This is a genomic window from Stenotrophomonas sp. X, from assembly GCF_055721025.1.
Window position 1 is genome coordinate 2959593 of record NZ_CM146756.1, and the last position, 57671, is coordinate 3017263.

Consider the following 57671-nt stretch of genomic DNA (forward strand, 5'->3'; position numbering starts at 1 on the left):
CCGGTACAGGCCGAACACATCCTCGATGCGGGTCTGGGTCTTCAACCCGATGAACACGTTGTAGCCGAACAGCAGGCGGTCCGGGCCCACCTGCACGATGTCACGGCCGACGCAGTTGTTGTCGCTGCGGATGCGGAAGCGCCCGACCACCTCCAGGCGGCTGTCGCCGAACTCGGCCAGGCGCTGGCGGTTGAGTGTTTCGGCCAGGCCCTGCAGGCGCTGGCCCTGCTCGGCCAGGCGGCGGCGCAGGACTTCGTAGGCGCCGCCCTGGGCGACAGCCTGGTCGACGGTGCTGCCGCCGGCCTCCGGCGCAGTGGATTCGGCGGACGGATGGGTTTCAGACATCAGCAGGTTTCCGGCTCACGGGCGGACGGCCGCGGTTGCGGCCGGCGCGGGCGGGCGATGGCGGCGGCCATCGCCCGATGCATCAACGGGCGCTGTCGACCACGGTAGCCGATACGGTCGGTACCGCTTCGGCATCCTCGGCGATCTGGCGCGGCGCCGGTTCGGCCACGGCCACGCCCAGGTAGCGCTGCATCAGCTCCTGCACGATCGGGCTCTTGCCGGCGAAGCCTTCGATCGACTTGCCCAGCGACACCGCCTTGACCAGGTTCTCGAACATGCCGCCGTCGCCACCGACCAGGTCGATATCGGCGTTGCGCAGCGCGCTGGCGATGACATTGGCGTTCTCGCGCGAGACTTCCTTGCCGGCTTCGATCGAGGCCAGCGCCTGCTTCAGGCTGTTGTCCAGCATCATGCGGAACTCTTCATGGCCACGTGCCTGGTCACTCAGCGAGGCGATGGCTTCGAACTTGCGCACCAGGCCCTCGGCCTCGGCCAGCAGCTTCTTCTGCACCACGCCGGCTTCGGCATTGCCCAGCGACTCGGTGGCGGTGGCACGGGCCAGGCCCATCTTTTCCTCACCCTGCGCCTGCGCCTGCAGGGTCTCGGCCAGAACGCGGGCTTCGTTGCTGCCCTGCTTCAGGCTGGCTTCGGCCTTGGCTTCGATCACGCGGGCCTCGGCAATGCCGACCTTCTCGATGGCCAGCGCCGAAGCTTCACGCACCTGCGCTTCGGCCAGGCCCGGCGCTGCCTGTTCGGCACGCAGGGCATCGGCCAACAGGCGCTTGGCTTCGGCCTGCTTGCCGGCCGCTTCATGCTCGGCCTGGGCCAGCGTGGTCAGTTCCACCGCGCGATGCTTTGACGCGGTCTCGCGCGCCTGCGCTTCCTTGACTTCGCGCACCAGCGCTTCCTGCGCCTTGGCCTCGGCTTCCAGGATCAGCACCTGCTTCTGGCGGTCGGCCTCGGAGACTTCGCGCACTTCCTTGATGCGCTCCTCTTCCTGCGCCACGGTCTTGTCGATGGAGATGCGTTCACGGGTGATGTTGGCCACGTCCATCTTGCCCTGCTCGACCACCTTGTCACGCTCCACGCCCTGCAGCTGCACTTCACGATCGGTGGTGACCTGCTCCAGCTGGCGTGCGCGCTCCACGCGCTCGGCCTCGATGGCCACGGCACGCTGGCGGTTCTGCTCGGCTACTTCCACTTCGCGTAGGCGGTTCTGGTCCCGGATCTCGATCAGCTGCTGCGCTTCGATACGGGCGTTCTCGGACAACTGGCGCTGCTCCTCCTGCACCTTGGCGGTCTCGGCCTCCTCGCGTGCGCGGATGGTCTCGATCTCGCGCTTCTGACGTGCTTCGGCTTCGGCCTGCTGGCGTTCCAGGGCCAGCAGCGCTTCGCGCGCTTCCACGTTCTTCTTGGTGATGGCGAGCTTCTCGTTCTGCTCCAGCTCGTTGGTCACCACGTTCTGCGCGGCGGTCAATTCGGTGATCTTGCGGATGCCCTGCGCATCGAGAATGTTGAACTGGTCCAGCAGCGACTTCGGGGTCTGCTCCAGGTAGTCGATCGCCACGTCCTCAAGGACGTAGCCGTTCAGATCATTGCCGATCACCGCGATGATCTCGTCGCGGAACTCCTGGCGCTTCTCGAACAGTTCGGTGAAGTCGAACTTCTTGCCGACCGTCTTCAGCGCTTCGGAGAACTTGGCGTTGAACAGCTCGTCGACCGCATGCTTGTCCGATGCACGGTCGGCACCGATGGCCTTGGCCACGCGCAGCACGTCGGCCTGGGTCTCGTTGACCCGCAGGTAGAACGCCACGGCGATATCGGCACGCATGTTGTCGCGGCAGATCAGGCCTTCCTTGCCGCGGCGGTCGATCTGCAGCGTGATCAGGCTGATCCGCATCAGCTCGGCGCGGTACAGCACCGGGATGATCAGCGCACCGGTGAAGTGCACCTTGGGCGTGGAGCTCATGTCGTTGACGATCAGGGCCACGCCTTGGTCGACCTTGCGGTAGAAGGCCTTGAACAGGCCGGCCAGGCCGAGCAGTGCGACCAGCAGCACGGCTACGCCGATCAGGAAGGGGGCCATGGTTGCCAACGTCATCAGTGATTCTCCTTGTTGCCCGGAAGCAGGTTGTCCTGGAAGTCGAGGGCGACCGCGTCGGCGCGGACCACCCGGTAATGGTGTTGATCAGCCACGTGTTCGACCAGCACGATGCGCTCGCCACGCTGCAGTTCGATCTCGCTGCGCACCTGCAGCACCAGTCCGGCGCCGCCATCGTCGAAGGTGGCGTGACCGCTGCGGGCATCCACCTTCGGCGAGGCAACCACGCCGGTACGCCCCAGCAGCGAGGCCTGCGCCACCGGGCGCAGGCGCAGCAGGAACCTGCGGACGGGGCGCAGCAGCAGCGCGGTGAACGGAACCGCCGGCAACGGCGCCAGAAGGGCCACGACCGCACCGATCGCCCAGCGCAGCAGGTCCGGCAGCGGCAACAGCACGAACAGATGGACGAAATAGGTGACGATCCAGGCGAAGAAACCCAGCAGCGTCACCACAAGCATGAGGGGAACCCCACCCAGGCCCCAGCGCGCCAGCAGCGCGGACAGTCCCTGCAGATCATGTGGGTCGCCATGCAGCGCCCCATCGGCGCCGGCATCGCCAAACCCGTCGTCGACCAGGCCGAAGGCCGCCAGTGCCCAATACAGCACCGCCACCGCCAGCACGATGCTGTACGGCAGGGTCGGGAAACCGAACACGACGGTGAGGAACTCCTGCATCGCTTGCCTTCCTGGGCTGTGGGCGGCGGCCGCCCGTTCGGGGCGCGCCATGCACGTCCCGTCGATCCCCGCGCCGACCCTCATGGCAGGCGCGCTTGGGTCCATCCTATGTGAAGAATGCGTGCAGGCTCAAATCCAAGTCCAAATTACGGCAAATAGTGACGCCAATCACTCAAGAACCGTGCAATCGGCGCGGCGCACTTCCTCGACGAAAGTACGCATCCTGTAGCCGTCCTTGATGCCCGGCTCCAGTTCGATGCCGCTGGAGACATCCACGCCCCACGGCAGGGTGGCCAGCACGGCGTCGTAGACGTTTTCCGGATTCAGGCCACCGGCCAGCAGGAACGGCCGGTGCAGGCCGGTCGGAATGCGGCCCCAGTCGAAGGCCACGCCGGTGCCGCCACCGCCGCCCGGGGCATGGCTGTCGAACAGGAAGCCGGCGGCGCTGGGATAGCGCAGCTGCAGGGTGCGGGCGTTGATCTCTTCACGCCCGCCCATCGCGATCGCCTTCAGGTAGGGCATGTTGAAGCTGCGGCAGAAGCCCTCGTCTTCCTCGCCGTGGAACTGCAGCAGGGTCGGCCGTACCGTGCGCAGCACCTCGCGCACCTCTTCCTTGCTGTTGTTGCGGAACAGCGCCACCACGTCGACCATGGGCGCGATCGCCTGGCGCATCGCGCGCGCTTCGGCCGGAGCGACCCGGCGGCTGCTTTCACGGGCAAAGATGAAACCCACCGCGTCCACGCCCAGCTCACCGGCCAGGCGGACGTCGCCGGCCCGGGTCATGCCACAGAACTTGATGCGTGTGCGGTAGTAGGAGCGGCTCATAGCGTGACCTCGGCGGGCAGGTGCCAGTTGTCGGGGTACAGGGGCCCAAGGAACACCAGGCCCTGCGGCGGTGCGGTGGGACCGGCTACGGTGCGATCGCGCCCGGCCAGCAGTTCGGCGATCCATTCCACCGGCTTCTCGCCACTGCCCACCAGGATCAGCGATCCGACGATATTGCGGACCATGTGATGAAGGAATGCATTGCCCTGCACGGCGACCTCGATCACCTCGCCCTGGCGGCTGACCTGCAGTGACTGCAGCTCACGCCGGGCGTGCAGCGCCTGGCACTGCACCGAACGGAACGCGCTGAAATCGTTCTCGCCGAGCAGGGCCTGGCCGGCGGCGTGCATCAGGGTCTCGTCCAGCGCGCGGCGCTCCCAGCTCAAGGTCTGCCGGTCCAGCGCGGGCCGCACTTCGCGGTTGAGCAGGCGGTAGCGGTAGCGGCGTGCGCGCGCGGAGAAACGCGCGTGGAAATCCTCGGCCACCGGCACGCACCAGCGCACTGCGATCGAGCGCGGCAGGCGGGTGGTAGTGCCCAGCATCCACGCGCGCGGATCGCGCACCACGTCGGTATCGAAATGCACGACCTGGCACTGGCCGTGCACGCCGGCATCGGTGCGGCCGGCACAGACCACCTGCAGCGGCGAATCGGCCACCGACGACAGGGCCTGCTCAAGGCTGGCCTGCACGCTTGGGCCGCCCTCGCCGAGGTTCTGCCAGCCCCTGAAATCGCTGCCGTCGTACTCGACGCCAAGCGCGTAACGCATGTGCTACCTCAGATGTTGCGGGAGGGGCGGCGCTCAGGCCGGATCGCGTTCGGACCACACCGCCAGTTCGTTGCCACCGGGCTCAACGAACTGGAAACGGCTGCCACCGGGGAAGGAAAACACCGGCCGCACGATCTCACCGCCAGCGTCAAGCACCGCCGCTTCGATCGGTGCCAGCTGGTCAGCGTACAACACCAGCAGTGGCGCACCGGCATCGCTGGCCCGCAGCGGCTGGCCGCGGAAGAAGCCGCCCTGCAGGCGACCGTCGTCGAACGCGGTGTAGTCGCTGCCATAGTCGACGAACGACCAGCCGAACGCCTTCTCGAAGAAGGCGCGGCTGGCCGCAGGATCCGTGGAAGCGAATTCAACGTAGTCGATGCGGCGCTCGCGGCTCATGACGGGGTCCTTGTCGGCAGGGTCGATCACGGCAGGCGGGCCAGCAGTTCGCGGGCCTGGGCCTGGCAGTGCAGGTCGCCGCCCTCGGCCACTTCCTGCAGCAACGTACGCGCGGTCTGGGCATCGCCCAGGTCGAGGTAGGCGATGGCCAGCTCAAGGCGTTCCTGCCCGGCGCGCGGCGCCCAGCCGGCATCGCCGGCCGGCGCCGCAGTACCGTCTTCATGCGCCGCCGCGGCCAGCGCGTCATGCGGCGCTGCGCCTGAAACCTCGCCGTCATGGTGCTCGGCCGGCAGGTCGAACACGCCGCGGAACTGCGGCTGCTGTTCGGCGTGCAGCGCGTAGTCCGGCACTGCCACCTCGCCAGGGGCCGCCTGCGCGAGCGGCTCATCCTGCGCGGCGGCGGCCGGCGCGGAATCCTCCTGCGTGGCCACCGGCTCGTCCCAGCGCGGCAGGTCGGTCACTGCCTCGGGCAGCTCCATCACTTCGTCATCGCGCAGCGTCTGCGCCTGCCAGTCAGCCTGGGCGGCGACGTCGGCGACCGGTTCGGCAGCCGCGTCATCCTGCCCCCCGGTTTCGCTCGCCCAAGCCGGCATCGCCGGCTCCTGGCGGCCTGCTTCGGGCACCACCGACGACCACGAGGACTGCTCGGCCAGCGTATCCAGCGCCGCGCCCGCCGGTACCGCAGCGGCCAGGCCGGCGGCATCGTCTTCGTCGCGCAGCGGCGGCAGCGGCGATGGCTTGCGACGACGCAGCAGCCAGGCTGCACCGGCCGCCAGCAGCAGCACCGGCAGCCCCAGCCAGTACCACGGCGTTGCCGCATCGCGGGTATCCGGTACCTGTGCCAGGCGCTGCTGCGCGGCGGCCAGGTCGTTGTCCTTCATCGCGATCAGCGACTGCTGCTGTTCCTTGAGTTTTTCCAGGTCGGCGACGCGCTGCTTCAGCTCGCCAATCTCGGCATCGCGGGTCGCGATGTCCTCGCGTGCCTGGCGCAGTTGTTCGTTGCCCAGCATGTCACCCTCGCTGCCGGCTCCAGTGCCGGTGGTTGTGCCCGCGCGCGCGGCGTCGGAAGCCAGCGCCGGGGCGATTTCAAGTCGTGCCCCATTGGCCGCGGCCGGGGAAGAAGCGTTCGTGGTTGCCGCCGCGGCCACCGGGGCGACGGTACCCGCCGGTTGCGGCACGGTGCGCGCCTGCCGCCACTGCGCTGCATGCTCGCGCACCAGCGCTGCGGCCTCGGCGGCATCGACCGCCGCCAGTGCATCGCTGCCGGGCATGCGCAGTACGGCGCCTTGCTTGAGCAGGTTGACGTTGCCGCGGATGAAGGCCTCCGGGTTGGCCCGCAGCAGGGCGATCATCGCGCGGTCGCGGCTGACCTGGTTGCCGCGGGCCACCGCGCTGGCGATCTGCGACAGGGTCTGCCCACGCTGGACGATGACGCTGCCATCGGCTGCCTGCGCGGCAGCGGCGGGTGCATCCCCTGCACGCGGGCGAGCCGATGCAGGTGCCGGCGCTGCCGCAGTGGACGGCGCAGGTGCGCTTGCGCTCTCCGCAGCGGCCGGTGCCGGTGCAACGTCACGGACGATGGTGTTGGAGAGGGTACCGGCCGGCGCGACGATTTCCGGTTCGGCCACCGCCAGTGCGCTGGAGGGCGCATCGATCAGCGCCGAGTATTCGCGCACCAAGCGGCCCTGGCCCCAGTCGGCCTCGATCAGGAAGCTCAGCGACGGGGTTTCGACCGGCGTCTGCGAGGTCACCCGCACCACCGCCCTGCCCTGCGCATTGCGGGTCAGTTCGAACTGCAGCTCGCTGACCAGCCCGGCCGGCCGCTGCAGGCCAACGCGTTCGAAGGTGACCGCAGAGGCCAGCGCGACGCGCAGGTTCTCCAGTTCGGATGGATCGGCCGAGACTACCGGGATTTCGGCCAGCAGGGGCTGGCCCGGCTTGGACAGGACACGGATGTCACCCAAGCCCAGGGCAAGCGCCGAACTGCTGGCCAGGGCCAGCAGCGCGGTGGAAAGATAGAGGAGCGGGCGCTTTGCGCCCCTGGCCCGTTTATTCATGGCGACACTATAAAGCGTGCGGACCGGGGTCCGCACCCATGTAGAGCCGAGCCCATGCTCGGCTGCATGGCCTGAGCCGAGCGTGGGCTCGGCTCTACAGAAAAGGCCGGGCATTGCCCGGCCTCTCCATCAACGCTGTTCGGCGGCGACCAGCTCGGCCAGCTGCACGGCGTTCAGGGCAGCGCCCTTGCGCACGTTGTCCGACACGATCCACAGGTTCAGGCCACGCGGGTGCGACAGGTCCTCGCGGATACGGCCGACATACACCGCATCGGTCCCCGAAGCATGGGTAACCGGAGTCGGATAGCCACCGGCCTCGTGACGATCCACCACTTCGATGCCCGGCGACTGCTCCAGCAGCGCGCGCGCTTCAGCGACGGTGACCTTGTCGCGGGTCTCGATCGCCACCGACTCGGAGTGGCCGTAGAACACCGGCACGCGCACCGCGGTCGGGTTCACCAGGATGCTGTCGTCACCGAGGATCTTGCGGGTCTCCCAGATCAGCTTCATCTCTTCCTTGGTGAAGCCATTGTCCTGGAAGTCATCGATGTGCGGGATCAGGTTGAAGGCGATCTGCACCGGGAAGCGCTGCGGATCGATCTCCTGGAAGCTGAGCAGCTGGCCGGTCTGCTTGCCCAGTTCTTCCATCGCCGAGCGGCCACCGCCGGACACCGACTGGTAGGTGGACACATTGATGCGCTCGATACCGTACTTGCGGTGCAGCGGCGCCAGCGCCACCAGCATCTGCATGGTCGAGCAGTTCGGGTTGGCGATGATGCCGCGCGGACGGTTGGCGACCTGTTCCGGGTTGACCTCGGACACCACCAGCGGCACGTCATCGTCGTAACGGAAGGCCGAGGAGTTGTCGATCACCACCGCACCGGCGGCGGCGAACTTCGGTGCGTATTCCTTGGACACGCTGCCGCCAGCCGAGAACAGCGCGATCTCGACACCGGTCGGATCGAAGGTGGCCAGGTCCTGGACCTTGACCTTCTGGCCGTTGAATTCGATCTCGCCACCGGCCGAACGCTCGGAGGCGAGGACGCTCAGGGTGCCGACCGGGAAATCACGCTCGGCCAGGATCGACAACATGGTCTCGCCAACGGCGCCGGTGGCACCGACGACGGCGACGTGGAAACTGCGCTGTGCATTGCTCATGGGGAACTCTCACGAAAACGGGAATGGGGGAAAACACGCACGACAGCTGGGTTCGGGGAACCTCCTCAAGCGGGGCGCGCGGAGGTTCCCTATCGTTTCCCGGTTTTTTTGCCCAGCATCACGCGCGCGGCCATCGCCGCGTCAGCGTTGATCGCGCTCGGCATGCGCGACGGGCCACCATCCAGGCCGAGCCCGGCAGCCAGATTATCCACGGCCAGCTGTACCATCGCCGTGCGCGTGCCCAGCGAGGCGCTGCCGATATGCGGCGTGAGCACCACGTTGCGCAGCGCCAGCAGCTCCGGGCGCACCTTCGGCTCGCCCTCGTACACATCCAGGCCAGCGGCCGCCAGGTGGCCGTTGGCCAGTGCGTCGGCCAGCGCCAGTTCGTCGACGATGCCGCCGCGGGCGATGTTCACCAGGGTTGCCGTCGGCTTCATCTTCGCCAGGGCAACCGCATCGATGATGTGATGCGAGGCCGGCGTGTAGGGCAGCACCGTTACCAGATGGTCGGACTGTGCCAGCAGTGTATCCAGGTCCACGTAGGTCGCGCTGAGCGACGCCTCGGTATCGGCCGGCAACCGTGAACGGTTGTGGTACAGCACCTTCATGCCGAAACCGTGCGCGCCGCGGCGGGCGATGCCCTGGCCGATGCGGCCCATGCCAAGGATGCCCAGTGTGCTGCCATGAACATCCGCGCCCAGCATGGTCTGGAACGACCACTGCTGCCACTGCCCGTCACGCAGCCAGCGCTCGGACTCGGTGATCCGGCGCGCGGTTGCCATCAGCAGCGCGAAACCGAGATCGGCGGTGGTTTCGGTCAACACGTCCGGCGTGTTGCTGGCCAGGATGCCGGCGGCGCTGAGCGCGTCGACATCCAGGTTGTTGTAGCCGACGCCGACATTGGCGATCACCTGCAACTGCGTGGCATTGGCCACCTGGGCCGCACCGATGCGCTCGTTGAGGGTGATGATCGCGCCGTCGGCGCTGGCCAGCTGTGCAGCGATCTGGTCCGGCGACCAGGCGGTGACGGTGTCGGTGCTGCGCAGCTGCACGCGATCGCGCAGCGGCGCGATGGCCGCCTCGATCAGCGGCTGGCTCACCCACACGGTCGGCCGCGTGTCAGCCATCGATCTGCCCGGGAATGCGCGGGGTGATCGTGCCGACATCGCCGCACTGCGCGCGATGACGCAGCGCCTGATCCATCAGCACCAGCGCCACCATCGCTTCGGCGATGGGCGTGGCGCGGATGCCGACGCAGGGATCGTGGCGGCCGGTGGTGACCACCTCGACCACGTTGCCGTCCGTATCCAGCGACGGGCCCGGCAGGCGCAGGCTGGACGTCGGCTTCAGGGCGATCGACGCAACGACCGGCTGACCGGTGGAGATGCCACCGAGGATGCCGCCGGCATGGTTGCTGGCGAAGCCCTGTGGCGTCAGCAGGTCACGGTGTTCAGTGCCCTTCTGCGCGGCGCTGGCGAATCCGTCACCGATCTCCACGCCCTTCACCGCATTGATGCTCATCAGCGCGGCGGCCAGTTCGCCATCAAGCTTGCCGTAGATCGGCTCGCCCCAGCCCGGCGGCACGTTGTCGGCGACCACGTCCACGCGCGCACCGACCGAGTCGCCAGACTTGCGCAGCGCATCCATGTACGCCTCCAGCTCGGGCACCTGTGCGGCGTGCGGCCAGAAGAACGGATTGTCTTCCACCGCCGACCAGTCGAAACCGGCCGGGGTGATGTCGCCCAGCTGCGACAGGTAGCCACGCACGGTCACGCCGAAACGCTCGGCCAGCCACTTCTTGGCGACCACGCCAGCGGCCACGCGCATGGTGGTCTCGCGCGCCGAGGAACGGCCACCGCCACGCGGATCGCGGATGCCGTACTTGTGCCAGTAACTGTAGTCGGCATGGCCCGGGCGGAACTGCTGGCCGATATTGGCGTAATCCTTGCTGCGCTGGTCGGTGTTGCGGATCAGCAGCGCGATCGGGGTGCCGGTGGTCAGGCCCTCGTATACGCCGGACAGGATCTCGACCTCGTCGGCCTCGCGCCGCGCGGAAGTGTGCCGGCTCTTGCCGGTCGCACGGCGCTGCAGGTCGTGGGCGAATTCGGCCGCGTCCAGCGCCAGCCCCGGAGGGCAGCCATCGATCACGCAGCCGATGGCCGGCCCGTGCGACTCGCCGAACGTGGTGACGGTGAACAGCTTGCCGAACGAATTGGAGCTCACGGGCGCTGCGCCGCCAGTTCGGTGATGCGTGCGCTGTGGGCGATCAGCTCGCGGCATTCGACCGCAAAGATGCCCATCTGGCCAACCTTGAACTCGATCCAGGAAAAATCGACTTCCGGCAACAGCTTGACCAGATGCTGTTCGGACTCACCCACTTCACAGATCAGCAGACCGTCTTCGCTCAGGTGCAGCGGGGCGTCGCGCAGGATCTTCAGCACCAGGTCCAGGCCATCGTCACCGGCACGCAGGCCCATTTCCGGCTCGTAGGAATATTCCTGCGGCAGGGCATCAGTCTCGTCGTTGGTGACGTACGGCGGGTTGGTGACGATCAGGTCGTAGTGGCGGCCGGTCAGACCATTGAACAGGTCCGACTTGATCAGGGTGACGTTGTGCGCCTGCAGGCGCTCCTTGTTCTCCTCGGCCAGCGACAGTGCGTCGTCACTCAGGTCGACGCCGTCCACTTCCCAGTTCGGGTAGTAGTGGCCCATGGCGATGGCGATGCAGCCCGAACCGGTGCAAAGATCCAGTGCACGGCTGACATCGCGGCCGGCCAGCCACGGTTCGAAACCACATTCGATCAGTTCGGCGATCGGCGAGCGCGGCACCAGCGCGCGCGCGTCACTCTTGAAGCTCAGGCCGGCGAACCAGGCCTCACCGGTCAGGTAGGCAGCGGGGATGCGTTCGTCGATGCGGCGCTGGAACAGCTCCAGCACGCGCAGCTTTTCGGCCTGCAGCAGGCGTGCCTGGCCGTAGGCCGGGCCGAGGTCGTGCGGCAGGTGCAGGCTGTGCAGCACCAGTTGGGTGGCCTCATCCAGCGCATTGTCGTAGCTGTGCCCGAAGGTCAGCCCGGCTTCGTTGAAACGGCTGGTGCCGTAGCGGATCAGATCGATGATCGTGTGGAGTTCGGCGGCCGTTTCAGCGGTCATGGCGGTACTGCGGGCAAAGTGGCCCCCGATTATAGGGGCTGGCGCCCGCGGCAGCATCCGTTGCGACGGAAACGATCGGGCCGCAGCCGGTATGATGGAGCCCATTTCGTGCGGGAGCCCCCATGTTCAATCGCAACGCCGGCATCATCCTGCTGATCGCCCTGGCCGCGGGGCTCGGCCTGCTGGCCGCCCAGCAGGTGTTCGCGCCGAAGCCGCCTGCCAACGCCCCGGCCACCGAAGCGATCACCCTGTACCCGCAGCCGCGTGAACTGCCCGACTTCAACCTGGCCCAGTCCGACGGGACCCGCCTGATCCCGGGCGAACTGAAGGGCCACTGGACCCTGGTGTTCCTGGGCTTCACCTTCTGCCCGGACGTCTGCCCGACCACCCTGGCCGAGCTGGCCGGCGCGCAGAGCCAGTGGGAGGCCCTGCCCGATGGCCTGCGCCCGCGCGTGCTGTTCATCTCGGTCGACCCGGACCGCGACAGCGCCACCCGCCTGGGCGAGTACGTGCACGGCTTCCACAAGGACACCCTGGCCGCCACCGCCGATATCCCCTCGCTGGAGCGCTTCGCCACCTCGCTGGGCTTCGTGTTCCAGAAAGTGCCGGGCAAGCATTTCGACGAGAACGCCGAGGATTACACCGTCGAGCATTCGGCCAGCCTGGCCGTGCTCGACCCGCAAGGCCGCCTTGCCGGCCTGGTGCGCCCCCCGTTCAATGCGCCGGCGATCGCCCGCGACCTGCACAAGCTGACCGAGAAAACCGCCCCATGAGCCTCACCACCGCCCTGACGTACGCCCTGCCCCATCGCCTGCTGTCCTCGATGGCACGCTCGCTGGCGTACTCGGACGATCCGCGCGTGTCGCGCTGGCTGATCGACACCGTCACCCGCAAGTTCAACGTCAACCTGGACGAAGCGGCCAACCCGGACCCGCGCAGCTATGCGACCTTCAACCAGTTCTTCACCCGCGCGCTGAAGCCGGGCGCGCGCGTGGCCGATGCCGATCCGCGCAGCCTGGTGATGCCGGCCGACGGCCGCATCAGCCAGCTGGGGAAGATCGAGGCCGGCCGCATCTTCCAGGCCAAGGGCCAGTCGTTCACCGCCGCCGAGCTGCTGGGCAGCGACGAGGACGCCAAGCCGTACAACGACGGTCTGTACGCCACCGTGTACCTGTCGCCGCGCGACTACCACCGCGTGCACATGCCGTGGACCGGCACCCTGCGTGAAACCGTGCACGTGCCGGGCCGCCTGTTCAGTGTCGGTCCTGCGGCCGTCAACGGCGTACCGCGCCTGTTCGCACGCAACGAGCGCCTGGTCTGCCACTTCGACACCAGCTTCGGCCCGATGGTCAGCGTGATGGTCGGCGCGCTGCTGGTGTCCGGCGTGGAAACCGTGTGGAGCGGCGAGGAGATCCCGGCCTACGGCGATCGCATCACCCGCAAGGACTACCGCGGCAAGGGCATCAAGCTGGAGCGTTTCGCCGAGATGGCACGCTTCAATTACGGCTCGACCGTGGTAGTGCTGCTGCCGCCGGGCGTGGCCGAATTCGCCCCGCAGCTGGGCGCCGAAAGCCCTGTGCAGCTGGGCCAGGCCCTGGCAAAGCTGCGCTGACCGTAGATCCACGCGACGCATAGATGGATTCAACGGGATGCCGGCCAGCGGCCGGCACTACCGGGTCTGTAGAGCCGAGCCCATGCTCGGCTGCCGGCATGAACAGCCGAGCATGGGCTCGGCTCTACAGTCAGAAGCGGATTACTGCAGGACCGGGGCCGGGCCGACGTCCATGCCGTCGTAGTCTTCCACGCCGTGCTCCGCCGCCAGCGCCGCGAATTCCTGGTTGCGGCGGTCCAGCGAGGCTTCGTCGTGGATTTCCACGCGCTCCACGTGCAGCACGTGGAACGGCGCGTCGCCCTCTTCCGGTTCCTGCTCGAAGAGTTCCACGAAGGTGTAGCCCTGTGCCTGCAGGTGTTGGGCCAGCGCCTGCAGCGGCTCGGCACTGGCGTGGACGAAGAAATACCCCCACAGCAACGGGCCGTTGATGTCCCAGTCGGTGTTCTCGCGGAGGTTGGCGAACAGGTTGCGGGTGGCTTCGAGGTCCATACAAATTCCAGTGGTCTTGGGAATTACTTGTCGCAGCCCTGCAGCTTCAGCGTCTGGCCCTGGCGCAGGCTGTAGGCCGGAGCCTTCAGGCCGTTGGCGCGGGCCAGGGTCGGCAGGTCGCACTGGAACTTGGCGGCGATGGCGCCCAGGGTCTCCCCCCGGCCCACCTTGTGGCTGCGCGCCGGCTTCGGCCGGGCGGCCGGCGCCGGGCGCGGTGCCGCCACTGCAGCCACCGGTGCGGTCGGCACGCTGGTGGATGCAGCCGCGTCGGCCACCGGCACCACGCCGCCCACCGCCACGCTACCGGTATAGCTCGACGCGGCCGGGCGCTTGATCGCCGCGTTGAGATCAGCGGTGATCAGCGTGCGGGCGAGGTCGGCACGCGGACCACTGACACAATTTCGCTGGTACAGGCCGGCGATGCGGGTGGTGGCGTTGATCAGCGTACCGGCCGGAATCCAGCCATCGGCCTCATAGCGCGGGTTGAGGTTGCGCAACGCACGCATGTAGCCATCGCGGGTACCGTGGCTGCCCAGGCAGATGGTCAGTTCATAGATGGTGGTGGACTTGGCCAGCCGCAGCGTGGCCGGCTGCGCGCTGATCTTCGGGAACTCCACGCCGTACTGCTGCGGGTGCAGGAAGATCCATGCCGCGGCAATCACCATCGGCACGTAGTCCTTGGTCTCGCCCGGGAACTGGTTGTAGACGCTGTCGGTCCAGAAGCTCTGCCCACCGCTCTGCTTGAACACGCGCGCAGCACGGCCTTCGCCACCGTTATAGGCGGCCACCGACATTTCCACGTTGTTGTTCAGTTCGCGCAGGCGCTCGTTGAGGTAGCTGGCGCTGGCCTCGGCGGCGCTGCGCGCGTCGAAGCGGGTATCGAAGCCGGTGCCGTCCGGGCCCAGGCCGAAACGGCGGCCAGTGGCTGGCATGAACTGCATCAGGCCGGCGGCGCCGGCGCGCGAGGAAGCATGCACACGGCCATTGGATTCCTTGGCCATGATCCCGAACAGCAGCGCCTCGGGCAGGCCGCGCTTTTCCCACTCCGGCCACATCACCGCGCGCAGGTTCTGGTAATTCTCGTAGCTGGTCAGCAGCGCCGGGCGCATGTCGGTCAGCCAGCGGCGGATGCCGGCCTGCACCGCCGGGTTGTACTCGACCATCGTGTCGAAGGCGTGCCGCTTGTCGTTCAGCAGCGCGGCAGCGCGCGCGGCCTCGGGCACGTCGGCGGTGAGCGGCCCGATGTGGTCCGGGTCGGCTTCCAGGCGATCACCGCCCTCATCGGCCACGTCATCGCTGGCGGCGGCATCGGCGTCGTGCTTGAGCAGCCGCTTGTAGCTGGCCAGCAGGGTCCCCATCTGGCAGCCCTTCTGCTTCACGCAGTCGTTGAGGACATCTTCCATGTCCTCCAGCGCGGCATCAGCCTCGTTGCTGCCCTTGGGATCGGCGTTGGCGACCAGCAGCAGGGCGTCGCCGTAGCGCTTTTCGGCGGCGGTCATGCGCTGCTGCAGCGCATCCACCTTCACCTTGTCCCGGGCCGAAACCCGCTGTGCGTGGGCGTCGGGCGCCAGGGAAACCAGGCCAGCCAGGGCCAGCAGCGGCCAACCGCGGGAAATCAGGACAGGAACGGGCATTGATGGCACTGTGTGCAAAACAGGCAGGCAGAGTAGCGGCGCCGCCAAGGTCCGGGCAAGCCGACCTTCGGACCGTCACTGCCGGCGGTTAACATTGGGCTATTCATCACAAGGGCTGGACAATGGATCCGATTCTGCTCGGCAAAGGCATTACCGACGATATTGCCGTCACCCTGCTGCCGAAACTCGGCAACCGCCACGGTCTGGTGGCCGGCGCCACCGGTACCGGCAAGACCGTGACCCTGATGACCCTGGCCGAGGGCTTCTCGCGGCTGGGCGTGCCGGTGTTCCTGGCTGACGTGAAGGGCGATGTGTCCGGCCTGGCCGTGCCCGGCACCGGTGCCGAGAACCTGCTCAAGCGCGCGGCCGAGATCGGCGTGGCCGACTATGCGCCGGCCGCCAGCCCGACCATCTTCTGGGACCTGTACGGCAAGCTCGGCCACCCGGTACGCACCACCGTCAGTGAGATGGGCCCGACCCTGCTGTCGCGCATCCTCGAATTGAACGACACCCAGGCCGGGGTGCTCGATATCGTATTCAAGCTGGCCGACGACCGCGGCCTGCTGCTGCTGGACATGGACGACCTGCGCGCCCTGCTCGGCCTGGTCGCCGAGGAGCGCAAAGACATTTCCACCGAGTACGGCCTGGTCAGTGCGCAGTCGATCGCGGCGATCCAGCGTTCGGTGCTGCGCCTGGCGCAGGACGGTGGCGAGAATTTCTTCGGCGAACCGGCGCTTGAACTGGCCGACATCATGCGGGTCAACCACGACGGCCGCGGCATGATCGGCATCCTCGCCGCCGACCAGCTGGTGCTCAAGCCCAAGCTCTATTCCACCTTCCTGCTGTGGCTGCTTTCGGAACTGTTCGAGCAGCTGCCGGAAGTGGGCGACCTGGACAAGCCGAAGCTGGTCTTCATCTTCGACGAGGCGCACCTGCTGTTCGATGATGCACCGCCGTCGCTGGTGCAGCGCATCGAGCAGGTGGTGCGCCTGATCCGTTCCAAGGGCGTGGGCGTTTACTTCTGCTCGCAGTTCCCCGACGACGTGCCAGGCAACATCCTCGGCCAGCTCGGCAACCGCGTGCAGCACGCGCTGCGCGCGTTCACCCCGCGCGACCAGAAGGCGGTGAAGACCGCCGCCGAGACGTTCGTGCCGAACCCCAAGCTGGACGTGGCCAAGGTATTGAGCCAGCTCGGCACCGGTGAGGCCCTGGTCTCCACGCTGCAGGACAAGGGCGTACCGATGCCCGTGCAGCAGACGATGATCGCGCCGCCGCGCTGCCGGATGGGACCGATCACCGAGGCCGAGCGTGCACAGGTACGCGCCGGCAGCCCGGTCGGCACCCGCTACGACACCGCGATCAACCGCGAATCGGCCGCCGAGTTGCTGGCCCAGCGCGCGCAGAAGACGGTCGAGCAGGCGCAGGCTCCCGCCGCCCGCAGCCGCGAGCAGGACGAAGCGCAGGAAGGCGGTTTCGGCCAGGCGATCAAGGATGCGATCTTCGGCACCAAGCGCCGCCAGGGCATGATCGAGACCATGGCCAAGCAGACCACGCGTACCGTCGGCACCAAGCTGGGCAACCAGATCGTGCGCGGCATCCTCGGTGGCATCTTCGGCGGCAAGCGCTGACCTGCCACTACTGGGGTCGGAGCCCTTTCCGCTGGAAAGGGCTCCGATCCCACTTCCCCATCGCTTCCCCTCGAAAAGAAGTCGTATTGCATGTCGCGTTGGCGTCCCCCCGCAGAAAAAAGCACGGCCCTGATCACCGCCTCGGGCCATGCCCGGTTGAAGGCCGAACTGGATGAGCTGTGGCGGTTGCGACGGCCGGAAGTAGTCAAGGCCCTGGCCGCTGCTGCAGCGGAAGGCGACCGCTCCGAGAACGCCGAGTACACCTACCGCAAGAAGCAGCTGGGCGAGATCGACCGCCGCGTGCGCTACCTGACCAAGCGGCTGGAATCGCTGCGCGTGGTCGACACCACGCCGACCGACCCGTTGGCGGTGTTCTTCGGCGCATGGGTGGAACTGGAGAATGTGGACAGCGGCGACACCAGCCGCTATCGCATTGTCGGTCCGGATGAGACCGATGCGGGCCTGGGCTGGATCAGCATCGATTCCCCCCTGGCGCGTGCGCTGCTGAAGAAGCGGCTGGATGATGAGTTCTCGGTGGAGCTGCCTGGTGGGCAGTTCACCTTTGCGGTGATCGGGGTGGAGTACGAGCCTGTGTAGCGTCGAGCCATGCTCGACCTCGCCGCCGTTGTAGAGCCGAGCCCATGCTCGGCTGATGGGCAACGCAGCCGAGCATGGGCTCGGCTCTACAACGGTGGTGGGTACGTACGCCCTGCACGCAGCGGGCGGAAATAGTCGGCATTGCGATAGAAGGCGGAATCCTGCACGTCATGCCAGCCGGGAACACCGGCCAATGGTAACGGCCGCAGCTGCAGCGGATCGGTCACCGCCCTGCCCTCGGCAATGGCAGCGCTCACCACGTCGACACAGGCAGCATCGGCATCGCCCTGCACTACCACGCACTTGCCGACCAGCAATCGCCCCGGCAGCAGTGCCTGTTCCATCAGCGCATGCCCGAATACCACAGTGATGGCGATGTCACCGCTCTGCCAGTTCACCGGGTCAAACAACGCGGGCCAGTCGTGTGCATCCCAGGCAGCCAGCAGTGAGTCATCGCACACACGCACGATCACGCCGGTTTCGTCGAACTGGGTCAAGGCGGCCTGCGCGCGGTTGCGCTGGCCGGGTGGCATCGCCTCGATATGCAGGCACTGCCGCACGTTGAGCGCTCGCTTCAGCTGCGGCTGTGAGGCCCACACCAGCACATTGAACAGATCGTGCCAGTTGCCGGCACGGGTGGCGATGCGTCCCTGCGCGATACGCTCCTCGTAATGCAGGCCATCGGCCAGCAGCGCGGCGTCCTGTTCAACCAGGCGCTTGCCAGGCACGGCCAGGCGTGCATCGAGCGCCGCGATGGACGGCCATGCGGTGCCGTCCAGCAGGTCACGGAAGTCCTGAAGCCCGGCAAACAGCGGGTGCTCGAACCGCCGTGCAGCTACCGCCGCACGTGGCGGCGGTACGAAGCGCCGTGAACCGCCGCCGTTGCCGGTGGCGGCCGTCGCTGCGATCACAGCACCTTGAGGTCGAACGCCGGACGGGGGGCGGCCGCCAGTGCGTCACCGTACAGGTCATGCTCGTCGCTCTCGGTGATCTCCACGTCGACGAATTCGCCCACGCGCAGCGGCACCTGGTCGGCATTCTGGATGTGCACCAGGCCGTCGATCTCCGGGGCATCGGCCTTGGAGCGGGCCACGGCGATGTCGCCTTCGATGGCGTCGACCAGGCACTGCTGCACGGTGCCGATCTTGGCTTCCAGGCGCGCGGCGGAAATCTGCGCCTGCTTCTCCATGAAACGGGCCAGGCGTTCCTGCTTCACCTCTTCCGGCACGGCGTCAGGCAGGTCGTTGGCGGTGGCACCCTCGACCGGCGAGTAGGCGAACGCACCGACGCGATCCAGCTGCGCTTCGTCAAGGAACGACAGCAGTTCCTCGAACTCGGCTTCGGTTTCGCCCGGGAAGCCGACGATGAAGGTCGAACGCACAGTGATGTCCGGCGCGATACGGCGCCAGTTCTGCACGCGCTCCAGGGTCTTCTCCACCGCGCCGGGGCGCTTCATCAGGCGCAGGATGCGCGGGCTGGCGTGCTGGAACGGGATATCCAGGTACGGCAGGATGCGGTTCTCGGCCATCAGCGGCACCACTTCGTCCACGTGCGGATACGGGTAGACGTAGTGCATGCGCACCCACGCATCCAGCTCCGACAGGCCTTCGCACAGCGCCTTCAAACGGGTCTGGTAGGCCTTGTCGCGCCACATCTTTTCTGCGTACTTCACGTCCACGCCGTAGGCCGAGGTGTCCTGCGAAACCACCAGCAGCTCGCGCACGCCGCCACGCACCAGGCGCTCGGCTTCACGCAGCACCTCGTCGACCGGGCGCGAAACCAGCTTGCCGCGCATCGACGGAATGATGCAGAAGCTGCATTTGTGGTTGCAGCCCTCGGAAATCTTCAGGTACGCGTAGTGCCGCGGGGTCAGCTTGATACCGTAGTCGGGCACCAGGTCCACGAACGGATCGTGCTTGGGCGGCAGTGCTTCATGCACCGCTTCCATCACGCTCTGGTAATCCTGCGGGCCGGACACCGCCAGCACGTTGGGGTACGCCTCGCGGATCTGCTCCGGGCGCTTGCCCAGGCAACCGGTGACGATCACCTTGCCGTTCTGGTTCATCGCCTCGCCGATCGCGTCCAGCGACTCGGTCACCGCAGAATCGATGAAGCCACAGGTGTTGACCACCACCACGTCGGCCGAATCGTAGGACGGGACGATGTCGTAGCCTTCCGAGCGGAGCTGGGTGAGGATGCGCTCGGAATCGACGAGGGCCTTCGGGCAGCCAAGGCTGACGAAGCCGACTTTGGGGTTCAGCTGGGACATGGAAATCGCGGGACTCTGGGGGCCTGGGCCCCTGCCGCCATGGCAGGGGTTCCTGGGGGCCGGGGCCTGAAAGGGCGCCAGTATACCGGGGTTGGCGGCCGCGCTCTGAATGCCCAGCCGACCGATCCGGCACAGCCACTGACGCCGCGCTAACCGGCGCAGCACCGACAATGCAGTTCTGTTTCCAGCAACGAGGAAGATGACGATGGCCGAGTGGATCACCCTGGATACGCATCACGGCCCGGTACGGGCCTGGCAGGCCCTGCCGGAGGGCACCGCGCGTGGCGGCCTGGTGGTGGTGCAGGAAATCTTCGGCGCCAATCCGCATATCCGCAGCGTGGCCGAGCGCTTCGCGGCGGAAGGCTATGCGGTGCTGGCGCCCTCGTTCTTCGACCTGCTCGATGGCCCCGACGCCGATCCGGACGCGCTGCCCTACGACGCCGACGGCGTGAAACAGGGCCTGGAACGGGTGGCAGCGCTGGGCATGGAGAAGGCACTGGAAGTGGTACGTGCGGCGGCCACCCGGCTGGCCCCTTACGGCAAGGTGGGCACCGTCGGCTACTGCTGGGGTGGCACGGTGGCGATGCTGTCCGCAGTGCGCCTGGGGCTGCCGTCGGTCAGCTACTACGGCGCCCGCAACGTCCAGTTCCTCGATGAGACACCCAAGGCACCGGTGATCTTCCACTTCGGCGCCCAGGACCGCAGCATCCCACCGGAAGCCGTGCAGGCCCACCGCGAGAAGCTGCCGCAGATGACCACCTACGTCTATCCGGCCGATCATGCCTTCAACCGGGAGGTCGGACATGCGTATGATCCAGACAGCGCCGCCTTGGCGCTGCAACGCACCCTGGACTTCTTCTCGGAGCATCTTGGATGAGCGAATTCGAACTCGATTCACGCCTGGCCGCCGATAGCGTGCTGGTGGCGGAAGGACCGTTGTCGCAAGTGCGGCTGATGAACGACGAACGATTCCCCTGGCTGGTGCTGGTACCGCGCCTGGCCGGGGTCACCGAGTGGATCGAGCTGGACGGCGAGCAGCAGGACAAGCTCCGCACCGAGCTCAACCGCGCCTGCAAGGCCCTGAAGGGCTCCGACGGGGTGGAAAAGATCAACATCGGGGCGCTGGGCAATATCGTGCGCCAGCTGCATTTCCATGTGATCGGCCGCCATGACGGTGATCCGGCCTGGCCGGGCCCGGTCTGGGGCAGCGGCCCGGCGCACCGCTACGAGCCGGCGGCGCTGGACCAGCATGTCGCCTACTGGAAGGAACGGCTAGGATATCCGGCCCTGTCCTGAGCCTTCGCCGACCCGATGCGATTCAACCTCGTTGCCGCCGTCCTGCTGATCCTGATCGGCCTGTTCATGCTCGCCAGCAATCTCGGCTGGACGCACCTGAACCTGTCCAAGCTGCTGCTGACCTGGTGGCCGGTGGCCCTGGTGGGTGTCGGCATCGCGATGCTGTTCGGTCGCGGCAAATAAGGAAGGCGGCGCATTGCGCCGCCTTCCTTCATGTGGAGCCGGGCCATGCTCGGCTGCCCTGCATTGAAGCCGAGCATGGCTCGGCTCTACAAATCGCCTGCAATCTTCAGGTCCGCGGCAGGGTCACGCCGGTCTGGCCCTGGTACTTGCCGCCACGGTCGCGGTACGACGTCTCGCAGATGTCGTCGGCGGCCGCCTGGAAGAACAGCATCTGCGCCACGCCTTCGTTGGCGTAGATGCGCGCCGGCAGCGGTGTGGTGTTGCTGAATTCCAGGGTGACGTGGCCTTCCCATTCCGGCTCCAGCGGCGTCACATTGACGATGATGCCGCAGCGCGCGTAGGTGCTCTTGCCCAGGCACACCACCAGGGTATCGCGCGGGATGCGGAAGTACTCCACGGTACGCGCCAGCGCGAAGCTGTTCGGCGGGATGATGCACTCATCGCCGACGATATCCACGAAGCTGCCCGGATCGAAATGCTTGGGATCGACGATCGTCGAGTTGATGTTGGTGAACACCTTGAACTCGCGCGAGCAGCGCACGTCATAGCCATAGCTGGACGTGCCGTAGCTGACGATGCGCTGGCCGTTGGCCTGCTTGACCTGCCCGGCCTCGAACGGCTCGATCATGCCGTGCTGCTCGGACATGCGGCGGATCCAACGGTCACTCTTGATGCTCATGCTTTGTCCTGGGGGTACGAGGGGGCGCGAGGATTCTAGCAGGGGGCCGGCCTGCGCCGGCGGCCCCTGCCCCGGCACTTACAGCAGCGAGGACAGGATCGGGATCGAGGCCCGCGGGCGCTTGCCGACTTCCTCGATCAGGCGCTGCGCGGCATGGCGATAGGCCTGGGCCGGTGCCGAATCCGGCTGGGCCACGGTGATCGGCGTGCCTGCATCGCCCTGCTCGCGGATGCCGATCTGCAGCGGCAGCGACCCCAGCAGCGGCACGCCGTACTGCGCGGCCATGCGCTCGCCGCCACCCTCGCCGAACAGGTGCTCGATGTGCCCGCAGCTGCTGCACGTGTGCACCGCCATGTTCTCGACGATGCCCAGCACCGGCACCTCGACCTTCTCGAACATCTTCAGCGCCTTCTTCGCATCCAGCGTGGCGATGTCCTGCGGCGTGGTGACGATCACCGCACCGGCCAGCGGAATCTTCTGGGTCAGGGTCAGCTGGATGTCACCCGTGCCCGGCGGCAGGTCGATCAGCAGGAAATCCAGGTCGTCCCACAGGGTATCGTTGAACAGCTGGGTCATCGCCGAGGTGGCCATCGGGCCGCGCCAGATCATCGGGGTGTCTTCTTCGATCAGGTAGCCGATCGACATGGTGTCCACGCCGAACGCACGCAGAGGCTCGATGCTCTTGTTGTCCGGGCTTTCCGGGCGGCCGTACAGCCCCAGCATGGCCGGCACGCTGGGGCCGTAGATGTCGGCGTCGAGCACGCCCACCCGCGCACCGAGCTGCTGCAGCGCCACGGCCAGGTTCACCGAGGTGGTGGACTTGCCGACGCCGCCCTTGCCCGAACCGACCGCGATGACATTGCGGATGCGGGCATGCGGCGTAAGTCCCTTCTGGACCTGGCTGGCATGGGGACGGCGGGGAGAACTGTTCACAACGAGCACCGGCGGAGTCAGGGGGATAACCCAGCATCATACAAGCTGGACGTAACCTGACTGAAATTCAGGATTGCGACGGATTCGTGCACAGATTGTTAAGTTCATGTTACGTTCGATCAGCACTGTTTTGAGCTGCGGAGCCCGCTGTTGCGGCCCGCGCGATGGCGCATGCGCAGTGCCGTTTTTGTTTTTTGCTCTCCATTGGAACTACATGAAACACGTCAGCAATACCGCACGTCGCAACACGCTCGCCGTCGCCCTGCTTTCCGCTCTGATGGCCGCCTCCCCGGCAATGGCCCAGGACAAGGCGACCAACCTGGACAAGATCACCGTCACCGGTTCGCTGATCCCGCAGACCCAGGTCGAAACCCAGACCCCGGTGATGTCCATCACCGCCGAAGACATCCAGACCCGCGGCTTCAGCAGTGTTGCTGAAGTGCTGCAGCAGTCATCGCTGACGACCGGCGGCCTGCAGGGCGGCCAGACCTCGGGTGCGTTCACCCAGGGCGCCGAAGCCGCCGGCATGTTCGGCCTGAATCCGGGCTACACCAAGTACCTGATCAACGGCCGCCCGATGCTCTCGTATCCGGCGCTGTACAACGGCAGCGAGTCGTTCAACAACATCAGCGGCATCCCGATCGACATCGTCGAGCGCATCGAAGTCCTGCCGGGCGGCCAGTCGTCGCTGTACGGCTCGGACGCGATCGCCGGCGTGGTCAACATCATCCTGAAGGAACGCATGGACGGCGGCACGATGTCGATCCGTGGCGGTACCTACACCGAAGGTGGTGGCGGCAACATCCGCTTCAGCGCCGCCAAGGGCTTCAACGCGTTCGACGACCGCTTCCACGCGCTGGTCAACGTGCAGATCGAGAACGGCAGCCCGATCTGGGGCTACCAGCGTGACATCACCAAGCAGAACAACCCGGTCGGTTACACCGCGCAGCTGCCGTCGAACGACTTTGCCGTCATCGGCAACGCCGACAACAAGCTGTACATGATGGACCCGACCCGCTGCGCCAACGTGGCAGGCCTGTACGACGGCACCACCACCGTCGGCAAGCGTGCATCGGGCGAATCGTGCGGCTCGGTGTACAGCGCCGGCTACAAGACCCTGAAGAACGGCAAGAACAGCGGCCAGTTCTACTCGTCGATGACCTTCGACGTGAACGACAACTTCCAGCTGTTCGCCGACGTGCTGTACAGCAAGGAAAAGACCGAGTTCACCTCCGGCTCCAGCGCCCTGTGGTGGGGCACCAAGTCGGTGATGGGCGGCTTCTACGACCAGGGCCTGGGCAAGGTCGTGAACCTGCAGCGCGCCTTCGCGCCGGAAGAAATCGGCCCGGGCCACTACAACAACATCCTGAACTCCGATGAGAGCCGTTCCTACCAGGTCACCCTGGGCGGCAAGGGCATGGTCGGCGACTGGGACTACAGCGCCAGCTTCACCCGCGGCGAATACCGTCTGGACCAGAACCGCTTCGCGCGCTGGAAGGACAAGATCGAAGGCTTCTTCGGCGACACCGTGCTGGGCCCGCGCCTGGGCACCACTGCTGATGGCTTCGGCATCTACAACCCGAACTACACCGCCTTCTACTCGCCGATCACCCCGGACCAGTTCGCCAGCTTCACCGGCTATGGCACCCATCGCAGCAAGACCTGGCAGAACCTGGGTCGCGTGCAGGTGACCAACGGTTCGCTGTTCTCCCTGCCGGGCGGCGACGCCGGCCTGGCCGTGGTGCTGGAAGGCGGCAGCGAAGGTTGGGATTACTCGCCCGACCAGGCCTTCGTCGATGGCAACGCCTGGGGCGCCACCGCCGTGGCCGGTGCCGGCCACCGCAGCAACTACGCGGTGACCAGCGAACTGCGCATGCCGGTATTCGAGTCGCTGACCATCAGCGCCTCGGGCCGCTATGACGCCTTCAAGATCGCCGACAAGACCGTCGACAAGGCCACCTACAGCATCGGCCTGGAATACCGTCCGGTGGAAAGCCTGCTGCTGCGCGGCAAGTACGGCACCGCGTTCCGCGCGCCGACCCTGTCCGATGCCTTCCAGGGCATGAGCGGCTCGTTCGCCTCCGGCCAGAACGACTACTACCGCTGCAGCCAGATGGGTTACGCGCTGCGTGACGAAGCCTGCTCGTTCTACAAGACCACCTCGGTGTACAGCGAAAAGTCCGGCAACCCGGACCTGAAGCCGATCACCGCCGACGTGTGGAGCGCAGGCGTGGTGTGGGCCCCGGTGAGCAACTTCTCGCTGTCGGTCGACTACTACAACTGGAAGATCAAGAACGAGGTCAAGACCCTGAGCACCGACCAGCTGCTGCTGGCCGAGTACCAGTGCCGCAACGGCCTGCCGAACAACACCTCGGCCAGCTGCCAGAACGTGACCGACTGGGTGTCCCGCGACGCCGGTGGCAACCTGACCCGCGTGTACACCCCGAAGCTCAACGTGGCCAGCCAGAACCTGGAAGCGGTGACCGTCGGCGCCAAGTACCAGCAGGACCTGGGCCGCTTCGGTTCGCTGATGTTCTCCGGCAACTACACCAACATGCTGAAGCGTGAAGTGGTGGCCCTGCCGGGTGCGCAGAAGCTGGACCTGCTGAGCGATCCGTACAACATGTGGTACTACGACAACTTCGCCAAGGTACGCGGCGACGTGTCGGTGGGCTGGGCCATCTCCAAGTTCACCACCACCGTGTACGCCAACTACGTCGGCAGCACCCCGAACTACCTGGCCTACACCGGCCGCAGCTACGACTACGTCCACTCCTCCGGCGCCAAGGCCGGCAAGTGGGGCTCGTACACCACGTACAACATGAGCCTGAACTACCAGGCACAGGACGATCTGACCCTGTCGCTGATGGTCAACAACGTGTTCAACAAGCTGCCGGAAGGCCAGCGCTACAACTACCCGGGCAACGAATCGACCCCGTTCAACGACGGCTTCTACAGCGTCTACGGCCGTCAGATCTCGGCCCAGGTCAAGTACGACTTCTGATCCCGTCGTATTCCGGACCGCGTGTCTGGACCAGGCCCCGCTTCGGCGGGGCCTTTTTTTTGCACCACTGCCCGCTCCCTGTCCGGCCTGTAGCAGAAAGTGTGATCCACAACGCACAAACATCCGGGTTCCCGGCAGCGCTGATCCAAGGCAACGCATTGATCTACAAGGCATATCCGCCATGCCGACATGCTCCCTTGCACGCCGCAAACTTTTGAAACATGCCAAAACAAGTCGCCTTATCCATTGATTCTGAAGCGTTTTTTCATCTCCCAACGGCACCTTGATGTGACAGCCCTGTGTTGGCAGCGTTAACGACGTGTTACGGTCGACCTGAATGGAGTCACACTGAACGAATTGTTAATGCGCAGGGAATGCGCCGCCAAGACATTGCTCACTACGGGGATCCACCATGTCTCGCCAACGTTCCACGCTCTCGCGCCACCCTCTGACCCTCGCCCTGCTCGGCACCCTCCTGGCCTCCGGCACCGCCCTGGCCCAGGACGGCAATGCGCCGACCCAGCTTGATCGTGTGACCGTCACCGGGTCGCTGATTCCGCAGACCGAGATCGAGAACCACACGCCCGTCCTGACCGTCACCGCCGAGGATATCCAGACCCGCGGTTTCACCAGCGTCGCCGATGTCCTGCAGCAGTCCTCGCTGTCCACGGGCGGCCTGCAGGGTGGCCAGACCTCCGCATCCTTCACCCAGGGCGCCGAAGCGGCGGGCATGTTCGGCCTCAGCCCGGGCTATACCAAGTACCTGATCAACGGCCGCCCGATGCTCTCGTATCCGGCGCTGTACAACGGCGGCGATACCTTCAACAACATCAGCGGCATCCCGATCGACATCGTCGAGCGCATCGAGATCCTGCCGGGTGGCCAGTCGTCGCTGTACGGCTCGGACGCGATCGCCGGCGTGGTCAACATCATCCTCAAGGAGCGCATGGATGGCGGCGTGCTCAATGTGCGCGGCGGTGCCTACAGCGAAGGAGGCGGCAACAGCTTCCGCTTCAGCGGCGCACGCGGTTTCAACTCCAAGGATGACCGCTTCCATGCACTGGTCAACGTGCAGTATGAGAAGACCAGCCCGATCTGGGGTTACCAGCGCGACCTGACCAAGGTCAACAACCCCGACGGTTACAGCCCGCAGTACGTCTCCAACGATTTCCTGGTGCTGCTGCCGGCCGCCAACAACCGCTACGCGATGATGGACCCGAACCGGTGCGCCAACGTGGCGGGCCAGTTCGACGGCACCACCGTGCTCGGTACCCGTCCGACCGGCCAGGCCTGCGGCTCTGTCTACGGCACCGGGTACAAGACCATCAAGAACGGCAAGGAAAGCGGGCAGATCTACAGCTCGGCCACCTTCGACGTGAATGACAATTTCCAGCTGTTCGGCGACGCGCTGTACAGCCTGGAGGAGGTCAAGTACGCCACCGGTTCCGGCTACACCTGGTGGGGCACCTCCTCGGGCTGGGGCCGCTTCTACGACCAGGCCAGCGGCCAGTACATGAACCTGCAGCGCGTGTTCGCGCCGGAGGACATCGGCGGCGGCGGTTACCGCGACATCATGAACACCGACCGCAACAAGGCCTACCAGGTCACCCTCGGCGGCCGCGGCACCGCAGGCAACTGGGACTACAGCCTCAGCTTCACCCGTGGCGAGTACAAGCTGACCGAGCGCAATTTCGTGCGCTGGAACGACCCGATCAACGACTACTTCGAGCAGCGTGTGCTGGGCCCGGTGCTGGGTACCACCAGCACCGGCTACAACATCTACAGCCCGAACTGGGAAGCGTTCTACGCACCGCTGCCCGCTGGTGACTTCCAGAGCTTCACCGGCTACAGCTACAGCGAAAGCCGCACCTGGCAGAACCTGGCCCGCGCCCAGGTCACCAATGGCTCGCTGTTCAAGCTGCCGGGTGGCGATGCTGGCTTCGCCGTGGTTCTGGAAGGCGGCAGTGAAGGCTGGGATTACACGCCCGACCCGGGCCTGATGGATGGCAGCGTGTGGGGGACCACCGCCGTATCCGGTGCCGGCCATCGCAGCAACTATGCGGTGACCACCGAACTGCGCATGCCGCTGCTGGAAACGCTGACCGTCACCGGCTCCGGCCGCTATGACGCCTTCAAGATCGGCAGCAACACCGTGGACAAGGCCACCTACAGCGTCGGCATCGAGTTCCGCCCGATCGAAAGCCTGTTGTTCCGCGGCAAGTACGGTACGGCGTTCCGCGCACCGACCCTGTCCGATGCCTTCCAGGGTCGCAGCGGTTACTACGCCAACGGTTCCACCGACTACTACCGCTGCGGCCAGCTGGGCTACGACCCGGCCAACACCACCGGCTGCCCGTACGACAGCGTCTCGGTGTTCGGCACCCGCTCGGGCAACCCCGACCTGGAGCCGATCACCGCCGACGTCTGGAATGCAGGCGTCGTGTGGGCACCGATCAACAACCTGTCGCTGTCGGTCGACTACTACAACTGGAAGATCAAGAACGAGGTCGATACGCTCAGCTCCGACCAGCTGCTGCTGGCCGAGTACTACTGCCGCAACGGCCAGTCCAACAACACCTCGGCCAGCTGCCAGAACGTCGATGACTGGATCACCCGTGATGCATCGGGCGTGCTCGACGAGATCTACACGCCGAAGATGAACGTCGCCCGCCAGAACCTGGAAGCACTGACCGCCAGCTTCAAGTACGTGCAGGACATCGGTCGCTTCGGTTCGCTGCAGTTCTCGGCCAACTACACCGACATGCTCAAGCGCAAGCTGCAGCCGCAGCCGGGTGACGAGTTCCTGGACCTGCTGCACGACCCGTATGCGATGTGGGTGTATGACTCGTACGCCAAGGTACGCGCGGACGGCTCGATCGGCTGGGCCAAGGACAACTGGACCACCACCCTGTATGCCAACTACATCGGCAAGACGCCGAACTACATGGCTTACGTGGGCAACGGCTATGACTACGTCCACAGCTCCGGCTACAAGGCAGGCAAGTGGGGTTCCTACACCACCTACAACCTGAGCGTGAACTACCGCGCGATGGAAAACCTGACCCTGTCGCTGATGGTCAACAACGTGTTCAACAAGATGCCGGACAATCAGCGCTACAGCTTCGCCGGCACCAGCGGCCAGCCGTACAACAACTACCTGTACAACGCCTACGGGCGCGCGATCTACGTGCAGGCCAAGTACGCGTTCGGCGTGAAGTAATCCCGCAACCGCAGTAACGGAAAAGCCCCGCCATGGCGGGGCTTTTCCGTATCCGGCCTGAGCGGATGGAAGAACAGGCCCTGGTGGAACAGGGCCTGCCCATTCCCGGCCCCAGCGGAGCTGGCACTTGGGCTCATCGAACGCATCCACGCCCTCCACGAACGGCACAAGCACGTTTGCCGCCTGACCACAATTCTTCGGCATGTAGCCGTAGAAACCGAGTGCAACTTGGCCGAATCGGCCCATACCCCGGTTGTAGAAACCTATCGATCTCGGCCGACTGCTACAACTGCAAGATCGAGAACGGAGTTGATGCAGCCAGCATAGACCCGCTGCTGCTGGCCGAGTACTACTGCCGCAACGACTTGCCGAAGAGCTCCTCGGCCACCCATCAGGACGTGGCCGACTGGGTCGTACGCGATTCGGCCAGCAACCTGAGCTCGCTGTGCCCCCCCGAAGATGAGCCTGCCAGAACCTGCAGGCCCTTGCCGTCGGCTTCACGTACTTGCAAGACATCGGCCGCTTCGGTTCGCTGCAGTTCTCGGACAACTACACCAACATGCTGAAGCATGAAGTGCAGGTGCAGCCGGGTGAGGACTTCCAGGACCTGCTGGGCAACCCGACGTCGATTTGGAATTACGAAAGCTACGCAAAGGCACGCTCCGACACATCGACGACCTGGTCGCCAAGCGGGGGGATCGCCACGCTGCAGGCCAACTACGGCAGCTTCCTCCGCCCCTCTGATGAACACCGCTCCTGGACGGATGATGAAACGCCTATTTGCGCAAAGTGGCCCATCCCACCACGTTCAGCTTCGCGTCATCAAGTTGTGGCCGGCAGATCACAATTGATATTAAACGATTGTATTTGTTGCACTTTCAGCCAACTTCGAAGTGCACCCAGTACCATTTTGTGACATTTGTATGCATTTCTCGTTAAGGCCGTGTTAGGTTCCATGAACGACGCCCGTTATATGAACTTAGGTGTAACGAACGGACGGAACAGCACGCTTCAATTCATTAGGGGACCCATAACGATGACGTACAACCGCCCACCTGGCCGTCACCCGCTCAGCAGCGCCCTGCTCGTCGGTCTGCTCGCCGTGGCCGCAGCACCTGCCTTCGCGCAGGAAGCCTCCTCCAATCCGATCGACCTCGATCGCGTCAGTGTGACCGGCTCGCGCATTGCGCGTACGGGCTTTGTGACCCCCTCGCCGGTCACGGCCATCACCGCCGAGGAGATTCGTGCCACCGGTGCGAACAACATCGGCGATCTGATGACGCGCCTGCCAGCGCTGACACCGACCTACACGCTGGGCAACTCGACCCGCTTCATCGGCACCGCCGGCGTGGGTCTGATGGACCTGCGTGGCATGGGCACCTCGCGCACTCTGGTGCTGGTCAATGGCCGCCGCCACGTCGGCGCGACCTCGGGCTCCTCGGCCGTGGACGTCAACACCATCCCGGTGGAATGGATCGAGCGCGTGGAAGTGATCACCGGTGGTGCCTCGGCCGTGTACGGCGCCGACGCCGTGGCTGGCGTGGTCAACTTCATCATGAAGAAGTCCTTCGACGGCGCCGAAGTGCGCGGTCAGACCGGCATGGCCAGCGAAGGCGGCTTCAACCGCTCCTTCATCAGCGCCTCGGCCGGCACCGACTTCGCTGGTGGCCGCGGCAACGCCGCCGTCGCCCTTGAGTACAGCAAGCAGGACCGCTTCGTCCGCACCGACCGCGCCATCGGCAACGAGTTCCTGGTGTCGGTGCGCAACCCGAACTACGACAGCAGCAAGCCGTCCAGCGAAAGCAACCCGGAAACCGTGCTGGCAGGCCCGGGCGGCAATCACTCGATCTCCTTCGGCGGTACCTTCAACATCGGCACCTTCAACCCGAACAATCCGGCTACCTGGGGCAACCGCTACCAGTTCAACCCGGATGGCACCTTCCGCAAGCAGCGCTACGACGGCACCGTGGTCAGCGCAACCAGTTGCGTGAACTGTGATTTCGCCGACCTGAACTCGGTTGCCGACCTGCAGCCGAAGTTCGACCGCAAGAGTATCAACACGGTCGTCAACTTCGACCTCACCGACAACCATCGCCTGTACTTCGAAGGCAAGTACACCGAAACCGAGTCGGACTTCCTGGCACAGCCGTCGTTCGACCAGACCTTGCGCATCCAGCGCGATAACGCTTACGTGTCGCCGCAATTGCGTGCACTGATGACCAGCGCCGGCCTGAGCCAGCTAACCCTGAGCCGCTTCAACGTCGACGCCGGCCAGCGTGGTGAGCACGTGGAGCGCAACACCCAGCGCTTTGTGCTGGGCATGGAAGGCAACCTGACCGAGAACTGGACCTACGACGTTTACGGCAACTGGGGCCAGAGCGAAGTCAAGCGCTGGAACCTCAACAACCGTATCAACGAGCGTTGGCAGGCTGGCCTGGATACCGTGGTCAACCCGGCCACTGGCCAGATCGTCTGCCGCACCACGCTGAACCCGAACGCGACCAACCCCAACAACGGCAACCGCGTGTACTCGCAGTTCGCCCGCGAAGGCTGCGTGCCGTTCTCGGTGTTCGGCAACGGCGCGGTGACCCAAGCCGCACGTGACTGGATGAACGTCAATTCGTTCAACTACTCGCGCCTGCAGCAGTCGGTGTTCAGCGCGTCGCTGGCCAACGGCTCGCTCTTCAGCCTGCCGGCCGGTGATGTCGGCGTGGCCGGTGGTGTGGAGTACCGCCGCGAAAAGAGCCGCGAGATCACCGATCCGCTGGCCGCGCAGGGCCTCACCTTCCTCAACGCCATTCCCAACCGCATGGGCAAGTACGACGTGCGCGAGGCCTTCGTTGAAACCACAGTGCCGCTACTGGCTGACATCCCGGGCATCTACAACCTGACCCTGGACGCCGCAGGCCGCTGGTCGGACTACAGCAGCATCGGCAAGACCACCACTTGGAAGGTGGGCCTGGACTGGACCATCATCCCGTCGCTGCGTGCCCGCGGCACCCTGTCGCAGGCGGTGCGCGCACCGAGCATCGGTGAGCTGTACAACCCGCAGAGCGAAAACTTCGCCACGGTCAACGACCCCTGCAACTACCTGGCCACCAACCCGAACCGCCCGAACACCGCGGCGGACCCGGCACTGCGCCAGGCCAACTGCTCGGCGCTGGGCGTGCCGGTCGGCTGGGTCGACACCTACACTGCCACCCGCCCGGGCGTCAGCGGCGGCAATCCGGACCTGAAGCCGGAACGCGCACGCAGCTTCACCTATGGCCTGGTCTGGCAGCCTGATTTCCTGCAGGGCTTCGGCATGTCCGTCGACTACTGGTGGATCAGTCTGAAGGACGCCATTGGTGCGGTGACCGCGCAGACCAATGCAACCCGTTGCGTGGATTCGCCGGGGGGGATCAACAACAGCTTCTGCGGCTTCATCGAACGCGCACCGGTGGGCGGCAAGACCGATGCTGGCGGCCGCACCTTCCCGGAATACTCGATCAGCCGCTGGGTTGCGCTGAACGAAAACCTCGCCCGCTCGCGTCGCGTCGGCGTCGATCTGGAAATGGACTACCGCTTCAAGCTGGCCGAGGGTGACACCGTCATCCGCCTGGTGGGCACCCGTCTGCTGCAGTCGCGCGAGTGGGCCTTCCAGGCCTTCCCGAACGAGTACGACGAGAACGTCACCTGGGTGACCGATCCGCGCTGGCGTGGCCAGTTGCAGACCAAGTACTCGCTGGGCCAGTGGCGCGCGTCGTGGGACATGACCTACGTCGGCCCGAACCTGCGTGTGCAGCCGAAGAGCTACCAGGCCAACCCTGGACAGACCAGCCCGATCCGCAACGGCTCGTACACGTACCACAACTTCCAGTTCGGCTACCGCTTCCCGGGTGACAAGATCGACGTCTACATGGGCATCGACAATGCCTTCGACAAGGATCCGCCGGTGAACTACTTCGGCTCCGACGTCGGTTCGGCGATGTACGACAACATCGGCCGTTACATGTACATGGGCGCCACCTACAAGTTCTGATCCATCCAGAACCGCAACACCCGACAGACCCGGCTTTTGCCGGGTCTGCCTTTTCCGGGCCCGGCAAAAGCCCTTGCGCCCGACCATGACCTTCGACACCCTTGCAGGCCTGGCCGGCGGCGTATCGTTCGGCCCACGGTCGCACCTGCGGCCACTCCCTGACTCACTCGGCCCGGAGGCCATTCAAGTGACCCGTACTCCCAAGATCGTGCTGCTGACCCTGGCCGTTTCGGCCGCGCTGGTCGGCTGCGGCAAGACTGAAACCCCGGCCAAGGACGCCGCCGCCTCCGCCCCGGCCACCGCCGAAGCCACCACCTATAAGCTGGACGAGAGCAAGCTGCCGGCCTACAACGCCTTCCAGCCGAGCGACCTGGACACCACCAAGGACGCCTGCACCGCCTTTGGCGACTACGTCAACAGCAAGTGGCTGGCCGCCAATGAAATCCCGGGCGACCGCACCAGCTGGGGCGCGTTCACCATCCTCGACGAGCGCTCGGTGGCCGTGCAGCACCAGCTGGCCGAACAGGTCGCGCAGGTCAAGAACCCGAACCACATCGAGAAGATCGTCGGCGACCTGTGGGCGACCGGCATGGACGAAGCGAAGATCAACGCGCAGGGCATCGAGCCGCTGAAGGCCGACCTGGCGGCGATCGACGGCCTGCAGGACAAGGCAGCGATCGCCAACTACCTGCGCACCAGCGCCGCCAAGGGTGACAACGTCCTGTTCGGCTTCGGTGCCGAAGCCGACTTCAAGAACTCGGCCATGAACATGGCCTACGCCAGCCAGGGCGGCCTGGGCCTGCCGGATACCACCTATTACACCGATGCCAAGAACGCCGACAAGCTGAAGGCCTACCAGGCGCACGTCGCCAAGGTGCTGGAGCTGTCCGGCGTCGCCGCGGCCGACGCGGCCAAGCAGGCCGAGGATGTGGTCAAGTTCGAAACCCGCCTGGCCAAGGCTTCCAAGTCGCGCGTCGAGCTGTCGCGCAACGTCGAGCTGTACTACAACCCGGTCACCCTGGCCGACGCCGACAAGCTGACCCCGAACTTCAGCTGGACCGAGTTCTTCAAGTCGCAGGGCGTGGCCGCACCGGAGAAGTTCTCGCTGGCCATGCCAGCTTTCCATGAGGAAGTGAGCAAGGCGCTGGGCGATACCGACCCGTCGGTGTGGCGCGCCTACCTGCGCTTCCACACCGTGGACAGCGCCTCGCCGTACCTGGCTGACGCCTTCGTGCAGGAGAACTACGAGTTCTACGGCAAGACCCTCAACGGCCAGAAGGAACAGAAGCCGCGCTGGAAGCGCGTGCTGGGCACCATCGAGAATGATGCAGGTGAAGCCTTCGGCCAGCTGTACGTGAAGGTCGCCTTCTCGCCGGAAGCCAAGGCGAAGATGGAAGAACTGGTGAAGAACCTGGCCGCCGCGCTGAAGGACCGTATCCAGGGCCTGAGCTGGATGAGCGACGAAACCAAGGCCAAGGCCATCGCCAAGTGGGAGACCTTCACCCCGAAGATCGGTTACCCGGACAAGTGGCGCGACTGGTCGGGCCTGCAGACCCAGCGCGACAGCTTCCTCGGCAACGTGCGCGCGGCCAACGAGTTCAACTACAAGTTCAACCTGTCCAAGATCGGCAAGCCGGTGGACAAGACCGAGTGGGGCATGACCCCGCAGACCGTCAACGCCTACTACAACCCGCTGCAGAACGAGATCGTGTTCCCGGCCGCCATCCTGCAGCCGCCGTTCTTCGATCCGAAGGCCGACGACGCGCTGAACTACGGCGGCATCGGTGCGGTGATCGGCCATGAAATGACCCACGGTTACGACGACCAGGGTGCACGCTTCGGGCCGACCGGCAACATGGAAGACTGGTGGACCCCGGCCGACAAGAAGAACTTCGAAGGCCTCACCGGCAAGCTGGTCAAGCAGTTCGACCAGTACAAGGTCGACGGCCAGGCGGTGAACGGCCACCTGACCCTGGGCGAGAACATCGCCGACCTGGGTGGCCTGGCCACCGCCTACGACGCGCTGCAGAAGGCCTCCGCCGGCAAGGAAGATGCGAAGGTCGATGGCTTCACCCGCGACCAGCGCTTCTTCTTCAACTGGGCCACCGTGTGGCGCACCAAGTACACCCCGGAAAACGCCAAGGTCCGCCTGGCCACCGATCCGCACGCCCCGGCGCAGTTCCGCGCCATGGGTGCGCCGTCGAACCTGCCGACCTTCGCCGCCGCGTTCCAGTGCAAGGCCGGTTCGCCGATGGCCCGCACCGGCGAGCAGCAGGTGGTGATCTGGTAAGCAACGGCTGACGTTGCGGCATACCTGCAAGGGCCCGGGAATTCCCGGGCCTTTGTTTTTCACAGCGCCCGTCATCCGCGCATGGCCCACGCCGTTGGTAGATGCCGACCTTGGTCGGCGCACGGCTCGGCGGAGCCACCGTGATGCGTGCATGCCGCGCCCATGCCCGGCTTGCTATAGTGCGCGCGCCCTCAATCCATCACGGATTCGTTCCACATGCCCAACTTCCGTCCGCTTGCCATCGCCCTGGGCATCAGCCTGGCGACTCTGCTCCCGACCCACGATGCGTTTGCCGCCGCCAAGAAGAAGGCCTCACGCGCCCCGGCGGTCAGCGCCCAGTGCAGCGACTTCTACGACGCCACCAATGCAGGCTGGCTGAAGGCCAACCCGGTGCCGCAGACCGGCGCCACGACCGCACTGGGCCAGCTGGTCGACCGCAGCCGCCAGCAGCAGCGCGACCTGCTCGACGCCGCGATGAAGTCGCCGCAGGGCAACGTGCAGAAGCTGCTGGGTGACTTCTGGGCCAGCGGCCTTGACGAAGCCGCCGTGGAAGCGGACGGTTCCAATCCAATCGCCCCGCTGCTGACCCGCATCAACGCCATCAAGAAGGCCAAGGATGTGCCGGCCTCGATCGCCGCGCTGCACCAGGTGGGCATCCCGGTCGCCTTCAACTTCGGCCCTGACGTCGACCTGAAGGCACTGGACCGCCACATCGGTTACTTCATGCAGGGCGGCATGGGCCTGCCGGATCCCGCGTTCTATACCCGCACCGACGCCGATACCGTGGCGCTGATGGGTCGCTACCGCAACTACGTCAAGCAGATCCTGGCGCTGACCGGCACCCCGGCGGCCAAGCTGGATGCCGAATCGCAGGCGGTGATCGCGCTGGAGACCGAGCTGGCGCGCAACGCGCAGTCGCTGGCCGGCATCAACAACCCGTTCAACAACTACGCGCCGATCTCCACCAAGGAGCTCAACAGCCGCTACCGCAACCTGCAGCTGGACGCGTTCCTGAAGGCACAGGGCGTGGATGACGATCTGGTCTCGCTGGCCGATCCGGGCCTGTTCAAGCAGCTCGACGGCATGGTCACCAAGCTCAAGCCGGACCAGTGGAAAGCCTACCTGCGCTGGCGCGTGGGCGATTCGATGGCGCCGTACCTGTCCAAGGCCTACCGCGACGCCGAGTTCGAATTCCGTGGCCGCGTGCTGCGCGGCGAAACCCTGCCACCGCAGCGCTGGGAAAGCGTGCTCGATGCGATCAACGTGGCCGCCGGCCCGATGGTGGGCCGCGAATATGCCGCGCGCTACCTGTCCGCCGAAGATCGTCGCCAGGCGGCGTGGATCGTCGACAAGCTGCGCGAAGTACAGATCGAAGCGGTCAAGAACAACAGCTGGATGAGCGCCGAAGCCAAGGCTGAAGCGCAAGCCAAGCTGGCTGCGCTGAAGATCGAGATCGGCACGCCGCTGCGCGACCTGGACTACAGCGTGCAGCCGATGGGGCGCGGCTCGTTTGGTGGCAACATGCTGATTGCTTCGACCTGGCGCCACCGCGAGGAAATGAAGCGCATCGGCAAGGGCAATGCCGACCGTCGCTGGGATGTGCTGCCGCAGCAGCCGTCGCTGGCCTACGACCTGGCGCAGAACCGCCTGATCGTCACCGCCGCGATCCTGCAGGGCCCGGTGTTCAACGCCAAGGCCGACACCGCCGACAAGTTCGGCAGCTTCGGGGGCCTGGTCGGCCATGAGCTGACCCGTGCGATCGATGCCAAGGGCGCTCTGGTCGATGCCAAGGGTGAGCTGCGCAGCTGGTGGACCCCGGCCGACAAGACCGCCTGGACCCTGCTCGGCAATCGCGTGGCCGCGCAGTACAGCGCCTACGACTTCCCGGGCGTGAAGGGTGCCAAGGTCAACGGCACGCTGACCCAGGAAGAGAACCTGGCCGACATCGCCGGCCTGGAACTGGCATGGGCGGCGTATGCCGCGCAGGAGCCGAAAGCCAAGCAGGCACAGCAGCAGGGCTTCTTCCGCGCGTGGTCGGCGCTGTGGGCGCAACAGCTGTCGCCGAACGAGGCCGTGCGTCGCCTGACCGCCGACATCCGTGCACCGGGCCTGTGGCGCAGCAACGGCACGCTGGCGAACCTGCCGGCGTTCGGTGCCACCTTCAGCTGCAAGGCCGGGCAGCCGATGCAGCGCAGCGAAGCCGACCAGATCAAGGTCTGGCGCTGAGGTCTGATGGTTTGTTATTGATGAAAGGGCGCCTCCGGCGCCCTTTCTATTGCGGAAACGGAGGGAAAAAGGCCCTGACGGATCAGGGCCAAACCAACCCTTGCGGCGAGAGAGAACCGCTGTTCGCGCAGGTCAGAAGTCGTATGAGGCACTCAGGCGCACTGTCCGCGGTGGTGTGAAGTAGCTGCCCATACCGTAGATGTTGGAGACCGTGTCCGGTCCGGTCTGGTACTTGGCAGTGGACTGCAGCTGGCGCCGCTGGTTGAGCACGTTGAAGATGTTCAGTCCCAGGCCAAGCCGGTTGTCAGCAAACCCGGGGCGATACATCACGCCCATGTCCAGCTGCGCCGTCCACGGCTGCCGGCCCGCGTCGCCGGGACGCGAAGGCTTGCCATTGCAGTAGTGGTAGGCCGAGCCGTAGCCATTGAGTGGATCGGTCTGATCACTGCCGTAGTAGCCCAGACAGCTTTTCGGCATGCCCGACATCACCCGAACCGTGGCAGAGGCTGTCCATTCGTCATCGATCTGGTAGGCACCGAACGCCTTGAACTGGTGCCGGCGATCATTGGCGAGGTAGCCGCCGGCGTACTCCATCAACGCCGCCGCATCCCAGTCTTGGGTCTTGGACACATCGCTCTGGCCGATATCCGATCTCACCTGCCCTTCGGTGTTGCCGAAGCTACGCGACCAGGTGTAGTCCAGGCGGCCGGACCAGCCGTCGGACATCGGACGTTCGATGAACAGATCCAGTGCCACATACTGGCGCTTCGCCTTCTTGCCGTCGTAGCCCCAGTCTGTCGAACTCATGCTGACCGGCGTGTAGCCGGAGCCATCACGGTGCCGCAGCTGGAAAGTGTTGGTGGCACCCGGATTGAAGATCACGCAACCAGGCAGATCGAAAGTGTCGGCATCCAGACCCATGCCTGCAAGTCTGTCGACGAAGCGGTCTGAATCGCAGGTATCGTCAATGGCCGACTGCAGCTTGCGGTAGGTGACCTTGGCACCGCTGTTCCAACGGCTGCCCAAGGTTTTCTCGAAGCCCAGGATCAGCTCGTCCTGGTACTGCGACTTCAGGTCGGTCGGCGCGACGGCCAGCGGATCGGGCGCCTGCCCGTACTCGCCATTGGCCGACACCGGACCCGGCCCCAGTGGTGTGAGGCCGGTCGGGTTGCCGTTGGCGTCGATGCCGGTATAGGCGAAGTATTCGCGCGTGTAGGTCGATGCGGAGGCGCCGCGGATAGCCACGCTGTTGGGCAGCGCCAGGTAGTAGCGGCCCAGGTTGGCAAACAGCTTCAACGAAGCATTGCCGAATACATCCCAGCTGGCGCCCAGGCGTGGCGCCCACTGGTCGCCGCTCTCCACGTAGGCGCGGCCGTCGCTGTTGAAGTTGGTGAAGCGGTCGTTGCGAAGGCCAAGCGTCAGCAGCCAATCGGGTGTCAGCTGCCAGCGGTCTTCCAGGTAGTAGGCCCGCTGCTTCACCGACATGCTGGTGGTAGTGGAGAAAATGTACTTCTGCACGAAATAGCCCTCGCCCCCCGGCGGGGCGATGCCGAAGCCCGGGCTGGGCGATGCGCCCGGATTGCCACGCGAATAGATCCAGGCATGACCGGGGCCTGTCATGGACTGCCCTTCGTTGTTGGCCCGGTAGGTCATGTTGTCGACGCCGGCAGTCAACTCGTGGTTGCCGATGCGGTATTGCAGGTCCATGCGCAGCCCGTGGGTCGTGCTGCCCGCATCAGGTGCCTTGCTGTAGAGATCGGGCTGATCGTTGCGGATCGGCGTGCCACCGTTCAACGAGGGATCCTGGTTGCCGGCACCACTGATATAGGGGTTGCCCGAGTCCAGCGGATTGAATTCGAGGTTGCTGGTACGCGCGCGCCCCCACACGGCACTGAAGGTCAATGCATCGTTGAGGTAACCGGTGTACTTGAAGATATCGACGTCGGTACTGGACTTGACCAGGTTGGGGAACGTACCGGTGCGATCCCCCTCGGACAGCGTCTTGTAGTCGAACTCCCGGTAGTAGCCAGCGGTACGATCTGTGTCCTGGAAGCGGGTGTACTCCAGCGTATTGCTGTCGTTGATGTTCCAATCGATCTTGCCGTAGAACTTCGGCGTGTCAACGCGGTAGTGGTTGCGCACCTGCTGCGCGGCGGCTTCGTTGGCGGTTGCAACGCCTTCGCGACGGTTCGATTCGGCAGCTAGGTGGATGAACAGCCTGTCTTCGATCAACGGGCCACTGGCATAGCCGCTGTAGGTCGTCGTGGTTGCCTTGTCACCGCGCCGGTAGCGATACAGCGTGCCCGGCTTGGACGGATTCTCGAAGGCATATCCTTCCGGAAGGGCCATGTCCGGGTAGTGCACCGATGCCGGAGACTCGGCCAGCCCGGCCGGCGACCAGGTGACCTGCGCACCGAACCGCCACGCGTTGGTGCCACGCTTGCCGACCTGATTGATGACACCACCGGTGGAACGGCCATACGCCGCGCCGTAGCCGCCGGTGAAAGTTTCCTGCTGGTCGATGGAGCCGTACGGCAGGCTGATGCCGCCCAGATAGTTGAGCGGGTTGGTGACGTTGAAGCCGTTGAGGTAGTACGCATTCTCGGTGACGCTGGCGCCGCCGAACGACAGCACCGAGCGCGAGCCATTGCTGAAGGAGCCACTACCAGCGACCACGCCCGGCGCCAGCAGCGCGATGGATTCAGCGCTTCGCCCCAGCGGCAACACGTCCAGCTGCTCGGAGGTGATGACCGACTTAGAGACGGTGTGGGTCACATCGATCTTCGGCATGTGGGCGACCGTGACATCGACCGCATCAAGCGTGGTCGCCGGGCCTTGTGCGGCGAAGCTCACTTCGGTACCGCTGCCCACGCGCAGCTGCACATCATCGCGCTGTTCGATGATGCGCCCGTCGCGCTGCAGGCTGATGCTGTAGCGCCCCACCGGCAACGCACCGAAGCTGTAGCGCCCCTGGGCGTCGATGACGGCCGTGCGCTTGAGGCCACTGTCGCTCTGCGCAATGACGGTCGCGCCTTCGGAGCCGCTAGCATTGCCGTACAGCGTGCCGGTCGTGCTCTGCGCGGCAACGCTGCCAACGATGGAAAACAATACTGCCGAAAGTGCGCTGCGCTTTAGCACGCGATGTATGGATGCAACTGCCATGAATCCCTCTCCGTTGATGGAACTACCGGGGAGTTATAGGCACGGTTCTGCCGCGCAAGGCAGTGCTGCAACCGGCGATGAATCGGGTGGAATACGCCACGATGCAAGCCTCGACGCGGCCCATGGTTCAATCCATGCACTTGAAAAGCCTGGATATTCAGTGGACCAAGCAACGACAGGTACGGATGCACGACGCACGCCACGACAGACAACATACGTCACGCCACAGTGCTGACGCACAACATGCAGCGTCCAAAGCGACAGCATGTCGTTCCGATTCCGACACACCCGCTGCAGACATGCTCGCCTGCGTCACCCGTCACGCAGGCTGCAGCGTGCCCCGGTAAGGCACGATGCACCTGACCAGCGGCGCGCCGATTTTCTACATCGAACACGAACTGCCCGTCCACGTCGTACTCGAAGCTGATGTCGCCAGGCAGCAGTGCGCGTGGCAGCGCGATGCCCAGCAGCGGCCAGCGTCGTGGCATCAACTGCAGGCGCCCCCACCCGCCACCAGCGCAAGGCCGACCGAGACCGCGCCGAAACGCTCGACCAGCGGCGCGTCACCACGACCACGGCCCTTGGTCTGCAGGGTCGGGCCGCTCGGCCTGCAGCGCCGGCGCCAGAGTACGCCAGGCCACCAACAGCTCCAGCTCCGGCAGGTCCGTCAGCAGGTGGATCAGCCGCCCACCAAGCACCCCAATCCATCCAGGATCAGGGGCTGCACGCTTCGTCCTTCGTGCTGCCGTTGCCGGGAACTGCTTTCCCCTGCGCTGCAGCACGATGCCGCATTAACACCAGGCGTGCTATCGCTGCGCCTTCGTCCGCTGCGGAGCCCGACCATGGCACACAAGAACACGATCTGTATCTGGTACGACAACGGCGCGCTCGAGGCCGCCACCTTCTATGCCAACACCTTTCCCGACAGCGCGGTGAGCGCTGTCCACCACGCCCCGGGCGACTACCCGGACGGCAAGGAAGGCAACGTACTGACGGTCGAATTCACGGTCTGCGGCATCCCCTGCGTCGGCCTCAACGGCGGCACCGCGTTCAAGCACAGCGAAGCCTTCTCCTTCCAGATCCAGACCGAGGACCAGGCCGAGACTGACCGCTTGTGGGACGCCATCGTCAGCAACGGCGGACAGGAGAGCCAGTGCGGTTGGTGCAAGGACCGATGGGGCGTTTCCTGGCAGATCAGCCCACGCATGCTGATCGAAGCGGTGACCAGCCAGGACAAGGCACTGGCCAAGCGCGCCTTCAATGCGATGATGCCGATGAAGAAAATCGACATCGCCACCATCGAAGCGGCAATCAAAAAAGGGGACGGAGGGGATTAAGTCGTTATTCCCCATTGCCTGTGACCCCATGCGGATTGCGACTTAATCCCCTCCGTCCCCTTTTTCCGAGGTGCTGATGTCCTGGGATGCGATCATCATCGGTGGCGGCCACAACGGCCTGGTCTGCGCGGCCTATCTCGCACGCGCTGGCAAGAAGGTGCTGGTGCTGGAACGTCGTGGCGTTCTCGGCGGCGCGGCGGTCACCGAGGAATTCCACCCCGGGTTCCGCAACTCGGTGGCGTCCTACACGGTGTCGCTGCTGCAACCAAAGGTAATCGACGATCTGCAGCTGCATGCGCATGGGCTGCGCATCATCAATCGCCCGGCCAACAACTTCCTGCCATTGCCGGACGGCCGCTACCTGCTGTCCGCACCGGGCCGCACCCAGGCCGAGGTCGCGAAGTTTTCCGAGCGGGATGCACAGCGGCTACCCGAATACGAAGCGCGCCTGGAGATCTTCGCCGACGTGCTGCGCGCCTGGGCCCTACGCGCGCCGCCGGACCTGGGTGCAGCAGGCGGTTGGCGTGCGCTGCCCGCCCTGTGGCAGATGGGCCGTCTCGGTCGTGAACTGGCCACGCTGGATGCCTCGCTGCGGCAGGAGCTGCTGGACCTTTTCACGCTGTCGGCGGCCGAGTACCTGGACCGCTGGTTCGAAAGCGAGCCGATCAAGGCGCTGTTCGGCTTCGATGGCATCGTCGGCAACTACGCAAGCCCCTATACACCGGGCAGTGCCTACGTACTGCTGCACCACGTGTTCGGCCAGTGCAATGGCATGAAAGGTGCGTGGGGCCATGCGATCGGTGGCATGGGCGCGATCAGCCAGGCCATCGCCACTGCCGCGCGGGAGGCCGGGGCTGAGCTGCGCGTGGATGCCGGTGTGCAACGCCTGCTGATCGAGCAGGGTCGTGTCGTGGGCGTGGCGCTGGCCAACGGCGAAATCCTGCGCGCACGCGCGATGATCGCCAACGTCAATCCAAAGCTGCTGTACGAGCAGATGCTGGCACCGGAGCAAGTACCGGACGCGACGCGCGAACGCATGGTGAACTGGCGCTGCGGTTCCGGCACGTTCCGGATGAATGTCGCGCTGTCGCAGCTGCCGGACTTCCGCGCTCTGCCCGGTCCCGGCGATCACCTCAGCGCCGGCATCATCATGGCCCCAAGCCTGGATTACATGGACCGTGCCTGGCTGGATGCGCGTCGCAATGGCTGGTCACGCGAACCAATCGTGGAAATGCTCATTCCCAGCACGCTGGACGATTCGCTGGCGCCGCCGGGGAAGCACGTCGCCAGCCTGTTCTGCCAGCACGTGGCGCCCGTGCTGCCCGGTGGGCGTCACTGGGATGATCATCGTGAAACGGTGGCCGATCTGATGATCGCCACCGTTGAACGGTATGCGCCGGGTTTCGCTGGCAGCGTACTGGGCCGCCAGGTGCTGTCACCGCTGGATCTGGAGCGCACCTTCGGCCTGATCGGCGGCGACATCTTCCACGGAGCGCTCAGTGCCAACCAGTTGTTCTCGGCACGGCCGATGGTTGGCCAGGCTGGCTATCGTGGTGCCCTGCCCGGCCTGTATCTGTGCGGGTCGGGAACACATCCCGGGGGCGGCGTGACCGGCGCGCCAGGTCACAATGCGGCGCAGGTGGTGTTGCAGGATCTGTGAGGGCGTGCCAACCAAGGTTGGCACCTGCAGCGTCAAATGATCCTTCGGATCATTTGACGCTGCGCAGATGGTTCGGGCGATTCGGCGGGCCGGGTGGGCGGCGCTTGTTGAACGGCGGCTGCCCGCGCCAGTAGCGGATCAGCAACCAGCCGAACAGCATGCCGCCGAGGTGCGCGAAGTGGGCCACGCCTGGCTGCAAGCCGGTCATGCCCAGCACCAGTTCGCCCACGCCAAACAGGATCACGAAGGTCCGCGCCTTCATCGGGATCGGCGGGAACAGCAGCATCACCCGCTGGTTGGGGAACAGCATGCCGTAAGCCAGCAGCAGGCCGAACACGCCGCCAGAGGCCCCCAGCACCGTGGCTGGGTTTTCCAGCAGCGTGCCCACCAGCAGCTGGCAGACGCCTGCACCGGCCACGCACACCAGGTAATACAGCAGGAAACGCTTTTCGCCCCAGGTCTGCTCCAGCGGCGCGCCGAACATGAAGACCGCCAGCATGTTGAAGAACAGATGCATGAAGCTGCCATGCAGGAAACCGTAAGTCAGCAGCTGCCACGGCTGGAAGTTGCCACCCGGCGAGAACGCATCGAAGCCCTGCTGCAGCGGTTGCAGCATGAACGGCTCGAAGGTCTGCATGCCGAGCAGGAACGGCTGCTGCAGCAGGAACAGGATCGCGTTGGCGATCAGCAGGGCCTTGGTGACGGTTGGCAGTCGCGGGAACATGGGAGCACCGGCATGGAACGGCCTCCATCATAGCCGCAGCATCGTGTCTTGTTGGCGACCCGCGGGTCCGGCCTGTTCAGTCGCCAGCGATGCTCAGCGCGGGCCCCAAACGGCAGCATCCAGCGCTACCGCCGGATCGGTCGTGGGCATCCGCACCCGGCCGTTCTCAACCACCACGCCCTCGGCACGCAGCCGCTGCGACTGCTCGCGCCAGCCCGCCGACCCTTCTTCCATGGCGATGCGCCCATCCGAGCGCAGCACGCGGTGCCAGGGTAGGTCCGGGTCGTCGTTCTGGCCCAGGATGCGCGCGGTCAGGCGTGCACGCCCGGGCAGGCCCGCGCGCATCGCCACCTGGCCGTAGCCCATCACCTGCCCCGCCGGGATCGCGCGGATCACCGCCAGGATGCGCGCGCGCGCCTGCTCCGGCGTCAGCGCCGCAGGCGGGTCACCAGCAGAACGCCGATCAGCACCAGCACGGTGCCGGCGATCTGTGCCGGCCCCATCGGTTCGTCGAGCAGCCATAGGCTCATCACGATGGTGGAAACAGGGCCCAGCATACCGACCTGTGCGGCCAGCGACGAACCCACGCGCTGCACCGCCAACATGATCGCCAGCACCGGCAGCACCGTGCAGACAGTGGCATTGACCAGCGACAGCCACTGTACCGGCGCCGGTGCCTGCCACAGCAGTGGCAGCGGATGGGTCACCGCGAAATGCAGCAGCACCAGCACGCTGGCCACGCAGCTGGCATAGGCGGTCAGCCGCACTGCACCGATGCGCGCGACCACCTGCCCGCTGCCGAACAGGTACAGCGCGTAGCTGAGCGCACTGCCCAGCACCAGCAGGCTGCCGACGATGATCTGGCCGCCCTCGCGCTGCAGGTCGTGCCCGAAGGCCAGCAGCACGCCGAGGTAACTCAGCACCAGCGCGCCGATCTGCCAGCGTCCCGGCCGCTGGCGCGCCAGCAGCACGTTGATCAGCAGCACCAGGGTCGGGTTCAAGTACAGGATCAGCCGTTCCAGCGTCACGCTGATGTACTGCAGGCCCTGGAAATCGAGCAGGCTGGACAGGTAATAGCCGGTGAAGCCCAGCCACAGCACGCGGGCACGGTCGGCCCAGGACAGCGGCGTGGCCCGGCGCGCGGCCCACAAGGCCATCAACGCGAACAAGGGCAGCGCCATCAGCATGCGCAGGGCGAGCAGCGTGGTGGCATCGACGCCGTGGCGCAGGCCGAGCTTGACGATGATGGCCTTGCCGGAAGCAGCAATGGCGCCGATCGCAGCCAGGCCGATACCCCCCAGCGCGATGCGGGGGGAAGCCGTAGCGATGCGGGAAGCGGGCGTGGACATCAGGACGACAGCGGGCCGCGCAGAGCGGCCCGGTAAGGCGTGGGGGCGCCCATTGTCGCACGGGCGCCCTCGGTGCCCTGTAGAGCCGAGCCTGCGCTCGGCTTCGCCAAGCCTGGGCGAAAAGCAGCCGAGCGTGGGCTCGGCTCTATAACTGCGGGCTCAGCGCATCAGCACCACTTCCTCGGCCGAGGTCGGGTGGATCGCCACGGTGTCGTCGAACTGGGCCTTGGTCGCGCCCATCTTCACCGCCACCGCGAAGCCCTGCAGTATCTCGTCGGCCGCTTCGCCCAGCAGGTGGATACCCACCACGCGCTCCTCCGGGCCCGCGCAGACCATCTTGAACAGGCTGCGCTGGGTGCCGTTGGCCAGCGCCTGCAGCATCGGGCGGAAACGGCTGTGGTAAACGCTCACCTGGTCAAAACGCGCGCGTGCTTCCTCTTCGCTCATGCCCACTGCACCCAGCGGCGGATGCGAGAACACCACGCTGGCCACGTTCTCGTAATCCATCTTCGATTGCGGACGTCCACCGAACAGCCGGTCCATCAGCCGCCGCGAAGCGGCCACCGCCACCGGGGTCAGGCCGACCTTGCCGGCGATGTCACCGACCGCGTGCACGCTCGGCACAGAGGTAGTCTGCCATTCGTCCACCTGCACCTGCTCGTGCTCGCCGATGCCGATGCCGAGCGCTTCCAGACCCAGGCCCCGGCTGTTGCCGCGGCGGCCGGTGGCAAAGAACACCGCATCGAACACGCTGTCGATCGGGCCGTCATGGCCGAAGGCACGCACGCGCTCGCCATCGCGCTGCAGTTCGCGCAGGCGATAGTCGAAGTGGATCCGCACGCCCTGCTGCTTCAGGTTCTCGGCCAGTTGGTCGGTCAGCTCGTAGTCGAAGCGCTCCAGCAACCGCTTGCCCCGCACCAGCAGGCTCACCTTGCTGCCCAGTGCCTGCAGCAACCCGGCCAGTTCCACCGCGATGTAGCCGCCACCAATGATCGCCACCTCGGCCGGTGCCGCACGCAGATCGAAGAAATCATCGGAAACCAGGCCCAGTTCCGCGCCGGGAATATCCGGACGCAGCGGATGCGCGCCGGTGGCGATCAGGATGTGCTCGGCGCTGTAATGCACGCCGTCACTGCAGGCCACGGTATGCGCATCGAGCAGACGGCCGCGCGCAGGGATGCGCACCACGCCGGTTTCATCCAGGCGCTTGTGGTAGCTGGTGTGGATGTTGGTGATGTAGGCCTGGCGATGGATCACCAGCTCCTTCCACGACAGCGCCGGGCGTGCCTCGACATCGAAGCCCATCGCATTGGCCAGGCCGATGCGCTCGTGCAGATCGGCCGCCAGCCACATCGCCTTCTTCGGCACGCAGCCAACATTGACACAGGTACCGCCCAGTTCGCCCGGTTCCAGCATCGCCACGCGCTTGCCATGCTGCGCTGCACGGATGGCACCGGCCAGGCCGGCGGAACCGCCGCCAAGGACGATCAGGTCGTAATCATAAGGTGCAGTGCTCATCGGAATCGCTCGGGTCGGTAAGGGGCAGGATCGATCGCTGGCGTGCGGCCGCACACGAGATCGGCGATCAGCTGGCCGGTGCCGGCGCTCATGCTGATGCCGAGCATGCCATGCCCCGCTGCAAGCCAGACGTGAGGATGCGCGGGCGCGCGGCCGATCAGCACAGCGCGCGCCCATCGCTCACCCCTGCTCCGTCCTGCGCCGCATCGGTGGCCACTGCCGATAGGTCATCGCACGCCATATCCACTCGATCGGGCCGAAGCGGAAATGGCGCAGCCACAGGTGCGAGAAGACCACCTGCGCGGCAAACAGCAGCAGCGCGAACAACAGCTGCACGCTGCGCGGCATCATCTCGAACCTGCCCAGGCCATAGTGGTAGAAGGTCCAGGTACACAGCAGCGACTGGCCAAGATAGTGGGTCAGCGCCATGCGCCCGACCGGTGCCAGCCAGGCCAACCGCGCACGCCAATGCACGATCCACGCGAGGTAACCCAGGCACATCGGCAGGCCACCGATCGTCACCAGCGCCATCGCCGCCGTCACCGGCAGGCCGTAGGCACCCGGCGCCAGGTAGGGCTTCCAGGCAACACCCAGCAGCGTGACCACAAGGCCCAGCGGCAGTGCCCCCCAACGCAGCACCGCGTACAGCCGCGGAAAGCGCTCCGGCGTCGCCAACGCGCCGCTGCCGGCGAACCAGCTGCCGATCAGGAACATGCCCAGCACTTCCGGGCCGGTGATCAGCAGCGCGCCCATCGAGGTGCCGAACTCGCTCAGGCGCTGCACAGTGGCCTGCGCCCAGCTGCCCTGCCCGTACACCTGCCGCTGCAGGTCGATGCTCTGCTGCGCCTCGGCAAGCATGCCCCGCACCTCGTCGGCCGAAGCCATCGACACCATCGCGCCCACCAGCAGCATCAGCGCAACGCCGCCCAGATAGACGATCACGCCCATCCACGGCAGCCAGCTGCGCGGCGCCTCGCGGCAGGCCAGCAACGGCAACGAGACCAACGCGTACATCACCAGGATGTCGCCGGACCAGACCAGCAGCGCGTGGCACAGGCCGATCAGCAGCAAGCCAGCGCTGCGGCGCAGGTAGAACGGGGTGAAGTCGCGCCCGGCGGCCTCAGCGCGCTGCGCCATCACCGCGAAGCCGGCGCCGAACAGCAGCGAGAACAGGGTGAAGAACTTGCCCTGCACGAACACGTACACAAAGGCATCGGCCCAGTAGTCGATGCCCCGCCAATGCACGTCGATGCCGGTGAAGGCCAGGTCCAGCGGTCCGCTGAAGGCCTCGATGTTCATCAGCAGGATGCCCAGCAGCGCGGCACCGCGCAGCACGTCCAGCACGGCGATGCGTTCGCCGGAAGCGACCGGCTGCAGGGAAGGAGAAGCGGCGTTCACGGGGCGTCCGTCAGGCAGGTCCGCCATTATGCCGCCGGCCCGTACGCCATGGATGGCCGCGCCGTGTTCCAGAAACGCAACGGCCCGCCGAAGCGGGCCGCTGCATCCATCACGATCGTGCTGCGATCAGTGCTGGTGACCGCCGTCGCCGTGGACGTGGCCGTGGTCGATCTCTTCCTTGCCGGCTTCGCGCACGTCGACGATCTCGACGTCGAAGTGCAGGTCCTTGCCGGCCATCGGGTGGTTCAGGTCGACGTCGACGACGCTCATGCCGACCTTCTGCACGGTCACCGCACGCGGGCCGAAGTTGGTCTGCAGCACGACCTGCTGGCCCGGAGCCAGCTTGGTGTTGCCGAAGTGCTTCTTCGGCACGCGCTGGGACAGGCCTTCACGACGCTCGCCGTAGGCATCGGCCGCCTTGACGTCGACGTTGAAGGTCGCGCCGGCTTCCTTGTCCATCATGGCGTTTTCCAGGCCCGGGATGATGTTGCCGTGGCCGATCAGGATCGCCAGCGGCTCGCCGCGGTCCTTGGACGACTCGATCGGCTCCTGGCCGACTTCGGAAACGGTGTAGTGGAAGCGGACAACGCGGTCTTTTTCGATCTTCATGCGCAACTCTGTCTGGATCTGCCGGAGGCAGGCGGGTTGGGGCGGGTTGTCGCCCGGCGGGGACGCCGCCATCATGACGGCCAATCCAAGGTGGCGCATTATCCGGAGATCATGCACATCACGCCAGTTTCGTCCGGCCCGCGCCGGTTTCTCGCCCCGGCCCTGCTGCTGGCCCTGCCCGTGTTGATGACCGCCTGTGGCGGCGGCAAGGCCACCCGCCCGGCGCCGCCCCCGCCGACGGCGAACTGGCCGAAGACCGTGCCGGACAACCCCGAGGCCGCCAACTCGGTGCTGATGCGGGCCATCAGCCTGGTCGGCACGCCGTACCGCTATGGCGGCAACACCCCGGATTCGGGCTTCGACTGCAGCGGCCTGGTCGCCTATGTCTATCGCGAGATGCTGGACCTGCGACTGCCGCGCACCTCGCGCGACCTGGCCGCGGTACAGGGCCCGAAGATCGATCCGCAGCGCCTGGCCACCGGCGATCTGGTGTTCTTCGGCAGCCGAGGCAGCGTCACCCATGTCGGCATCTATGTAGGTGAGGGGCGTTTCGTGCACGCGCCGAGTACCGGCGGGACGGTACGCCTCGACTCGCTCAGCGGCCCCTACTGGAAAGACCACTACACAGGGGCGAAACGCGTTCTTCGCTAAAATGAACAGGCGATATGTTCAAAACTGTGACGCCCATCACTATGAAACTAACGGTTTACTAACGGAATTTTTAACTTATTGCCGCTTTTACAGGGCATGATGCCCCATCGTTTTTTTCCTGTGACCGACGCGTGACGACTGACGACCTGAAAAGCGAAGGCCAGACTTCCGTATCTTCACGCAGTGCCCGCCCGTTGTTGCTTGGCCTGGCACTGTGCCTGACCAGCCTTCCGGCCTGGTCGCAGACTGCTCCGAACCGTTCCGATGTGCCCCCGGCCCCGGTGGCCGAAAGCGCCGCCCGACCGGCCGCCAAGGCCGAGGCTGCCGCTCCGCAGCGCAGCCGCGTCGATGCCGCCGCCAGCGCCACGCTGGCCGCCCTGCTGCCGCACCTGGCCGCCAACGACACCATTCCGCTGATGGACCGCTCGGCCGTGGTGGCCGGCGACCTCAGCCGCCTGCTCGCAAACTACGACACCAGCAGCGCCGCCAATGGCAGCGTTGTCGGTACCGCCGCCGACAACGGCAAGGTGCAGTCGCTGCTGCGCCGCGCGATGACCCTGCTGGGCACCCCGTACCGTTGGGGTGGCAGCAACCCGGACAGCGGTTTCGACTGCAGCGGCCTGGTCGGTTATGTGTTCCGTTCGGCGCTGGGCATCGAGCTGCCGCGCGTCTCGCGCGAGATGGCCCACGATGACAACGCCGAACTGATCAACGACCGCACCGCGCTGGCTGCCGGTGACCTGGTGTTCTTCGGCCGCAAGGGCCGCGTCGATCACGTCGGCATCTACGTGGGCGACGGCCGCTTCCTGCACGCACCGAGTTCGGGCAAGGACGTGCGCGTGGACACCCTGCTCAGTGGCTACTGGGGCAACAAGTTCATGCAGGCCCGCCGGGTCGACCTCTGACCCGCTGGCGCTACGGCGCCGCCTGAAAGACAAAAAGCCGCTGCCCCGCAGCGGCTTTTTTGTTTGCGCCCCCGGTAGGTGCCGACCTTGGTCGGCATCGCGCCGCCTGCCCTGGTGGGTGCCGACCGTTGGTCGGCACTGCCTCCATCCACGCATGGCGTGGATCTACCAGGACCCGCCTTGGCCGCCACCGCGCCAACCAGCTCCCAAACAAAAGGCCCGCCGGGTCAGGGCGGGCCTTTTACATCTCCACGCAACCTCAGCCGCGTGGCGGAGTCGGGTCAGGATCGTCCACGCCCACATTGCTGGACGGATTGTCATACACCGCCTGATCGAGCAGCCCGGTCTCCTTGGCCACGAGCACCGGCACCAGCATCTGGCCGGTCACATTCGTCATCGTGCGCATCATGTCCAGGATGCGGTCGATGGCATACAGGTAACCGATGGTCTCCAGCGGCAGGTTCGCCGCGCTCAGCACCACCGTGGCCATGATCACCGCAGTACCCGGCACGCCGGCGGTGCCAAAGCTGCCCAGCACCGAGGCGATCAGCACCACCACGTACTGCTCCGGGGTCAGCGGCACGCCGCTGTACTGCGAAATGAACACCGCGCACAGCGCCGGATAGATCGCGCCGCAGCCGTCCATCTTGATGCTGGCGCCCAGCGGCACCGCGAACGAACCGTAGTCCTTGTTCACGCCCAGGTTGTGGGTGATCGAACGCAGCGCCACCGGCATCGCAGCGAAGCTGGACGAGCTGACGAACGCAACCTGCATGCCCGGTGCGGCGCCACGGAAGAACTTCAGCGGGTTCAGGCCGTGCGCCAGCAGCAGCGCGCTGTAGACCACCACGATGTGCAGCGCACAGGCCACGTACAACGCCAGCACGAAATGGCCCAGCGGCAGCAGCTTCTCGAACCCATAGCTGCCGACCAGGCCTGCGATCAGGCCGAAGGTGCCGATCGGGGTCACTTCCAGCACGAAGCGGGTCACCTGGATCATGATGTCGCTCATCTGGCCGACCAGCTTGCGCGCCTCGGTCACCTTCTCGCCCAGCTTGACGATGGCAAAGCCCACCAGGCCGGCGAAGAAGATCACCGGCAGGATCGAGCCGCGACCCGCGGCCAGCACGGTCTCACCGGCCGCGTTGACCTTGGTGCCGATGCCGGACAGCGCATAGAAGACGTTGGCAGGCACCACGTCCAGCAGCACCTGCACCACGCTGGGCACTTCGCGCGGCACGTAGTTGCTGGCCATGGACAACTGCAGGCCACCCGCGCCGGGCTGCAGCACCGTACCCACGGCCAGGCCGACACACACTGCCAGCGCGGCGGTGATCACGAACCACAGGAAGGTGCGCCCACTGAGCGCGGCCACGGACTTCTGCCCGTGCAGCGACGAGATCGCGTTGATGACCGCGAAGAACACCAGCGGCACGGCGATCATCTTGATCAGGGTGACGTACAGCTCACCGAGCGGGCCGAACCACGTTTCCGCGGCCGGGCCGAGCGCCCAGCCGGCCAGCGCGCCGAGCACGAAGCCACCGACCACGCGCTGCCAGAACGGAATCCGCAGCCAGGCAGAGACCAGCTTCATAGGCAATCCAGAGGGGAAGGAAGGGATGCTGGCACGATAGCCCAAGGCAGCCCGCAGAACGACCGCCTGGCCGGCAAATCAGTGTGTCATCGGCGTGCCTTGCTGGGGCGGGCATAATGAATGTCCCGTTACAGTTTGTGAGATCCCAGCGTCCATGCGTCGTTCCGTCTCCCTGTTGGCCGCCTGCGCCACCACCCTTCTGCTGGGCGCCTGCGCCAGCACTGCCCCCGCGTCCGCCCCGGCCGGCCTGAAGGTCGCCGTCGATCCCGTCGCCCATCCGGCCGGCGAGACCCCGCAGTGGTGGTACCGCAGCGGTGCCGCCCAGGCTGCGGCCAATGGTGCGATGTCCGGCAAGGCGAAGAACGTCATCCTGTTCCTCGGTGACGGCATGAGCCTGACCACCGTGGCCGCCTCGCGCATCTACGAGGGCCAGCGCAAGGGCGGCTCCGGCGAGGAGAACCTGCTGTCCTGGGAACGCTTCCCGGCAACGGCGTTCAGCAAGACCTACAACACCGATTCGCAGACGCCTGATTCGGCCGGCACCATGACCGCCATCACCACCGGCGTGAAGACCCACATGGGCGCGATCGGCGTCAGTGCCGGAAGCCGCACCGACTGTGCCGACAGCCTGTCCAAGGGCCTGCTGACCTGGCTACAGCTGGCCGACAGCGCCGGCCTCGCCACCGGCGTGGTCTCCACAGCTCGCCTGACCCACGCCACCCCGGCTGCCACCTACGCGCACTCGCCCGAGCGCAACTGGGAAAACGACACCGACCTGACTGAAGCAGCCAAGGCGGCCGGCTGCAAGGACATCGCCCAGCAGCTGCTGTCGACCTCGCGCTATGGGCGCGGCCCGCTTGTCGCCCTTGGTGGCGGCCGTGGTGAGTTCACCACCGTGGAAGAGCGCGACCCGGAATACGACGACAAGGTCGGCCAGCGCCTGGACGGCCGCAGCCTGGTCCAGGAATGGCAGCAGGCGCATCCGCAGGGTGCCTATGTCTGGAACAGCAAGCAGCTGGCCGCGGCCGCAAATGCGCCGGCCATCCTTGGTCTGTTCGAGCCGGACCACATGCGCTACGAGTACGAGCGCCCGCAGGATCCGGGCGGTGAGCCGAGCCTGGCCGAACTGACCGCAGCGGCGATCAAGAACCTTTCAAGGCACCCGGAAGGCTACGTACTGATGATCGAAGGCGCGCGCATCGACCACGCCAATCACAGCGGCAATGCCTACCGTGCACTGACCGAGACCGTGGCACTGTCCGATGCGGTGCGCGTGGCCAACGAGCTGACCTCGGCCGACGACACCCTGATCATCGTCACCGCCGACCACTCGCACACGCTGAACTTCGTCGGCTACCCGGCACGCGGCAACCCGATCCTGGGCAAGGTGAAGGACAAGGGCGGCGAAGACGGCGCCGGCAAGCTGGACTACGCCCTGGACGGCACCGGCCAGCCGTACACCACGCTGAGCTACGCCAACGGCCCAGGCCACACCGGCAGCAGCAACCAGCAGCCGGCCGGGCCGAAGCGTTACCCGCACAACCCGAGCAGCTTCGAACCGGCCAACGGTCGCCCGAACCTGCGCGAGGTCGACACCGAGCATCCGGACTACATGCAGGAAGCGCTGGTGCCGATGAAGTCCGAATCGCATGGTGGTGAGGACGTCGGCATCTGGGCACGTGGCCCGGGCAGCAAGGCGATCCGCGGCACGCTGGAACAGAACGCGATCTACCACATGATCGTGCAGGCCACCCCGGCCCTGCGCGAGCGCCTGTGCCAGGCCGGCACCTGCGATGACAAGGGCGTGCCGGTGCAGTTGCCGGCACCGACGGCCTTCGAACGCAAGGCCGAGGCCAAGTGATCGCGCGGCGGGCCCGCCCTGCCCCTGCCAGCGGCCGCTTTGCGCGGTCGCTGGCAATGCTTGGCGTGCTGGTCAGTGCCAATGCACAGGCACAGGCACCGGCATGCAAGCTGCTGACCGACGAACACGGGTTGTGGCCGCTCCCCAACTGCGAGGTGGTCGATCACCGGCTGAAGATCAGCGCCGATACGCTGAAGGACCTGAACTACGACGACCACGGCCTGGCCGTGGTGTATGCCGACCAGGGCTTCCACTACGTCGACCGCGCGGGCCGCAGCCTGCCGGTGCTGACCTGGGACAACGGCCCGGAAACGCCGCAGGAAGGCCTGCTGCGCGGCCGCGTCGGCAGCCGCGTCGGCTACTTCGACCTGAAGTTCCGCCAGGTGGTGCCCGGCACCTTCGATTTCGCCTGGCCATTCCAGGATGGCGTGGCCGAGGTCTGCAACGGCTGCCGGCGCGGCACGCCGGATGCCGATGGCCACACGCCGATGGAAGGCGGAGAGCGGTTCCGCATCGACCGCTCGGGCCGCCGGGTGAAGTAGGTTTTTCTGCAGGGCTGCGCCCTGCACCTGCAGATGCAACGGCAACGGCCGAAGCAACAGCAACAGCGTGCATTCCGTGGGATGGCGGGGCACCGTGGGTGTGCGGGGACGGCGCAAGTACGTCCATGTAGCCTTGGTCGCCGCATCCATGCGGCTCACACCCCGCAAACCCACAGTGCCCCGCCTTCGACAGTTTTCCGGTGGCCAGTAGATCCACGCCACGCGTGGATGAAATCTGTCAGATATCGAAATAAATAGGGGTCAGATCCGTTTTCCGCAGGAAAACGGATCTGACCCCAAGAGCAATTCCGACAGTTCGCAGGAATCTGTCGAAGGCGGGGTGGGTCCGGTTGCGGGGGCGTGAGCCGCATGGATGCGGCGACCGAGCTTACATGGGTGAGGGCGCTTTGCTTGCGAAGCATTGCTTCGCAAGCGCCCGAACGCACAGCCGCCAGCGGCTGGGCCGGGCCCCGGAGGGGGACTTGCAGCGCCCCCCGCAACCGGGCCCACCCCGCCAATCCTCAGGAAACCAGCTTCGGCTGTTGCTTCGGCTCTTGCAGCGGCCGTGGCCTCTGCAGGTGCAGGGCGCAGCCCTGCCAAGTAAACCCCACCCTATACTTGCCGGCGTGACTGCCTTCCCTGCCCTCGTTCCGCTCGATGCGCCGCTGCTGGTGGGCTACAGCGGTGGTGTCGACTCGACCGTGCTGCTGCACTGGCTGTGGCGCTGCGCACAGGCCTCCGGCACGGCGCTGCGTGCGGTGCACGTGCACCATGGCCTACAGGCCGATGCGGACGGCTGGGTGCTGCATTGCCAGCAGCACTGCGCGGCACTGGGCATTGAACTGGCCGTGCATCGCGTGCAGATCGACAATCGCGCGGGCCTCGGCCTTGAAGGCGCGGCGCGGCAGGCGCGACGCGCCGCCTTCGCGGCCGAACTGCGCGACGGCGAAACGCTGGCACTGGCGCAGCACCAGGACGATCAGGCCGAGACCTTCCTGCTGCGTGCCCTGCGCGGTTCCGGTATTGACGGCCTGGCGGCGATGTCCGCACACAGCCACATTGGCGGGCATCCGTTATGGCGCCCCCTGCTGCCGGCAACGCGCAACGCGCTGCTCGACTACGCGCGCCAGCACGCGCTGCGCTGGATCGAAGACCCCAGCAATGGCCACGACCACGCCGATCGCAACTTCCTGCGCCTGCAGGTGCTGCCGTTGCTGCGCCAGCGCTGGCCGCATGCGGCTGCGGCATTGGCGGGCAGCGCAATGCACTGCGGGCAGACCCGTGCTCTGCTGGACGAGGAAGACGCCGAGCTGATCGCCCACCTGGAAGTGGCACCACGCGTGCTTTCGCTGCAACTGCTGCGCCAGGTGTCACCGGGGCGTGCCGCGCGCGTGCTGCGCGCCTGGGTGATCGGCCACGGTGCCGCCCCACTGCCGGCCACGGTACTGCAGCAGGGTCTGCACGAACTGCTGCCGGCCGGCAACGATCGCCAGGCGCGGGTGCGCTGGCACGAGCATGCCATCCAGCAATGGCGCGATCACGCCTATCTGCTACCCGCGCAGCTGCCATCGCTGCCCTACGGATGGCAGGCCGAATGGGATGGGCGTGCCCCCCTGCCGCTGCCCGATGGTGGCCAACTGCGCCTGCAGGGCGCCGTGGCCTTCGAACGCCCGCTTCAGGTCCGTGCGCGCGTGGGCGGCGAGCGCATCGTGCTGCCCGGTCGCCCGCATTCGCATGCACTGAAGGACTGCCTGCAACGCGAGCACCTGGCCCCCTGGCGGCGCGCCCAGCTGCCGCTGATCTTCGATGGGCCACAGTTGCTCGCTGCCGGCGACGTGGTCATTGCGGCCCCTCTGCAAGCCTGGTTGCAGGCCCAGAATGCTCAGCTGCAGTGGCGTCCCGGCGGCTGGTGAATTGACCCCCGCGCGCAGCCCGTCCACACTTGCCGCATGGCCAAGAAGTCCCCCGAAAACGCCTCCCCGGTCGCCCAGTTCGAGCAGTCGCTCGAATCGCTGGAACAGCTGGTGGAGCAGATGGAAACCGGCGAGCTGAGCCTGGAAGCCTCGCTCAGTGCTTACGAACGCGGCGTCGGTCTGTACCGCCAGTGCCAACAGGCGCTGGAACAGGCCGAACTGCGCGTGCGCCTGCTCAGCGATCCGGCGCAGCCGGAAGCATCCGAGCCTTTCGATCCGCCCAGCCATGACGGCTGAGGTTCTGTTCGCGCGCTGGCGCGATCGTATCGAAAGCCAGCTCGACGCCGCCCTGCCCTCGCCCGCCGAAGCACCGCAGCGCCTGCACCAGGCCATGCGCTATTCGGTGCTTGGCGGTGGCAAACGCATGCGACCGCTGCTTGTGTACGCCAGTGGCCATCTGTTTGGCGCGCAGCCTGAACACCTTGACGCAGCGGCGATGGCCGTCGAGCTCATCCACGCCTATTCGCTGGTGCACGACGACCTGCCGGCGATGGACGATGACGCGCTGCGACGCGGCAAGCCGACCACCCACATCGCCTTCGACGAAGCCACCGCGATCCTGGCCGGCGACGCCCTGCAGACCCGCGCCTTCGGTCTGCTGGCCGATGCGCCGCTGCCGGCCACGCTGCGCGTGGCCTGCCTGCAGACCCTGGCCCACGCCTCCGGTGCCTCCGGCATGTGCGGCGGCCAGGCGCTGGACATCGATGCCACCGGCCAGCAGCAGACGCTGGCGGCGCTGACCCGCATGCATGCGCTGAAAACCGGCGCGCTGATCCGCGCAGCGGTGCGCATGGGGGCGCTGTGCGGCCAGGCCCACGAACCACAGCTGGCCCAG

General features: G+C 66.1%; 47 protein-coding genes and 1 pseudogene (2 of these 48 cut by a window edge). 22 read left to right on the plus strand and 26 right to left on the minus strand.

The genetic code is table 11. The features are described from left to right. From ACZ75I_RS13820 to prmB, 11 genes are all read right to left on the minus strand, one after another. A protein-coding gene (locus ACZ75I_RS13820; protein WP_346476788.1) for a DNA repair ATPase crosses the window boundary here: on the minus strand, positions 1–345 show its beginning. Its footprint begins 5043 nt before the window's first position; the window shows 345 of its 5388 coding nt (coding positions 1–345); it begins with the start codon at positions 343–345; its stop codon lies off the left edge, out of view. 82 nt (positions 346–427) lie between these two features. Then, entirely contained in the window at positions 428–2446 is a 2019-nt protein-coding gene (locus tag ACZ75I_RS13825) for a hypothetical protein (RefSeq protein ID WP_005417967.1), read from the minus strand. Beyond that, positions 2446–3120, minus strand: a complete 675-nt coding sequence (locus ACZ75I_RS13830) for an OB-fold-containig protein (protein ID WP_053500243.1) — start codon at positions 3118–3120, stop codon at positions 2446–2448. The genes ACZ75I_RS13825 and ACZ75I_RS13830 overlap by 1 nt, the downstream gene beginning before the upstream one ends. Before the next feature lie 168 nt (positions 3121–3288). Next, on the minus strand, positions 3289–3945 hold the full coding sequence (locus ACZ75I_RS13835; protein ID WP_053500245.1) for a phosphoribosylanthranilate isomerase: 657 nt from the start codon (positions 3943–3945) through the stop codon (positions 3289–3291). Then, complete coding sequence (gene truA / locus ACZ75I_RS13840; protein ID WP_049414719.1) at positions 3942–4712, minus strand: tRNA pseudouridine(38-40) synthase TruA; 771 nt, start codon at positions 4710–4712, stop codon at positions 3942–3944. The genes ACZ75I_RS13835 and truA overlap by 4 nt, the downstream gene beginning before the upstream one ends. Positions 4713–4745: 33 nt before the next feature. After that, positions 4746–5108 carry a VOC family protein gene (locus ACZ75I_RS13845; RefSeq protein WP_049414720.1) on the minus strand — a complete coding sequence of 121 codons (363 nt, stop codon included), beginning with the start codon at positions 5106–5108 and terminating at the stop codon, positions 4746–4748. 26 nt (positions 5109–5134) lie between these two features. After that, entirely contained in the window at positions 5135–7165 is a 2031-nt protein-coding gene (locus ACZ75I_RS13850) for a FimV/HubP family polar landmark protein (protein WP_180868189.1), read from the minus strand. A gap of 129 nt (positions 7166–7294) precedes the next feature. Beyond that, a complete protein-coding gene (locus tag ACZ75I_RS13855) occupies positions 7295–8323 on the minus strand; it encodes an aspartate-semialdehyde dehydrogenase (RefSeq protein WP_019660602.1) in 1029 nt (342 codons plus the stop codon). An 89-nt stretch (positions 8324–8412) separates the two neighbouring features. After that, on the minus strand, positions 8413–9450 hold the full coding sequence (locus ACZ75I_RS13860) for a 2-hydroxyacid dehydrogenase (protein ID WP_180868187.1): 1038 nt from the start codon (positions 9448–9450) through the stop codon (positions 8413–8415). After that, positions 9443–10546, minus strand: a complete 1104-nt coding sequence (aroC, locus tag ACZ75I_RS13865) for a chorismate synthase (protein ID WP_061480026.1) — start codon at positions 10544–10546, stop codon at positions 9443–9445. Before aroC ends, ACZ75I_RS13860 begins: the two co-directional genes overlap by 8 nt. Beyond that, positions 10543–11472 carry a 50S ribosomal protein L3 N(5)-glutamine methyltransferase gene (prmB, locus tag ACZ75I_RS13870; protein WP_049414727.1) on the minus strand — a complete coding sequence of 310 codons (930 nt, stop codon included), beginning with the start codon at positions 11470–11472 and terminating at the stop codon, positions 10543–10545. The genes aroC and prmB overlap by 4 nt, the downstream gene beginning before the upstream one ends. Before the next feature lie 122 nt (positions 11473–11594). Between prmB and ACZ75I_RS13875 the strand changes: the two genes are divergently transcribed. Continuing rightward, positions 11595–12245, plus strand: a complete 651-nt coding sequence (locus ACZ75I_RS13875; protein WP_134968071.1) for an SCO family protein — start codon at positions 11595–11597, stop codon at positions 12243–12245. Continuing rightward, positions 12242–13084 carry an archaetidylserine decarboxylase gene (gene asd / locus ACZ75I_RS13880; RefSeq protein ID WP_061480028.1) on the plus strand — a complete coding sequence of 281 codons (843 nt, stop codon included), beginning with the start codon at positions 12242–12244 and terminating at the stop codon, positions 13082–13084. Before ACZ75I_RS13875 ends, asd begins: the two co-directional genes overlap by 4 nt. Positions 13085–13225: 141 nt before the next feature. Here the strand turns inward: asd and ACZ75I_RS13885 are convergent, their stop codons facing one another. Next, positions 13226–13573 carry a ribonuclease E inhibitor RraB gene (locus tag ACZ75I_RS13885; RefSeq protein WP_049414732.1) on the minus strand — a complete coding sequence of 116 codons (348 nt, stop codon included), beginning with the start codon at positions 13571–13573 and terminating at the stop codon, positions 13226–13228. Positions 13574–13596: 23 nt separating this feature from the next. Further along, complete coding sequence (locus ACZ75I_RS13890) at positions 13597–15207, minus strand: transglycosylase SLT domain-containing protein (RefSeq protein ID WP_154351181.1); 1611 nt, start codon at positions 15205–15207, stop codon at positions 13597–13599. Between the two features lie 122 nt (positions 15208–15329). Here ACZ75I_RS13890 and ACZ75I_RS13895 point away from each other — a divergent pair, with 122 nt between their 5' ends. Together ACZ75I_RS13895 and greB are read left to right on the plus strand one after the other, a co-directional pair. Beyond that, positions 15330–16835, plus strand: a complete 1506-nt coding sequence (locus tag ACZ75I_RS13895; RefSeq protein ID WP_134968070.1) for a helicase HerA-like domain-containing protein — start codon at positions 15330–15332, stop codon at positions 16833–16835. 90 nt (positions 16836–16925) lie between these two features. Then, positions 16926–17432, plus strand: a complete 507-nt coding sequence (greB, locus tag ACZ75I_RS13900) for a transcription elongation factor GreB (RefSeq protein ID WP_154351182.1) — start codon at positions 16926–16928, stop codon at positions 17430–17432. Positions 17433–17518: 86 nt separating this feature from the next. On the opposite strand, the gene ACZ75I_RS13905 is transcribed toward greB, so the two are convergent. Next, the gene (locus ACZ75I_RS13905; RefSeq protein ID WP_346477113.1) at positions 17519–18343 is read right to left on the minus strand and encodes a DUF3025 domain-containing protein; all 825 of its coding nucleotides are present in this window, start codon (positions 18341–18343) and stop codon (positions 17519–17521) included. Next, positions 18340–19701 (minus strand): 30S ribosomal protein S12 methylthiotransferase RimO, encoded by a 1362-nt coding sequence (rimO, locus tag ACZ75I_RS13910; protein ID WP_134968068.1) that lies wholly within the window; start codon positions 19699–19701, stop codon positions 18340–18342. Before rimO ends, ACZ75I_RS13905 begins: the two co-directional genes overlap by 4 nt. 205 nt (positions 19702–19906) lie before the next feature. Here rimO and ACZ75I_RS13915 point away from each other — a divergent pair, with 205 nt between their 5' ends. Genes ACZ75I_RS13915 through ACZ75I_RS13925 form a run of 3 tightly spaced genes read left to right on the plus strand, consistent with a single transcriptional unit; the run spans position 19907 to position 21180 of the window. After that, positions 19907–20578, plus strand: a complete 672-nt coding sequence (locus ACZ75I_RS13915; protein ID WP_134968067.1) for a dienelactone hydrolase family protein — start codon at positions 19907–19909, stop codon at positions 20576–20578. Next, the gene (locus tag ACZ75I_RS13920) at positions 20575–20997 is read left to right on the plus strand and encodes an HIT domain-containing protein (RefSeq protein WP_005418010.1); all 423 of its coding nucleotides are present in this window, start codon (positions 20575–20577) and stop codon (positions 20995–20997) included. Before ACZ75I_RS13915 ends, ACZ75I_RS13920 begins: the two co-directional genes overlap by 4 nt. A 15-nt stretch (positions 20998–21012) precedes the next feature. Next, complete coding sequence (locus tag ACZ75I_RS13925; RefSeq protein ID WP_005418011.1) at positions 21013–21180, plus strand: LiaI-LiaF-like domain-containing protein; 168 nt, start codon at positions 21013–21015, stop codon at positions 21178–21180. Between the two features lie 106 nt (positions 21181–21286). Here ACZ75I_RS13925 and dcd read toward each other — a convergent pair whose 3' ends face one another. Both dcd and apbC read right to left on the minus strand, forming a co-directional pair. After that, positions 21287–21859, minus strand: a complete 573-nt coding sequence (gene dcd, locus ACZ75I_RS13930) for a dCTP deaminase (protein WP_005418012.1) — start codon at positions 21857–21859, stop codon at positions 21287–21289. 78 nt (positions 21860–21937) lie between these two features. Then, entirely contained in the window at positions 21938–22792 is an 855-nt protein-coding gene (apbC, locus tag ACZ75I_RS13935; RefSeq protein ID WP_346477114.1) for an iron-sulfur cluster carrier protein ApbC, read from the minus strand. 214 nt (positions 22793–23006) lie between these two features. On the opposite strand from apbC, the gene ACZ75I_RS13940 reads away from it, so the two are divergent. From ACZ75I_RS13940 to ACZ75I_RS13965, 6 genes are all read left to right on the plus strand, one after another. Beyond that, positions 23007–25796, plus strand: coding sequence for a TonB-dependent receptor plug domain-containing protein (locus ACZ75I_RS13940; RefSeq protein ID WP_242893865.1), 2790 nt, complete (start codon positions 23007–23009; stop codon positions 25794–25796). Positions 25797–26208: 412 nt separating this feature from the next. Continuing rightward, positions 26209–29016 carry a TonB-dependent receptor domain-containing protein gene (locus tag ACZ75I_RS13945; RefSeq protein WP_065179173.1) on the plus strand — a complete coding sequence of 936 codons (2808 nt, stop codon included), beginning with the start codon at positions 26209–26211 and terminating at the stop codon, positions 29014–29016. A gap of 505 nt (positions 29017–29521) precedes the next feature. Next, positions 29522–29932, plus strand: coding sequence for a hypothetical protein (locus ACZ75I_RS13950; RefSeq protein WP_229298473.1), 411 nt, complete (start codon positions 29522–29524; stop codon positions 29930–29932). Between the two features lie 120 nt (positions 29933–30052). Continuing rightward, positions 30053–33037 carry a TonB-dependent receptor domain-containing protein gene (locus ACZ75I_RS13955; RefSeq protein ID WP_134968066.1) on the plus strand — a complete coding sequence of 995 codons (2985 nt, stop codon included), beginning with the start codon at positions 30053–30055 and terminating at the stop codon, positions 33035–33037. 187 nt (positions 33038–33224) lie between these two features. Next, positions 33225–35327, plus strand: a complete 2103-nt coding sequence (locus ACZ75I_RS13960) for a M13 family metallopeptidase (RefSeq protein WP_346477115.1) — start codon at positions 33225–33227, stop codon at positions 35325–35327. Between the two features lie 216 nt (positions 35328–35543). Continuing rightward, the gene (locus ACZ75I_RS13965) at positions 35544–37553 is read left to right on the plus strand and encodes a M13 family metallopeptidase (RefSeq protein ID WP_134968065.1); all 2010 of its coding nucleotides are present in this window, start codon (positions 35544–35546) and stop codon (positions 37551–37553) included. Positions 37554–37685: 132 nt separating this feature from the next. Here ACZ75I_RS13965 and ACZ75I_RS13970 read toward each other — a convergent pair whose 3' ends face one another. After that, positions 37686–40715, minus strand: coding sequence for a TonB-dependent receptor (locus ACZ75I_RS13970; protein WP_180870274.1), 3030 nt, complete (start codon positions 40713–40715; stop codon positions 37686–37688). A gap of 842 nt (positions 40716–41557) precedes the next feature. Here ACZ75I_RS13970 and ACZ75I_RS13975 point away from each other — a divergent pair. Further along, positions 41558–42052: a VOC family protein gene (locus tag ACZ75I_RS13975; protein WP_061479636.1), complete on the plus strand. Its 495-nt coding sequence runs from the start codon at positions 41558–41560 to the stop codon at positions 42050–42052. Positions 42053–42128: 76 nt separating this feature from the next. Further along, positions 42129–43712 (plus strand): phytoene desaturase family protein, encoded by a 1584-nt coding sequence (locus tag ACZ75I_RS13980; protein ID WP_346477116.1) that lies wholly within the window; start codon positions 42129–42131, stop codon positions 43710–43712. Positions 43713–43761: 49 nt separating this feature from the next. Here the strand turns inward: ACZ75I_RS13980 and ACZ75I_RS13985 are convergent, their stop codons facing one another. From ACZ75I_RS13985 to ACZ75I_RS14015, 7 genes and pseudogenes are all read right to left on the minus strand, one after another. Further along, positions 43762–44436: a rhomboid family intramembrane serine protease gene (locus tag ACZ75I_RS13985; RefSeq protein WP_061479637.1), complete on the minus strand. Its 675-nt coding sequence runs from the start codon at positions 44434–44436 to the stop codon at positions 43762–43764. A 93-nt stretch (positions 44437–44529) separates the two neighbouring features. Then, positions 44530–44958 carry an MGMT family protein gene (locus ACZ75I_RS13990; RefSeq protein ID WP_472958101.1) on the minus strand — a complete coding sequence of 143 codons (429 nt, stop codon included), beginning with the start codon at positions 44956–44958 and terminating at the stop codon, positions 44530–44532. Continuing rightward, positions 44865–45785 carry a DMT family transporter gene (locus ACZ75I_RS13995; protein ID WP_061479639.1) on the minus strand — a complete coding sequence of 307 codons (921 nt, stop codon included), beginning with the start codon at positions 45783–45785 and terminating at the stop codon, positions 44865–44867. The genes ACZ75I_RS13990 and ACZ75I_RS13995 overlap by 94 nt, the downstream gene beginning before the upstream one ends. 159 nt (positions 45786–45944) lie before the next feature. After that, positions 45945–47303, minus strand: a complete 1359-nt coding sequence (gorA, locus tag ACZ75I_RS14000; protein WP_065196966.1) for a glutathione-disulfide reductase — start codon at positions 47301–47303, stop codon at positions 45945–45947. Continuing rightward, positions 47300–47452 (minus strand): annotated as a pseudogene (locus tag ACZ75I_RS14005) (amino acid dehydrogenase); the annotation flags it as partial. The pseudogene ACZ75I_RS14005 and the gene gorA, both read right to left, overlap by 4 nt. A gap of 31 nt (positions 47453–47483) precedes the next feature. Further along, positions 47484–48728, minus strand: coding sequence for a DUF418 domain-containing protein (locus tag ACZ75I_RS14010; protein WP_472958102.1), 1245 nt, complete (start codon positions 48726–48728; stop codon positions 47484–47486). A gap of 99 nt (positions 48729–48827) precedes the next feature. Then, on the minus strand, positions 48828–49310 hold the full coding sequence (locus tag ACZ75I_RS14015; RefSeq protein ID WP_005418041.1) for an FKBP-type peptidyl-prolyl cis-trans isomerase: 483 nt from the start codon (positions 49308–49310) through the stop codon (positions 48828–48830). Between the two features lie 111 nt (positions 49311–49421). Between ACZ75I_RS14015 and ACZ75I_RS14020 the strand changes: the two genes are divergently transcribed. After that, positions 49422–49961 carry a C40 family peptidase gene (locus tag ACZ75I_RS14020; protein ID WP_005418044.1) on the plus strand — a complete coding sequence of 180 codons (540 nt, stop codon included), beginning with the start codon at positions 49422–49424 and terminating at the stop codon, positions 49959–49961. 131 nt (positions 49962–50092) lie between these two features. Next, positions 50093–50866, plus strand: coding sequence for a C40 family peptidase (locus tag ACZ75I_RS14025; RefSeq protein WP_053497133.1), 774 nt, complete (start codon positions 50093–50095; stop codon positions 50864–50866). 259 nt (positions 50867–51125) lie between these two features. On the opposite strand, the gene ACZ75I_RS14030 is transcribed toward ACZ75I_RS14025, so the two are convergent. Beyond that, complete coding sequence (locus ACZ75I_RS14030) at positions 51126–52460, minus strand: dicarboxylate/amino acid:cation symporter (RefSeq protein ID WP_061479644.1); 1335 nt, start codon at positions 52458–52460, stop codon at positions 51126–51128. Between the two features lie 154 nt (positions 52461–52614). Here ACZ75I_RS14030 and ACZ75I_RS14035 point away from each other — a divergent pair, with 154 nt between their 5' ends. The 5 genes from ACZ75I_RS14035 to ACZ75I_RS14055 all read left to right on the plus strand — a co-directional run. Next, positions 52615–54321, plus strand: a complete 1707-nt coding sequence (locus ACZ75I_RS14035) for an alkaline phosphatase (protein WP_061479645.1) — start codon at positions 52615–52617, stop codon at positions 54319–54321. Beyond that, on the plus strand, positions 54318–54863 hold the full coding sequence (locus ACZ75I_RS14040; protein ID WP_134968915.1) for a WG repeat-containing protein: 546 nt from the start codon (positions 54318–54320) through the stop codon (positions 54861–54863). The genes ACZ75I_RS14035 and ACZ75I_RS14040 overlap by 4 nt, the downstream gene beginning before the upstream one ends. A gap of 626 nt (positions 54864–55489) precedes the next feature. Further along, positions 55490–56776, plus strand: coding sequence for a tRNA lysidine(34) synthetase TilS (gene tilS / locus ACZ75I_RS14045; RefSeq protein WP_346476860.1), 1287 nt, complete (start codon positions 55490–55492; stop codon positions 56774–56776). A 36-nt stretch (positions 56777–56812) separates the two neighbouring features. Beyond that, positions 56813–57073, plus strand: a complete 261-nt coding sequence (locus tag ACZ75I_RS14050; RefSeq protein ID WP_005410522.1) for an exodeoxyribonuclease VII small subunit — start codon at positions 56813–56815, stop codon at positions 57071–57073. After that, on the plus strand, positions 57063–57671 hold the 5' portion of the coding sequence (locus tag ACZ75I_RS14055; RefSeq protein ID WP_346476859.1) for a polyprenyl synthetase family protein. It continues 270 nt past the right edge of the window; the window shows 609 of its 879 coding nt (coding positions 1–609); its start codon is at positions 57063–57065; its stop codon lies beyond the right edge, outside the window. Before ACZ75I_RS14050 ends, ACZ75I_RS14055 begins: the two co-directional genes overlap by 11 nt.

Bases quoted from the DNA above. Each gene is read 5' to 3' on its own strand.
- ACZ75I_RS13915 (WP_134968067.1), top strand. From the start codon at position 19,907: ATGGCCGAGTGGATCACCCTGGATACGCATCACGGCCCGGTACGGGCC.
- dcd (WP_005418012.1), bottom strand. From the start codon at position 21,859: ATGAGCATCAAGAGTGACCGTTGGATCCGCCGCATGTCCGAGCAGCAC.
- ACZ75I_RS13975 (WP_061479636.1), top strand. From the start codon at position 41,558: ATGGCACACAAGAACACGATCTGTATCTGGTACGACAACGGCGCGCTC.
- ACZ75I_RS13970 (WP_180870274.1), bottom strand. From the start codon at position 40,715: ATGGCAGTTGCATCCATACATCGCGTGCTAAAGCGCAGCGCACTTTCG.
- rimO (WP_134968068.1), bottom strand. From the start codon at position 19,701: ATGTCCCAGCTGAACCCCAAAGTCGGCTTCGTCAGCCTTGGCTGCCCG.
- ACZ75I_RS14050 (WP_005410522.1), top strand. From the start codon at position 56,813: ATGGCCAAGAAGTCCCCCGAAAACGCCTCCCCGGTCGCCCAGTTCGAG.
- ACZ75I_RS13995 (WP_061479639.1), bottom strand. From the start codon at position 45,785: ATGTCCACGCCCGCTTCCCGCATCGCTACGGCTTCCCCCCGCATCGCG.
- ACZ75I_RS13985 (WP_061479637.1), bottom strand. From the start codon at position 44,436: ATGTTCCCGCGACTGCCAACCGTCACCAAGGCCCTGCTGATCGCCAAC.
- ACZ75I_RS14010 (WP_472958102.1), bottom strand. From the start codon at position 48,728: ATGGCGGACCTGCCTGACGGACGCCCCGTGAACGCCGCTTCTCCTTCC.
- ACZ75I_RS13955 (WP_134968066.1), top strand. From the start codon at position 30,053: ATGACGTACAACCGCCCACCTGGCCGTCACCCGCTCAGCAGCGCCCTG.
- ACZ75I_RS13835 (WP_053500245.1), bottom strand. From the start codon at position 3,945: ATGAGCCGCTCCTACTACCGCACACGCATCAAGTTCTGTGGCATGACC.
- prmB (WP_049414727.1), bottom strand. From the start codon at position 11,472: ATGACCGCTGAAACGGCCGCCGAACTCCACACGATCATCGATCTGATC.
- ACZ75I_RS13945 (WP_065179173.1), top strand. From the start codon at position 26,209: ATGTCTCGCCAACGTTCCACGCTCTCGCGCCACCCTCTGACCCTCGCC.
- asd (WP_061480028.1), top strand. From the start codon at position 12,242: ATGAGCCTCACCACCGCCCTGACGTACGCCCTGCCCCATCGCCTGCTG.
- ACZ75I_RS13845 (WP_049414720.1), bottom strand. From the start codon at position 5,108: ATGAGCCGCGAGCGCCGCATCGACTACGTTGAATTCGCTTCCACGGAT.
- greB (WP_154351182.1), top strand. From the start codon at position 16,926: ATGTCGCGTTGGCGTCCCCCCGCAGAAAAAAGCACGGCCCTGATCACC.
- gorA (WP_065196966.1), bottom strand. From the start codon at position 47,303: ATGAGCACTGCACCTTATGATTACGACCTGATCGTCCTTGGCGGCGGT.
- ACZ75I_RS13855 (WP_019660602.1), bottom strand. From the start codon at position 8,323: ATGAGCAATGCACAGCGCAGTTTCCACGTCGCCGTCGTCGGTGCCACC.
- ACZ75I_RS13920 (WP_005418010.1), top strand. From the start codon at position 20,575: ATGAGCGAATTCGAACTCGATTCACGCCTGGCCGCCGATAGCGTGCTG.
- ACZ75I_RS13825 (WP_005417967.1), bottom strand. From the start codon at position 2,446: ATGACGTTGGCAACCATGGCCCCCTTCCTGATCGGCGTAGCCGTGCTG.
- ACZ75I_RS13990 (WP_472958101.1), bottom strand. From the start codon at position 44,958: ATGGCTGCTCGACGAACCGATGGGGCCGGCACAGATCGCCGGCACCGT.
- ACZ75I_RS13850 (WP_180868189.1), bottom strand. From the start codon at position 7,165: ATGAATAAACGGGCCAGGGGCGCAAAGCGCCCGCTCCTCTATCTTTCC.
- truA (WP_049414719.1), bottom strand. From the start codon at position 4,712: ATGCGTTACGCGCTTGGCGTCGAGTACGACGGCAGCGATTTCAGGGGC.
- ACZ75I_RS13965 (WP_134968065.1), top strand. From the start codon at position 35,544: ATGCCCAACTTCCGTCCGCTTGCCATCGCCCTGGGCATCAGCCTGGCG.
- ACZ75I_RS14020 (WP_005418044.1), top strand. From the start codon at position 49,422: ATGCACATCACGCCAGTTTCGTCCGGCCCGCGCCGGTTTCTCGCCCCG.
- ACZ75I_RS13890 (WP_154351181.1), bottom strand. From the start codon at position 15,207: ATGCCCGTTCCTGTCCTGATTTCCCGCGGTTGGCCGCTGCTGGCCCTG.
- ACZ75I_RS13925 (WP_005418011.1), top strand. From the start codon at position 21,013: ATGCGATTCAACCTCGTTGCCGCCGTCCTGCTGATCCTGATCGGCCTG.
- ACZ75I_RS13830 (WP_053500243.1), bottom strand. From the start codon at position 3,120: ATGCAGGAGTTCCTCACCGTCGTGTTCGGTTTCCCGACCCTGCCGTAC.
- ACZ75I_RS13980 (WP_346477116.1), top strand. From the start codon at position 42,129: ATGTCCTGGGATGCGATCATCATCGGTGGCGGCCACAACGGCCTGGTC.
- ACZ75I_RS13885 (WP_049414732.1), bottom strand. From the start codon at position 13,573: ATGGACCTCGAAGCCACCCGCAACCTGTTCGCCAACCTCCGCGAGAAC.
- ACZ75I_RS13895 (WP_134968070.1), top strand. From the start codon at position 15,330: ATGGATCCGATTCTGCTCGGCAAAGGCATTACCGACGATATTGCCGTC.
- ACZ75I_RS13940 (WP_242893865.1), top strand. From the start codon at position 23,007: ATGAAACACGTCAGCAATACCGCACGTCGCAACACGCTCGCCGTCGCC.
- ACZ75I_RS13860 (WP_180868187.1), bottom strand. From the start codon at position 9,450: ATGGCTGACACGCGGCCGACCGTGTGGGTGAGCCAGCCGCTGATCGAG.
- ACZ75I_RS14035 (WP_061479645.1), top strand. From the start codon at position 52,615: ATGCGTCGTTCCGTCTCCCTGTTGGCCGCCTGCGCCACCACCCTTCTG.
- ACZ75I_RS13875 (WP_134968071.1), top strand. From the start codon at position 11,595: ATGTTCAATCGCAACGCCGGCATCATCCTGCTGATCGCCCTGGCCGCG.
- ACZ75I_RS14015 (WP_005418041.1), bottom strand. From the start codon at position 49,310: ATGAAGATCGAAAAAGACCGCGTTGTCCGCTTCCACTACACCGTTTCC.
- ACZ75I_RS14030 (WP_061479644.1), bottom strand. From the start codon at position 52,460: ATGAAGCTGGTCTCTGCCTGGCTGCGGATTCCGTTCTGGCAGCGCGTG.